Consider the following 48,426-nt stretch of genomic DNA (forward strand, 5'->3'; position numbering starts at 1 on the left):
TGGCCCTCCGCTACCGCCGCGCTGGAGCAGCTGGATGCCGTTCTGACCGACCTATCCCGTTAAGGAGAACGTCATGCCCTATGTCCGCATTTCCCTGCTCAAAGGCAAACCGCCGCAATATCTGCGCGCCTTGGCCGACGGCATCCACCAGGCCATGGCGGAATGCTTCGACGTGCCGCCGGCCGACCGTTTCCAGCTGGTCCATCAGCACGAGCCGGGCGAGATGATTTTCGACCGCGACTACGCCGGCGGCCCGCGCTCGGATGATTTCGTGCTGGTGGCCATCCAGACCGGCAAGCCGCGACCGGCCGAGGCTAAGGCCGCGCTGTACGCGCGCATGGCGCAGGTGCTGCGCGCTGCGCCGGGTTTGTCCCCGGCCGACCTCATAGTGGTGATCGCCGACGGCGATATGGACAACTGGTCGTTCAGCCATGGCCGCATGGCCTCCACGCTGAGCGCGCGGGAGCTGCAACGATGCTGACCATGCAATATCGCATTGCGCTGCCGGCGGATTATCCGATGGATATCATCGAGCGCCGCATCGCAGAGAAGGGCCATTTGACCGACGGCCTGCCGGGGCTGGCATTCAAAGCTTATCTATATAGCCTGAAACCGGAGGGAGGGGCCAACGCCTACGCGCCGTTCTATCTGTGGCGGACGGCGGAAGGCATGCGCGACTTTCTGTCTGGACCGGGCTTCGCCGCGCTGAGCGAGTCGTTCGGCCGGCCGGCGGTTCACAGCGCCGTGGCCTGGTTCGGCGAGTGGAAGGATGACGCGACGCAGGCGCGCCATGCTGTGATCGAGCGCTTATCCATGTTGGCCGTCGAATCTTTGGCGGTCCGGCGCGCAGCCGAGGCGGATTGGGGACGGACGCGGTTGCAGGACGCGAATATGCTGGCGCTGGCAAGCGCTTTCGATCCCGGCACCTGGTCACTCACGCGCATCGCTCTGTTGCGAGAGGCACCGGACTATCGCGCCCCTGGTTGCGAGCATTACCGTGTGGGTCGGGTATCGCTGGGCGCGGAGTGATGTGTGTAGGGCAGATGCCCCGTTTGCGGGGCGATCTGCCACTTATTGACTTCATCCATGGCGGAACGCCCTCCGGGCTTCCGCCCTACCGTTTGCGCGCCAGCATGGTTGTCAGGAAGTCCCGTCCGAACAGCGGGCCATCCGCCGGCATATCGCGCATGGGGGTGATGGCCTCTATATCCAGCCAGGGCGACCACAGCTCGCGCAAGCGCGACTCGTCGTATCCCTGGCCGCCGCCTAGGCTGTTTTTCTCGTATACCTCGGCGTCGCTGAAGCCGCTGCCGCCCGTCGGTGCGAAGCACACCAGGCCGAAATAGCCGCCCGGCTTTAACATGCGGGCGACGCGCGCCATGTACTGATGGCGGCGATGAGGCGCGAGGTGGTGGAAGCAGCCGCCGTCGTAGACCAAATCGGCCGCGTTGTCTTCAAATGGAAATTCGAATACCGAGGCCTGGATGACTTCGACGCGCTGTCCGCTAGCGGCGGCGCGTTCGCGGGCCCAGGCGATGGCGGATTCCGAGAAGTCCACGGCCCGAACGCGAAATCCCTTGCCGGCCAAGTGCAAGGCGTTGCGGCCGTGGCCGCAGCCTAGGTCTATGGCCAGTCCAGGCGAAATGCGGCCCGCGTCTAGCCAGGCGGCGAGGTTTTCGTCAGGGGCGTCGACGAAGAAAGGGCAGGGGCGTTGCCGGTTTGCGTAGAACGACGGCCATTTCTCGTTAGCGCTGGCGAGGAGGGCATCAAGGTGAGCCAGCTCTGTTTCGTCCAGGGAGGAGAAGTCGTGTGGGGAAAGCGTCATACTCTGTAGGGTTTCATTAGGCGATTCCCGGTTCCCATCACGCTCGGGCTGCTTGCGACTATGAGGTTCCGTGAAGGGATCAAGTATCCAGAAGGTGAGCTTATCGGCGGAACGCCCTCCGGGCTTCCGCCCTACAAGAAATCAGAGCGGCACAAACAGCGACAGCCAGGCGTTCCAGCCGGCGGTGCGGTTTTTGGCGTCGAATTCGTCATAGGCCTTCAGATTGGCGTACCACTTGTGTTGGCCCACCTTGAAGAAGTAGCCCGCTTGCGGTCCCAGGCCGGCGACTTGCGATTTCAGGTTCTTCTTGCCCAGGCCCGGCGCATCGTCGTTTTCCAGTTGGTGGTAGGCGTAGCCGACCAGGCCGATATGGAAATCCTCATTCAGGAATTGCGACAGCGAGATGTCCAGATGAGCGTCGGTGCCGTTGCGGTAGTCGGTGTCCGGGTTCTTCTGGTTGAAGGTGAGGCCCAGCACGGCGGAGAACTCGGTGCCGTTCTTTTCATCGAGATAGCTGTAGCCGCCGCCGGCGTCGTATGACCAGTGGTTCAGGCCCAGGTTGGCGGCGCGGTTCACGTCGTAGTCGCCTGTCGGCGCGCCGACTGTCGCATACGCCAGATAGTTATGCTTGCCGAAATTCCATTTCAGCGTGGCCATGGGGTAGAGGTCGCCGATGCCGCTGCGGGTATCGTCGCTGCTGTCGCTGCGCGTCTTGCCCTTGGGCGTGGTGGTGGCCGCGTTGGCGTATACCTCGGTGCGGCCGTACAGGCCGGTCAGCGAAATGGCAGCCTGCGCGCCGGCCACCGGCGTGGCGAAGGTATAGGTCGGCGCGATGAACAGCAAGTCGTTGGGCGTGCTCAACTGGGCATTGGTGACGCGGCCCTTTTTGTTCTGGTTGCGGGTGGCCGAGTCAGCATAAGCGTGGTAGCCGCTGAATGTCCAGGACCAGCCCGGATCGTTTTGCACCGCGGCGAACGTGCCGATCTGCCCTGGCAGCCAGAAACCCATGCCGCCTTCATCGGCCTGGGCTTGGGCGGCGCAGAGCGCGGCGGCGGCCAACAGGCCGGCGCGCAGCAGTTGGGAGGGGCGGAAGGCGGAGCGGCGAGGGGGATTCTTCATCGGCATGGCTCTTGCTGGGTGGCGGCGTCTAAACGCTATTGGCATAGTCTTTTGTTGGAGTGTCGCATATTCCGATGACGGTTAACAGGCGAGCAGAACGCGTCTGAGCGTGAAAATGAACAGGCGGCCAAGGCATAGCCAGCCGAGCGCTGGCCGCGCCGCGCGACACGGCCTTTGGCGAGTTGAAGCTGGCCAGGCTGGGGCCACGGCGCGGCCGGTCAATGCCGGTTCGCTGAAGGTGTTGCAGCGCAATGGCTTCACTGTGTTCGGCAAGGCGGAGCGGAGCATGCTGCTGCACGGGGAGCGGCATGATTTGTGGCATATGGAGTGCCGTTCGCCGTTTTTCCCGCTGAAATAAAAAAAGCCGTCGCGCGGGCGACGGCCGTCAAGGTCTACAAGGGGATTACAGGGGCTGTTGCAGCTGCTGCAGGATTTGCGGGTTTTCCAGCGTGGACACGTCCTGGGTGATTTCCTCGCCCTTGGCGATGGAACGCAGCAGGCGGCGCATGATCTTGCCGGAACGGGTCTTGGGCAGGTTCTCGCCGAAGCGGATGTCGTCCGGCTGCGCGATCTTGCCGATCTCGTGCGCCACCCAGTTTTTCAGCTCGGCCGCCACGGTCTTGGCGGCGTCGCCTTGCGGGCGGGCGCCCTTCAGCACCACGAAGGCCACCACGGCTTCGCCCTTGACGTCATGCGGCTTGCCGACCACGGCGGCTTCCGCCACCAGCGGGTTGGCCACTAGGGCCGACTCGATCTCCATGGTGCCCAGACGGTGGCCGGATACGTTCAGCACGTCGTCGATGCGGCCCATGATCCAGAAATAGCCGTTCTCGTCGCGGTTGGCCGAATCGCCGGCCAGGTAGTACTGGCCGTTGAACTCGTCCGGGAAATAGGTTTTCTTGAAGCGGTCCGGGTCGTTCCAGATGGTGCGCACCAGGGACGGGAACGGTTTCTTGATCACCAGGAAGCCGCCGCGGCCCGGTTCGACTTGCGCGCCGGATTCGTCGACGATGTCGGCGATCACGCCCGGCAGCGGCAGGGTGCATGATCCCGGCTTGGTGGCGACGGCGCCCGGCAGCGGCGCGATCATGGCCGAGCCGGTTTCGGTTTGCCACCAGGTATCGACGATGGGGCAGCGGCCGCCGCCCACCGTTTCGTAATACCAGATCCACGCTTCCGGGTTGATCGGCTCGCCCACCGTGCCCAGCACGCGCAGGCTGGATAGATCGAACTGCTTGGGCAGGTCGGCGCCTAGCTTGATCAGCGAGCGGATGGCGGTCGGCGCGGTGTAGAAGATGGAAACCTTGTGTTTTTCAATCATGCGCCAGAAGCGGCCGGCGTCCGGATAGGTGGGCACGCCCTCGAAGATGACCTGGGTGGCGCCATTGGCCAGCGGGCCGTAGCAGACGTAGCTGTGGCCGGTGATCCAGCCCACGTCGGCGGTGCACCAGAAAACGTCGTTGGGCTTGTAGTCGAACACCCAGCGGAAGCTGTTGATCGCGCCCAGCAAATAGCCGGCGGTGCTGTGCTGGATGCCCTTGGGCTTGCCGGTGGAGCCCGAGGTATAGAGGATGAACAGCGGGTCTTCGGCGTTCATCCATTCCGGCTCGCAGGCCTCGCTCTGGCCTTCTATCAGCTTGTGCCACCATACGTCGCGGCCATCGGTCCAGTCTGCGCCGCCGTTGGTGCGCTGATACACCACAACGTGCTTGATAGACTCCGCGCCTTCCAGCGTCAACGCCTCGTCCACCGTGGACTTCAGCGGCACGCTCTTGCCGCCGCGCAGGCCTTCGTTGGCGGTGATCACCACCGTGGCGCCGGCATCCTGGATGCGGTCGCGCACCGCGCCGGCGGAGAAGCCGCCGAACACCACGGAGTGGATGGCGCCGATGCGGGCGCAGGCCTGCATCGCCACTACGGCTTCAATGCCCATGGGCATGTAGACCACCACGCGGTCGCCCTTGGCCACGCCCAGGCTCTTCAGGCCATTGGCGAACTGGCAAACGCGGCGGTGCAGCTCTGCATAAGTGACGCGGGTGACGTCGCCGTCGTCGGCCTCGAAGATGATGGCGATCTTGTTGGCGTTGGCGGCCAGGTGGCGGTCCAGGCAGTTGTAGGACGCGTTCAGCACGCCGTCGTCGAACCACTTGAAGAACGGCGCCTGGCTGTCGTCCAGCACGCGGGAGAACGGTTTCTTCCACGTGATCAACTCGCGCGCCAGATCCCCCCAGAACGACAGGTAATGATCGTCGGCCTGCTCGCACAAGGCGTTGTAGGCCTCCATGCCGCTGATCGCCGCCTTGCGGCGGAACTCGTCCGACGGGGCGAAGCTGCGGGTTTCCTTGAGGATGGAATCTAGCGTCGACATGTGTTTCTCCAAAGTCTTTGATGTTGTCGCCACGCGTCATCCGGCGCGCGGCGTGTCAATGATGGTGACATTTAATGCTTGCTGGCGCCACTGGCTCCGATGCCGGTCATCGCCCGCACGTACTGGGCTTCGAACTTGGATTTTTCGAGGGCCGCCTGCTTGGAGCTGTCCAGCACCGAGATCAGCCAGGTGGTGACGAAGGCCAGCGTCATCGAGAAGATGGCAGGGTTCTTGTACGGGAACACCGCGTGCTCATGCTTCAGCACTTCCACCCACACAGTCGGCCCCAGCACGATCAGCACCACCGCGGTCAGCAGGCCTACCAGGCCGCCCAGCACGGCGCCGCGCGTGGTCAGGCCCTTCCAGAACATCGACAGGAACAGCACGGGGAAGTTTGCCGAGGCGGCGATGGAGAAGGCTAGGCCCACCATGAAGGCGATGTTCTGCTTCTCGAACACCAGGCCCAGCACGATGGCGACGACGCCCAGCACCACGGTGGTGATCTTGGACACGCGGATCTCATCGGCCTCATTGGCCTTGCCATGCTTGATCACGCTGGCGTACAGGTCATGCGACACCGCGGACGCGCCGGACAGCGCCAGGCCGGCCACCACCGCCAGAATGGTGGCGAAGGCGACGGCGGAGATGAAGCCGAGGAAGATGTCGCCGCCGACGGCGTCGGCCAGGTGGATGGCCGCCATATTGTTGCCGCCTATCAGCTGGGTGACGGATTTGCCGTTCTTGACCACGGTTTCCATCATGCCTGGATGGTTCAGCACCAGCATGATGGCGCCGAAGCCGATGATGAAGGTGAGAATGTAGAAGTAGCCGATGAAGCCGGTGGCGAAGAACACCGACTTGCGCGCTTCCTTGGCGTCCGCCACGGTGAAGAAGCGCATCAGGATGTGCGGCAAGCCGGCGGTGCCGAACATCAGCGCCAGGCCCAGCGAGATGGAGTCGATAGGATCAGCCTTGCCCGGCGCCATGATGGCGGCGCCCTTGCTGTGCGCGGCCACGGCTTTCTCGAACATCATTTCCGGGCTGAAGCCGACGGTAGACAGCACCATGATGGCCATGAAGGTGGCGCCGGACAGCAGCAACACCGCCTTGATGATCTGCACCCAGGTGGTGGCCAGCATGCCGCCGAACAGCACATAACAGACCATCAGCACGCCGACCATTAGCACGGCGGAGCTGTAGCTCATGCCGAACAAGAGCTGGATCAGCTTGCCCGCGCCCACCATCTGCGCGATCAGGTAGATCGCCACCACCACCAGCGTGGACAGGGCGGCGAAGCTGCGCACCGGCGTCTGCTGCAGGCGGTAGGAGGCGACGTCGGCGAAGGTGTATTTGCCGAGGTTGCGCAGCCGCTCGGCCACCAGGAACAGGATGATGGGCCAGCCGACCAGGAAACCCATGGAGTAGATCAGGCCGTCGTAGCCTTTCTCGAACACCAGGGCGGAAATGCCAAGGAAGGAGGCTGCCGACATGTAGTCGCCGGCGATGGCCAGTCCGTTCTGGAAGCCGGTGATGCCGCCGCCGGCAGCGTAGAAATCGCTGGCTGATTTAGTGCGGCGAGCCGCCCAGTAAGTGATGCCCAGCGTGAAGGCCACGAACACGAAGAACATGATGATGGCGTGCCAGTTGGTGGCTTGCTGCTTGACATCGCCTTCTATCGCGCCGGCCGCGCAGGCTAGCGCGGGCAGCAGGGCCGCCGCGCAGGCGGCGAGTTTGAGTCGGATTTGCTGCATCACTTGGCCTCCTCGACGATTTGCTGGGTCAGCGGGTCGAATTCATGGTTGGCGCGGCGCACGTAGATGCCGGTCAGCACAAAGGCGGACAGGATGATGAATACGCCCACCGGGATGCCTACGGTCATGGTGGCGCCTTGGTACAGCGGTTTGCCCAGCAAGGCTGGATCAAAGGCCAGCACCAGGATGTAGCCGTAATAGATGACCAGCATGACGATGGCCAGCGTCCAGCCTAGGCTGGTTTTCTTGTGGACCAGTTCCAGATACTTCGGATTGGACTGGATCTTCTTCAGAGTCTCCTCATTCATGACATCCTCCTTTAGGGGTAGGGGTGTTCTGCGCTTTGGATGGCGCTGAACAAAACATACGAGAGGAAGGCTGCCGCAATCTAATCGTATTTTTTGATGCGGCAAATTAGCCAGGCCGATGATTGAATAAAAAATATTATTGAAATCAACTGCTTGTTATGGAATTTTTGCTCGAATCTCGCCGTTTGAAATCATGGGGCATAATGACTTTGGAATGCCGCTTTGGGGTGGAGAGAATGCCAAATTTGCTGTATGAAGCGCCAGAGCTGGCTGAGATTTACGATTTATTCAATACCTGGGGCGCGGACAATGATTTCTACATGGGCTTGCTGTCGGAGACGGCAAGCCGCGTGCTGGATTTGGGCTGTGGCACAGGCATGCTGGCGGCGGCGATGTCCGGCCTGGCGGAGGTGACGGGGCTGGAGCCGGCGGCGGCGATGCTGGAGATTGCGAGGCGGCGGCCTGGCGGCGAGAGCGTGCGCGGGTTGCGGGGCGATGCGCGCGATTTCGAGCTGGATGGTCGTTTCGATCTGATTTATTGCGCCGGCCATGCTTTCCAGTGCTTCCTGACCGAGCAAGACCGCCGGGCGGTGTTCCGCATGGTCCGCGTCCATTTGGCGGAGCGGGGGCGCTTCGTGTTCGAAACCCGTAATCCTGCGGCCAGATCATGGCTGCGTTATGACAGCCAGCCGCCGCGCCGCGTCCGTCATCCGCGTTTGGGCGAGGTGGCGCTTAGCCACAGGCTGTTGTCCGAGACGGACGGCTTGGTTGCCTATCGCAGCCGCTATCATTTTGTCGATCAGGATCAGGCGCGAGAGGTGGATGCCGCATTGCGCTTTTGCGATTTGCCGACGTTGCGGGCGGAGCTGGAGGCCGAGGGCCTGCGCATCGCCGCCCTGCAAGGGGACTGGCAGGGCGGCCCCTTGTGGGAGGACTGCGCGGAAATCATCCTGACCTTGGCGCGCGCGGACGCGGCCTAGCTGTTTTGGCCGGGCTTGGGCTGGAAGCGCAGGCAAGGCCGGCCTGACGCCTCCTGCACGTCGAGACAGGGCAGGCGTTTGCTGGAGAAGCCCATGGCGCGGCAGCCATAGGGGAAGGCCGGGTTGTATGTGATGAAGTAGTGCTGACAGCGTCGGCACAGCAGGGCGTCTCGCGCTGAGCGGGTGTGGGGCATGACTGGAATGAACAATGAGAAACCCGCCCAGCTTAGCAGCGGGCGGGCGGTTTGTGGCGGCGACGCGGGAAAGAGGCTTAGGCGGTGGCGGATACCGGCGTCAGGAACAGGGCTTGCTCTGCCTGGCGGCGCTTTTGCAAGCCCGGCAGCACTTTGCCGCCGGCCTTGTCCCACAAGGGGAATTGCCCGGCCGCGCCCTGGTAGTCGCCCTGATTCAGCAGACGCAGCAGAGTGGAGCTTTGCAGATTGCCCAGCCCCAGGTTGTAGCTGAAGCTGACCAGCGCGTCGAACTGGTTCTGATTGATGGCAACCTTGACCTGATTGCCGATGCCCTGCTCGAAGCGCGCCAGATCCTGGCGCAGCAACTGCTCGGCCTGGTCGTTGCTGATGGTCAGGCCCGGCTTCACATCAGGGCCGGTGTGGCCGTAGCCTATGGTCCAGACGCCTACCGAATCCTGGTAGGCGGTCAGTTTCAGTCCTTCGAACTGTTTGATCAGGTTGATGCCGTTGGTGCTGGTTTGCATGCTGGTGTCTCCGTGGCGTGTGGCCGGCTGGCTTGGGGTTGTCATGGGAGCTGCGCAGTACGGGGTGAAGCCGGTAGCGGGTTAGAATTTTTATCGGCATTCCCGCTTGTCACTGTCAAGCGACTAAGTAGTCATGCGGGTCATTCTGCCGACGCGACACGCTATTGTTTATTAATGGGAAACAATAAATTTGTTTAGGCGGGCTTTTTCAGTAAATGAAAACCGCTTACATTCAGCATCATCCATGGGCATGCGCGCTCTGTTCCCTGCCTTGAGCCGCCGCGCATGGATCGTCGATTTCAACCCGAGGCCGCCATGTCCCAAAAGCGTTACACCGCCACCGCCATTTTTCTGCACTGGCTGATGGCCCTCATGCTGATCTGCCTGTTCTGCGTCGGCTTCTACATGCATGGCCTGCCGCTGTCGCCGTTCAAGCTGAAGATTTATTCCTGGCATAAATGGGGCGGCGTCAGCGTGTTCCTGCTGGTGTGGCTGCGCCTGGCCTGGCGCGCCGGGCATCGTCCGCCCGAGCTGCCCGTATCCATGAGCGGCGCGCTGCGCGCGCTGGCCCATGCGGGCCACGCCATGCTGTATCTGCTGATGGTCGCCATTCCGCTGTCCGGCTGGCTGATGAGCTCGGCCAAGGGCGTGCAGACCGTGTATCTCGGCGTGCTGCCGCTGCCGGACCTGATCGCGCCCAATCCCGAGCTGGGCCACGCCTTGAACGCGCTGCACCGCGCCTTGAATTATCTCTTGGCCGCGACAGTGATCGGCCACGCGGGCGCTGCGCTGAAACACCATTTGATAGACAAGGACGACGTGTTGAGCCGCATGCTGCCGTGGCGCGCCCGTTCCTGAATCCCCCACCCGGAGAACCGAACATGATATTCCAACGCATCGTGCTGCCGTTGCTGCTCGGCGGCATGCTGGCCGCCCCGCTCGCGGCCCAGGCTGCGGCCTACACCGTCATTCAGCAAGACAAAAGCAATATCGCCTTCGGCTACAAGCAGATGGGCGTGGGCATGCAGGGCCATTTCAAGAAATTCTCCGCCGCGCTGAATTTCGACCCGGCCAAGCCGGCGACGTCCAAGGCGGAGCTGACGGTGGACATCGCCAGCATAGATACCGGCTCGGCCGAGGCCAACGACCAAGTGTCGGACAAGGACTGGTTCAACACCAAGCAGTACCCGACGGCCCGCTTTGTGTCCGGCGCCATCAAGCCGCTGGGCGGCAACCGCTTCCAGGTGGACGGCAAGCTGACGATCAAGGGCCGCACCCAGGCCGTCAGCACGGTGGCCACCATGACGCCGCAGGGCGCGATGGCGGCTTTCGACGGCGCTTTCGCCATCAAGCGCGCGGACTTCGCCATCGGCGAGGGCGATTGGAAGGATTTCGGCACCGTCGCCAACGACATCCAGATCAAGTTCCATCTGCTGGCGCGCGCCAAGTAAGCGCGGCCGCACTCAAACAAGGACAGAAACCATGAAGAAACTGACCCGCCTCACCCTGGCCGCCGTAGCCTTCGCCGGATTCAGCGGCGCCGCGCTGGCCAAGCCGGAAACCTACGTCATCGACGGCACGCACACCTTCCCGCGTTTTTCGTACAGCCATTTCGGCTTTTCCACCCAGCTGAGCCGTTTCGACAAGACCAGCGGCAGCATCGTGCTGGACAAGGAAGCCAAGACCGGCTCCGTGGACGTGACCATAGACATGAAGTCGGTTGATACCGGCTACCCGGTGTTCAACGGCCATATCCAGGGCGCGGACTTCTTCGATACCGCCAAATATCCGACCGCCACCTTCAAGTCCACCAAGGTGCTGTTCGACGGCGACAAGCCGACCGCGGTGGAAGGCAATCTGACCATCAAGGGCGTGACCAAGCCGGTGACGTTGACGCTGTCCAGCTTCCAGCAGCAGCCGCACCCGATGCTGAAGAAGGACGCCATCGGCGCCAACGCCAGCACCGTGGTCAAGCGCAGCGAGTTCAACGCCGGCAAGTACGCGCCCTACGTGGGCGACGAGGTGACGATCAGCCTCGCCGTGGAAGCCATCCACGAGTAAGCGCATTGCTTGCGAAGACCAAAACAGCCGCGCTCCGAAAGGGCCGCGGCTGTTTTTTCAGCCTATGGTCCCGAACCCCTCCACCACTGCCGCGCGTCCATGGCGGCGAGAAGGGCGAAAACCAGCAGGAAGATGGGTAGTTCCTCGCGCATGGCATAGCCGGCGCGGACGCCGAACCATAGATTGACGGCGGGGCGGCGAGCCACAGTGGGATGAATGCCAGCGCGCCGACAGCGGGTTGGCCGCTCAGATGGCCGGCGCCCAGGCAGGCCGCCAGCCAAGTGAACCCACCCAGCATCACCAGTGCGGTATGCATGTCTCTTTCCTTTTCCGGACTGCTCAGGTCTGTCCGATATCCAGCCCCGCAATGCGCCCGTCCGCGTCCAGCGCGAAGCGGAAATAGGCTTTGAAATCTCTCCAGCGCTCGGTATGGAAAACCCGGACACTTCCAGCCCATCCGGGCTGACGCTAGGGATGGAGGCGAAGCGCTCATGACCCAGCGCCGCGCGGCTGAACGCCGCCAGGTCGCGCGGAGCGCCGTCGTCGAACAGGCGGGCCTGTGGCGAGAGTGGCGTGCTCCAGGCGGCTAAATTCCCAGCCTGTAGCGCGGAGATGGCGTAGCGGACGGCATTTTGCGGTAGGTGATGCAAATCCATGTTTCGGCTCCTCTTGCCCTTGGCTCATCCATGGCGGGCCATCCGCCTGAGATGATGCTTTATGGTCAAAGTAGCGCGTATTGGATTTTGGATAATCCATGTCATCCATGGATTCACTAATGGACCCACTGGTCGAGAAATATGAACAATCGACTTGATAAGTGCGAATGTATTTTTAAATTTTCAATAATTAACCATTTTGCAATTCATCTTGCCCAATTTATCCGGTTTCCATTCTGGTTCGAGGATTCCGAATGAAAATCAGGAAGGTTTTGTTAGGCGCGGCGCTGGCCTGGACCGCGGCGGCCGTCGCCGCCCCGCCGGAGGCGCTGCGGCTCTCCACTTGGAACGCCATGCTGCTGCCGCAGGCCTTGTATCCCAACTATGGCCAAATGCGCCGCGTTGAACTGATGGCAGCCTCCCGCATCGCCCAGGATCAGGACGTGATGGTGTTCCAGGAGCTGCAGGACAATGCGGCGTCTGAGCGCTTGCTGTCCCTGCTCAAGCCGCGCTTTCCGTATCAGACGCCGGTGATAGGCCGGACCCGGCAAGGCTGGGATGGCAGCGAGGGCTGGAACGCGCTGAAGCCGGAGGACGGCGGCGTGGCCATTGTCAGCCGCTGGCCCATCGCGGAAAAGCGGCAATACCTGTTCCAAACGCCTGGCTGCAGCTGGGATGGGCAAGCGCTGAAAGGTTTCGCCTATGCGAAAATCAATGCCGACGGGCGGATTTTCCATGTCATAGGCACGCATCTGCAGTCCGAAGACAGCGGCTGCGCCAACCATGGCGACATCGCCGTTCGCCAGGCCCAGTTGCGCGAGATGGCGAACTGGATACAAGCCCGGCACTTGCCGCCGGAAGAGACGGTGATCGTCGCCGGCGACATGAATACGGACCGCAATAAGAGCGCCGAGTACCGCGCCTTGCTGGACATCCTGAATGCCGACGAGCCGCGCTATGCCGGCATGCCGTACAGCTTCGACACCGCCGGCAACGGCATCGCGCTGGAGCGCTACGGCGCGCGCACGGGCGACGCGCCGGAGTACCTGGATTACATCCTGCTGCTGAAGGGGCATCGCCAGCTGGCGGCATGGCACAACCAGGCGCTGGACGCGGCCTCGCCGCAGTGGACCGTCCAATCCGCCGTGGCGAAGCAAACCTTCGCCTACGCTGATTTCAGCGACCATTACCCGGTGCAGGCTTTCGCCTGGGCGGACGCCTCGGTCCCGCGGCGCTCGCTGACGGCCCAGCCAGGCAGCTATCGCGGCGTCACCCTGCAGAATCTGGCCAATGGCCGTTACGCGCGGGCCGCGGATGCCAACGATGGCTGGTTGAAGACGGATGCGGCGGTGCCTGGCGCGAGCTCGCGATTCAATCTGTCCAATAATTTTTCGATGCGCGACAACGGCTGCATACGTTCCGGCGAGTATGTCAGGCTGGAGCGGGCAGACCGGCCCGGCTGGTTCTGGACCTGGTGGGGCGCTCCGGGCGCCAACCAGTACGCCTATTACACCGCGCAGGGGCCTTTGAACCGCTCCGCGGAGTTGCGGCTGGTCAATTACAGCCGGCCGGATGGCTGTCTGCAGGACGGCGACGTGGTGTCGTTCAAGGACTGGGCGCGCGCGGCGGATTATTATCTGACCGCCTGGCCCAGCGGCGGCCATGCCGACCAGCTCTATCTGTGGCAGGCGGCGGCCGGAGCAGGCGAGCGTTTCCGGGTGAGCCTGAGCGAGCCGCCGCGCTATCTGGACTGGTCCGCGGGCTTGCTTGATGCCAAGCGGCGCGAAAGCCGCAGGGCGTCGCCTGGTAAGTTGTCCGGCCGCGGCGTTTGAATCCGCGTCAGCAGGTCCTAGCCGGAGGCTGGCGGCAGCGCCCCGCGCCGCCGCCAGAACGGCTGATCGCGCCAACGCGTTTCCAGCAGATAATGTTGCCGCCTTTCCGCCAGGTAACGCGAGAAGCTGTCGTTGGCGCGCCGCGCGTAGCTGCGCGCGAGGCTAGCGTCTCCATCCAGCATGCCGGCGATGGCCGGCGCGGCGGCCAGCGCGTCGCTGAGCGCGCCGCTGATGCCGGACGAGGTCAGAGGGTCCAGCCCCATCAGCGCGTCGCCGACGCAGAGCCAGCCCGGTCCGGCCGCGCGGGAGGCACAGCCGCTGTGCGCGGCGAAGGCGTGGATCGCCTCTATCCCTTGCGGCGGCGGCAGCCGTTCCGCCAGCAGCCGTGTCCCGCGCCAAGCGGAGAGGAAGGCGTCGGGCTGCTCCAGCCGCAAATCGCGGGCCAGGTCATGGTCCGTCATCAGCGCCACCAGCGCCCGGCCATCCGGCAGCGCCGCGGCGTACCACCAGCCATAGGGACAGGACTCGACCAACGAATAGCCGCTCAATTCGCCAGTCGCATCCACGTGACAGGCCAGCGCCTGCAACCGGTCCAGCCTATGGCGCGCCACGCCCAGCCGGGAGGCCAGCGGCGAGCGCCTCCCCCCGGCGTCCACCACTACCCGCGCGAACGTTTCGCCCAGGCCGCGCACCTGCAGCCGCCAGCCTCCATCCGCCGGGGCGATGCCGTCCAGGCCGGACTGGCCGAGAAAGGCCACGCCGCTCGCCATCGTTTCCTGTTGCAGCATGCGGTCGAAAGCGGCGCGATCCAGATGCCAGCCGTGGCCGCGGCCGCGAAACAGGAAGTGGTCCAGCTGCGGGGTTTCCGCGCCCCACAGGGCGAGATTGCCGTGATAGGGACGGTGGCGGGCCAGATCATGCTGGATGCCCAGGCGTTCCAGCAGGCCGGCCACATCCGGCGTGGCCGACTCGCCGATGCGGAAGGGCTGCGCCAGCGGGCGGTCCACCAGCAGCGTGTCCACCCCCAGCTTTTGCAAGGCGAGGGCGACGGCGCAACCGGCTGGACCGGCGCCGGCGACCAGTGCGTCGTAGTGTTTAGCGCTCATTGTTTCGAGCGGCGCCCGTCGGGTCGAAAGGACGCGGCAGCGCGCGTTCCACTTCGACGAAGCGCCGTTCGCCTTCCACCTGCTTTTCCATGATGAAGCCCAGGCCGGACCAGAATTTCACCATCTCGATGTCCTCGGCGAAGCGGATGTAGCTATTGGACATCTGGTCGTAGTCCGTGCCTATCCATGGCACCTGTTTGCCGGTTTCCTGATCCGGAGACGGCGGCGGAGAGGCTTGCAGGGCGCGCGGCTGCGGCTTCGGCTCCAGATAAACGTACTCCGGCCGTTGCGCGGGCCACCACCACAAGGTGCGGCCGTCCAGCGGCTGGGAAGAGCATTCGTTGAAGTCCGCCTGCCACGGAATGGCCATGTAGCGGGTGACGTCGCCGGGCTCCATGCCGCGCTTGAGGTTGAAGTCCAGGCTCAGCGGGCCTTGCGGAACGAAATGGTTGCGGATGCGGAACGGTTCGCGGTAAATGGCCGGATTGCGCGAAATCCAGGTCATCTCTATGCCGGGCGAGAACGGGCCGCCCACACAGTTGTCCAGCGCCGCGCGCGTCAGGTCCGCGGCGGTTTCGGCGGTCGGCGGCTGGTTGACGAAACTGCCGGCCACCCATTGCTGCAGCATGAAGTACTGAGTGTCGGTCAGGCGCATGTATTTGCTGGTGGCTGTGCTGGGCACCAGGCAGTTGTCGCCGGCGAGGTAGGGCATCATCGTCGCGCCGCCGGCGTTCAGGATGTCGTTTTCCTGATAGGGCGGGCGGATGAAGTCCAGAATGTACTGGCGGAAGCCGCGGAATTCCTCGGCGCCCAGCCCGTCGGCGCCGGTGGCGCCCAGCATGCCGAAGTCGAACTGGTGCGGCTTGGGCGGAACGGCCGCTACCCACGGCATATAGGTGGCGCGTTCCAGCAAGGGTCTGATCTCGGCCTGGAAGTTGGGCAGGAAGCCGTTCTTGCCGGATTTCCAAAAGCCGTTTTCGTAAATCTCAGGATAATGGCCGCTGCGCACCATGGCGTCGAAGATGGTGTCGTACAGGGTCACCAGATTGGGGACTTCCGGCGCGTATTTGGGCGGCGCCACCAGCACGTGGGCGGGCTGGGCCTCTATCACCGTGCCGTCGGCCAGTTCGATGCGGGCGCTGACCGGGCCGTCCGAGGTATCGTCCCACCAGCCGTCGTTGTTGGCATAGTCCGTGATTGTGGCGTCGGGATCGGCGGAGCCGGCGATGCCGTAGCCGCCCAGCACCAGCAGCCGTCCGTCCTGGTCGGTGCGCAACTCGCCCAGGGTGTCTATCGAGTCCTTCATCGGGTACAGCGGGCTGGGCGGAAAGTGCGCGCCCTCATAGCCGGCCGGCACGGTGGTTTTGCTGAACTGCTCTCCCCGCTGGCTGCTGCCGGCAATGCTGCGCGGACCGGCGTCTATCAGCAGGGTATGGCGGTCTTCCACCTGCGGATTGCGCATGGGATGGTTCGAGGCATAGCCGTCTTCTCCCTCGGCCGGCACGAAGGTGTACCAGCTGGGCTTCTTGTTGGCCAGGTGCACGGTCCAGCGGATGGATTTGACGCCGGCGCTGGACAGCGTCAGCGGCTCGCTCTTGCCGTCTTCCACCTTATATACCTGGAAGCGCGCGGCCTGGCGGCACAGCCTGCCTTGTTCGTCGCGGAAGTCCCGCTGGTTGAACGGCTGGCCATCCGGCATGATGGGCAGACCGCAATAGCGGTCCGGCTCGATGTAGAACTTGTCCGGTGCGTTGCCTACGCGGGCGACGCCGATGGCGGGGTAGATCCGGTACTCGGTCATGGTGTCTCCCTATTATGCGTGGTGGGTTTGCGCGGCGGCGATCAGCTGCTTGACGTTGGCGCTTACGTTACTCAGCGCGTGCTGCAGCTCATGGCGCTCGGCCGGATCGGCCACTTCTTGCCCCACCACGCCCAGCGCTTTTTGCAGCCGCTTGGCGAAGTCCTGCAGATTGCTGCCGGGCTGGTACAGGTAGGTGGGGGCTCCATTGGGGCCGACGCTGCTGTCGGTGTCCGCGTGCAGCGGGGTGTTCATCAGTTGCCGCGCCAGATTGGGCATGGCCTGGTGCATCAGCGGCAGCGCCAGCGTGAAGAAGGTATCGTTGGCATTGCCGGCGCGGGAGGCGAAGCTGTGTTCCATCGCGTCCAGCATCAGGCTGTAGGCGATGTCGAACAGTTCTACCAGCTCGATGGCCACCGGATTGGTGAAGTCGCTGCGTTTGGGGTTGGAGACGATGGGATAGCTGTCGGGGAAGCTGTCCTTGTCCAGCGACACGGTGCGGAATTTCTTGAAGTGAGACATCTCGTACGGCGAGCCTATGATGGGGCCGTAAGTGCCGTCTGTGCGCTCGCCGTAGGTGTTGTAGGTGGCCCAGGGCTGGATGGGGATCATCGATTGCGCTTCCGGCACGCTGCCCTCGCCCTGTTGCACGATCTGTTGCACGCCAAGCTTGGCGCTGGCAAGGTCTGTCACCTGAATGGGGGTGCCGCCGAACTTGCCGAGATAGATGTCTGTGCGCTGACAGGCGTCCGGATTCTGCTCGAACAGCGGCTGCGCGCCTTTATAGGCCTCCAAACCGTCTTCCAGCGCATCGTACAGTTGGGCGATGTAGCTGTAGTTGTCGCCGCGCGCCGGCGCATGGGGCGGCGCCGGCGTTTCGATCGCGGTGAAGGTGTCGTTGAATACTTCCAGCGAGGCGCGGCACAAGCCGATGAACGGCGTAGTGCTGGTGTTGGCGTGCGGCAGATAACAGGGGTAGGTCGGCGCGCTGGCCCCGGTCATCTTGGGGCGGCCGCCTATGGCCACCAGCAGGTTGGCTGCCTGGTTGATGTGGAACATTTCCTCCATCATCACGCTGCGCAGCAGCTGGTAGGCCTTGGTGTTCGGATCGCTGATCGAGTACAGCGCGGTCAGGTAGGGCGGGATGGTGGTCATTTCCACCATGATGGCCAGTTGGGCCAGGTCTTGCAGGGGCTTGCGGCTGTCGCCTACGGCTTTGTCTTCGGCGCTGGGCTGGCCTAAGACGCGGTCGAACAGCATGCCGAACGGTTTCTTGGAAGCGGCCTGGGTAGTCATGTTTTCTCCGCGTGTCGTGAGGAACGCGCCGCGCGGGGCGGCGCGCGCAGTGCCGCGATCAGCGCTTGATCAGCGTGGCGACGGAAATGTGCGGCCAGACGATGCCGTCGAATACCAGCAGCACGGTCTGCGTGTATTGAAGCTGCAGGAACTGGCTGCCGTCCGGGCGCTGCACGGTTTCTATCCAGAAGATCGAGTCCATCTCGACGGCGTTGGCGTTGACCACGATGAAGGGGATGTTGACGACGGCGCCGACATTCTTGGTGCTGACCGGCAGGTTGATGGTGCTGACGATTTTCAGGCCTGTGTCGATTTCGCGATTCAGCACGTCCACCAGGGCCTGGTTCGGGTTCTGCATGTCGAAGCCGGGCGGAAACTTGCCGTTCAGGTACGGGTCGGTGTAGCCCAGCGGCAGCGGCGGATGGCCAGGCAGCGGGGTGGGCAAGGTGCTGACGGGAGCGATGACGGGGGCGCGAGCCTCACAGGAGGACTGGCCCTGCGCCAGCAGCGAGTCGCCGTGCGGGATGGTGGACTGGCGCACGATGGTGGACGGCGCGTCCGGATCGCTGGTGGGCGGCACGTGCAGCCACAGGCCGGGTTCGGTGTGGATGCCTTCGTCGGTGGCGGCGTCGTTGACCTGCTGCAGATAGGTCAGGCCGTAGAGGAGGATGTCGTCCTGCTTGGAGCCGCGGTTGGGAATCGGCCCGCCTATGGGCGAGAAGGACAGGGTTTCCCGGGTGGCGTTGACGATCAAACGGAAGATTTGCTTATTCTGGAAGTCCGGCACGGCGATCATATTGTAGCCGTGTCCCACCCAGGTGCCGGGCAGTTCGGCGAGCGGGCCCAGATTGTTCTCTACTTGCTTGATGGGCGCGGCGGCGCGTTGCAGCAGGTTCATTTCTCGACTCTCCCATATAGGCGTTGCGGCCTGTGTTTGCGAGCTGGGGATGATTTTGCGCATGAATCATGCCGAATAGGTGTTATTGCTTATCCATGTTGGCACAATGGAATAATCGGCATGTGCTGGTTATAGATGGGGGAGGAGGGATGTCAAGACTGCGTCGCGACGCGCCGGAGGGAAGGCGCTAGCTGACCCTGCCGAGCCGATGCCGCCGGCTCGACAGGAGAGAGGGAGACTTAAATGGTTTCTGCGTCTGCCGGCGCAGCCGCGGCCAAGGCTGGCTGGACACGCATGTCGAGGTCGCGGCGAACTTCTTCCGCGCTCAGGATGCGGTAGCCTTTATCCTCCAGCTCCAGGCGCAAGGCCTTGACCTGCTCCGCCGTGCCCCGCGCTTTTCGAATGCCGCCGGGAACCAAAGGGTCTAGCAGATTCAGTCCATCCTCCAGCCCCACCCGGATGCCGTCGAGCTGGAGCGCGATGGCGACGTCGGCGAGGATGGCGTGCATGGCACCCGGGAATAGCAGCGAAATCCGGCAGTTTAGGAAATGCCGGCGCAGCGTTTCCACCGTGGGGCGGAGTTGGTCCGCGGCCAGCCGCGCCGCGGCCGCCGTGGCGGTTTCCTCTTCTTGCAACAGCAGCTTGGCGATTTCCTTTCTCGACGCGCCGCCGATCAGCGAGTCGTCGTCCAGTTCGCCGCTGACTGGATCGCGGCGGTGTTGGTCGACGCCGGCCACCAGCATGAACAGAACCGGCAAGCCGCTTTCTTCCAATGGCTTGCGGTAGAGTGTGACGGCATTTTCGGTGATGGTGTGGTTGAACACTTCGATTTCCGGCCGAACCCCCGCCTGCCTGAAGTGGCGGAGTTGCTCCGCGAGGAAGGCATTGGGATTATCGTAGCCGCCGCCAACCTGGAACACGACAGCGCCGGGACTCAGCGAGGCGATTTCCGGCGCGGCTGCGCCTGCGTACGGTTTCAGATGGGCTCGGCGCAGGGGGCTTTGCGATGCCGAGCGATCGCCGCGGGCGCTGGTGGACAGGTTCAGCAGCGTTTCCGGCGCGGCCCGGCGCATGGCCGGAACGATGTCTTCGTATTGCTCCAGCACGATCTGGTTGCGTTGCGAGCCGGTGGCTATGTCCGCGCCCAGGCCGGGGATGCGCAGCGAGGAGAGGTCCTGCATGTCGCGCGTGTGCAGATGGATGACAGCGGCGCCGGCGAGAGCGGACTGCGTCGAATCGGACACGATGCGTTCCGTCGTCAAGGGCAGGTGCGGGCTGCGGGCCTTGCCGGGTTGCCAGAGCCCGGGTTCGCATACCCCCCAGCCTGCTTCAAGCAAGGCATTGAAAACTGCCGGCGCGTCGCTCCTGATCTGTTCGACCATGTCCGCCGGGAGGTAGCTGCTGAGGCGCTCAAGCCTCCACTCCAGATCGCCATGCATATTGCATTCCCAGCCGAAGGTGGTGAGCAGCAGAACGAGCTGGCGTTGCAACTGGCGCGAAGACAAGCTTTCCAGCAGCGCGCGCGGGAGTAGGCAGGCACGGCTCATGTCGGCCTGGGGGCGGGGCGATTGCCAGACGCCGTTGCCGACGCGCCAGCCGGCGGCTTCCAGCGCGTGGAAGCTTTTGGCCTGCTGGCTTTCGTTCAGGCGAGCGAAGTCGTCGCGGCGCAAGCATTCGTCGTAGCCAGCTTGCAGCAGCAGGCCGCCCGCAGGCGCGGTCTCCCAGCCTTCCCGTTTCAGGATTTGCAAGGTTTCGGCGATCTTGGCGTCGGGAACGAGGTTGTCCAGAAGCAGGCCGGAGATGAATTTCGGCTCGAGCGGGTCCAGATATTTGGGGACGGCGCCGACCGGCGCGGCAGTGATGTAGAAAGCTTTGCTCATGATTTTCCCTGTATATGGCAAGCATTGCGGGTTTGCGGCGCATGGGTTGCTTTGTGCTGGTCCGATTGCCGCCCCATGAGCGCGGGCATGGCGACGCGCCAATATCGGGCATGACTTCACAATGCGGAGAGCACGCTTTTTTCCTGAGCAAAGAGGCGAACGATTCATGACGTGGACTGGACGGGCTCGATCAGTGGTCGGATGGGTTGGGCCGTCTGTCATTTCTTTGATTTGTGGCTTGGATTATGATTTGCCGTTTATTCCATTTGAATTAAATTTTTATAAAACTGATTTTCTCGTGGATGGTGTCGTGCAGAATGTCATGTTGAAAATTACTATTCATCCAATTGTTTTTATTTGTACTTGATTTTAATTATTTGTTTTTCTTGATATTTTCCCAGATGAAATTTGCAGTAGTCTGATTTGTGGCCATGAAAAAGTATTTTTGATTCAGGCTGGTATTTAGGATGGTTGACTTATATTTGTTGTGTTTTTGCCTGTTTGAGGGTTATTTATTTTTGAGAGGTATTTAAACGTATTTCTATTTTTGATTGTTATTTCTTATTTTGTCTGCAAAAAATTGTTTTTATTGAATTGTCGACTTTATGCTTATTCGTACGTGATGATTTCGGGCTTGGCCAAGCCGTTCCCCTCAGGTATTTCCCATTGACTTTTTTTCGCCGCATTTTCTATGCGGGCGGGCTATAGAGGATGGGCCGCTGATTCTTTTCTGTCCCGCCGCGCCAGCTGCCGTAGGCGGCATAAATTTTGCGATAGCCAGGGAGGATGCGATGTCTAGTCATAGTGAAAGCCAGGCTTTGGATGCGCCTTACGCGGAAGAGCGGGATGACGGGAGCGCCGGGAGTCGAAAGGCTGGGAATCCGCTGATCGGCCGGCGGTTGGGAGGCACGATCATGCTGCTCAGCCTGGCGCTGTCCCTGTCCCTGGGCGCCGGACTGAAGCTGCCTTTGATCCTGGCCGTGATCGCCGGCGGGCTGACGCTGTTCGTGGTCATGCTGGCGGCCACGCCCTACTTGCGCTTCATCGATCATGGCTGGTGGACGCGCTACGACGAGTTCGGCAATCAGCTATGGGGCGATGCCCTGTCGCAATACCTGTGGCACTTCTGGCACCGGCGGGCCGAAGCGGCGGGCGCGCTGGCCGGGCAGGGACAGCCGACTGCCGATGCCCGGCAAGGCGTGAAGGCAGGGGAGCTGTTCGGCGCCATCTACCGCGAGCAATACGGGCCGGACGCCTTCATGGTGCCGCTGGCGCTGCTGTTGTGCGTGGTGTTCCTCGAGGCCAATTACGTCGTGTTGTTTCCGCTGAAGGAAATGCTGCCAGGTGGGCATCCCTTGTCCGGCTATCTGGCGCAGTTCGGACATTTCGAACTGCAGGCCAGCGCGATGAGCGGCGCCTACATGTTCGTGGTGGGCGACGCGGTGAACAGCGTGCGCAAGCGCTGTCTGAACGTGGCGGATGTCTACTGGTACGCGCTGCGCATGCTGCTGGCGGTGCCCATCGCTTATTCGGTGACGCTGGCTTTGCCTGACAATGCCGCGGTGGGCGTGGCCTTCGCGCTGGGCGCGCTGCCGATAGACAGCATCATCAAGCTGTTGCGCAGGCTGGTGAACAGCAAGCTCGATACCGGCGAAGAGGAGCAGCCGGACCAGTTGGTCAAGCTGGACGGCGTCACCGCGGCCATCGCCAGCCAGCTGGAGGCGGAGGGCGTGGGGTCTATCGATGAGTTGCTGGGCATGGACCCGGTGTTGCTGTCCATCCATACCGGGCTGCCGTTTCGCTTCATCCTGCGGCTAGCGTCGCAAGCCATCGTGCGCCGGCACTTGGGCGACGCCGCCTTCTCACTGGCGGCGATAGGGCTGGCCGATGCGACGTCCATCCATTGCTTGGCACGGCGGTTGAGAGAGGCGCGCGCGCAGGGGCGGAGCGACGAGGCGGCGGACAAGATTCTGGACGATGCCTGCCAGCTGCTGCGTTCGGTGTCCAATGCCGCCTGGCCGGACCGGGCCTCGGTTGAGTTCGCGTTCAGTAACATCGCCGATTGCGCCTACACCGGCCTGCTGATGTCCGCCGGTCTGGACCGGATGCCGGCGCATGGCTGAGCAAGCCGGCTACAGCAGCGGTCGCATCCGGCGCAAGGCCGCTTCCAGTGTGGCGGGCGGGCAGCCGAAGTTGAGCCGCAGCCAGCCGGGCGCGCCGAAGTCCCGGCCATCGGCCAGGCCCACGCCGGCCCGCTCGAACGCGGGCATCGGCCGTTCAGGATGCACGGCGCGGGCATCGAACCAGGCCAGATAGGTGGCCTGCGGCGGAATCAGCGGCAGCCGTCCGCCGGCTAAGGCCTGGACAATGGCGTCGCGGTTGTCGCGCAGAACGGCCAGCAGCGCCTGCCGCCATGGCTCGCCCTCGCGGTAGGCCGCTTCAGCCGCGACATAGCCCAGCGCGCCCGGCGGCGGAACCCGGTGGGACATTTCGTGGCGAAAGCGGCGGCGCAGCCCCGTGTCCGGAATGATGGCGAAGGCGCAGCCCAGGCCCGCCAGGTTCCAGGTTTTGGACGGCGACATCAGCGTGATGGTCCGCGCGGCGAAGTCCGGGTCGACGGCGGCGAGCGGCTGGTGGCGGCGGGTCCCCAGCAGCAGATCGCAGTGGATTTCGTCGGAGCAGACGATCAAACCACGTCGTTTGGAGAATGCGATCAATTCCGCCAGCTCGGCCTCGTCCCAGCAGCGGCCGGTGGGGTTGTGCGGATGGCTCAGCAAAAGCAGTTTCGCGCCCGCCGCGGCATTTTCCATGGCCTGCCAGTCCCATCGCCAGCGTCCATCGAGGAGTGCCAGCGGCGCGGTGGCGAGGGCGCGACCGGCCAGCGCCGGCGCTTTCAAAAACGGCGGGTAGATGGGCGTGGCGGTCAGCACGGCGTCGCCTGGTTCGCCCACTGCGCGGCAGGCCAGACTCAGCGCCGGCACCAGGCCGGGCAGCCAGGTCAGCCAGTCCGCTTCCACTGTCCAGCCATAGCGGTCCTGCAAGTGCTGCTGCGTAGCGTCGACCAGCGAGTCTGGGGCATGGGTGTAGCCGAATACGCCATGATCTATCCTGCGACGCAATGCATCGAGGATGGCCGGCGCGGCGGCGAAGTCCATGTCCGCCACCCACATCGGCAAGATATCGCGGCCGGCGTATTTGTCCCATTTTTCGCTGGCGGTGCCGCGGCGGTCCGGCGGGCGGTGGAAATCCATGGCGAGTCTTGTCTGTGCTTGGATGTTGGGCGTATCGCCAGTATGGGCGCCGCGCATCGTCCGTTCGCGGTTATTTTGCGGAATCGATATTGGCTTGGCGCAGGTCGGGCTTGAAACGCTGCCTGTCGCAATGCATTCGCCGCCAGAGACATGACGGAGCAGGGTGCCTGTCTACAGAGGCCTTGCGCGTGCCGGAGGCCCTGCGGAGTCGCTGAGCCTGAGCTTGAGTTGGCGCGGACTCAGGCCCAGCAATTGGCGGCAAAGCCGGTTCAGGGCGCTCTGGTCCGAGAAGCCGCAGGCGGCGGCGATGTCGGCCAGCGACTCGCTGCCGCGGCGGATAGCGTGGCAGGCCGCGTCCATGCGGGTGCGGCGAATGAAATCGCCGGTGCGCAGTTGGAATACTCGTTTCATCCGCCGGTCCAGCTGGCCTATGCTGAGGCCGGATAGTTCGCACAGTTCCTCCAACCGCAGCGACCGATGGTAGTGGGCCTGGATGTGGTCGACGCAGGCGGCGAAGCGCTCGTCCAGCAACCTTTCTCGGGTGAGGTCGGCCAAGTCCTTGGAAATGCACACCAGTCCCAGCAAGCGTCCGTCCGGATGCAGCAGCGGCTGCTTGCTGGTCAGGCACCAGCCAGGCGCGCCGTCCGGATAGATGGTGAGGTCCAGACGATTGCGCAGGGGCAGGCGCTCGCTGAACAGCGCCTTGTCCTGCTCGCGATAGCGGTTGGCCATGGACTGGGGGAACAGCTCGTGGGCGGTGCGGCCCTCGGCCTGGGCACGGTCGCGCAGCGCGCAGCGCGGCACGCAGCCTTCGCTGATGGCCAAGTAGTGGCTGTCTGGATCTTTGACCGAGAACACCACATCGGGCAGATGGTCGAACAGCGCGGCCATGGACCGGGCGGCGGCCAGGTCGCAGATCAGATGCGGCTGCTGCATAGGCATGTGCATGTGAAACGATCCTTGCGCAAATATCGCAGCCGAGGCGGCGAGAGGGCTATGCTGTTTGATTATTCCGACAGCATTTATTTAAGGCAAGATGGATCATTTGTATGCGTTTTGCAAGAAATGCCGCGACGGCCATGCGCCGTCGCGGCCCTGCTCGCTTAACTTACTCGTAGCTAGCGCTGACGGAGACGTTGGCGTAAGGCTGCTTCGCCTGCAGCGTCAGGTAGTACCAGTGTCCGGCCTGCGGCGCCGGGATGCTGACGGACTCCTCGTTGCCGGCGCTTGCCGAAGCGTAGTCATAGTTGGAGGGCGTCGGGTAGCGATCCATGGCCACATACAGGTCCACGTCGCCGCTGCCGCCGCTGGTCCAGAGCTTCAGGTTGCGCGCGCCGGCCGGCAGCAGAATGGTGGCGTAGGATGCGCCGGACGAGGTCAGGCCGGAAATCGAGCAGTTCTTGCCCAGCCGTTCTGGATAGGCCTCGTGGCAGGCCGGCAGGCCGGTGGTCGGCGGCAAGGGCGGCTGGCCGGCCGTGGTGGCGTTTTGCGCCCAGGCGGCGAACTCATTGTCGTAACGGCTGCCGATCTGCCGCATCAGGCTCATATAACCATTCGCGTAGTCGCCCTTGCGCCACAGGGGCAGCATGGCGTCGATGTCGGCGCGGTGGCGCTCGAACATGAAGCGGGTGGCCATATAGCCCCAGCGGTAGGCTCGGGTGACGTAATCCGCCATGTCATAGGTGTTGCCGTAGATCTGACTCAACTGGTAAGTGCCGGTCTTGGCGATATCGATGGCGGTCTGGTTGTCGTTGCGCAGCGACAGGTATTCGGCCAGGCCTTCTATCCACCATACCGTCGGTTGCTGGGTGGCGGTGGCGAAGTCGCCGTACATGTCGAAGCGGCCGTCCAGATAGTGGATGTATTCATGTTCCAGGTTCCACACCTTGAACACCGGGCGCAGCCATGACGCTTCGTGGGCGATGAAGCGGGCCTGGTTGTTCGGATCGGCCGGATTGCCTTCCAGATACATTCCGCCGTTGTCGGTGGAGATGCCGTAGATCACGCCGGCGTACTTGGAGTAATTGTTGTAGTCGTCGAACACCACCACTTCCAGCGAAGTGTTGTTGTCGTTGGCGACCGGCTGGTTATGCGTTTGCAGCATCTGGTGGAAGTAGGATTCCTCATTTTGCAGCAGCGCGCAGGAGGCCTGCATCTGGTCCGTGGTCATCTCCTGGGACCGGATATGGATGGTGGGGCTGCAGGTATAGCGATTGACCAGGATGGCGTCGGCAAGCTTGGTTTCGAAGTTGCAGGTGCCGTATTCCGAGCAGTTGGCGTTGTCGTAGTACTTGACCGCTTCCGCCGCGGCCAGCCACAGCTCGTTGTCGGCGCCGGTCATGCTGCTGCCGGCGAGTATGGCCTTGGCTTGCGGCTTGATCGCGGGCAGCAGCGCCGGATACTGCATGAAGCGCAGCCCTTCACGCGTGGCGTCGCCCAGCTGGAAGGCGGTTTCGGTGCCGATCAGGCTGGCCTTGTCGGCCTGGACGAACTGAGTCAGCGCGGCCGAATAGCTGCCGTCGCTCTGCAGCAAGGGCACGGACGCGCTGCGGCCGTGGGCGTAGAACAGCACGGTCAGCGCGCCGGTGAAGCCTTGGCTGGCCGTGGTTTCACGCAAGCCTTGGGCGGCGTTGGGATTGGCCGCGGTGTTGGTGTAGCGCTGGACGATGGTGCGGATGGACGGCAGGTAGTAGGCCTCGTCCGCCATATTGGTGACCAGCGTCATCACCTCGTGGGCCGTCGTCGGCGCCTGGGCATTGGCGGAGAACAGCGTTGCGCCGTCCGCCAATTGCTTGATGCCGGGGCGCAGCGTCGATTGCAGATTGGGATCGAGCGCCGGCAGCGTATTGGCGCTGGCCAGGTAGTAGCCGGCGCGCAGGTACAGCGTCAGATTCACCAGCGCCATGGACGAGGCGTTGTAGGCGGCGGCTTCCTGGGCGAAGCGGCCGGCCACGGCGTTCAGGTTGCCGGCGCTGTAAATGGTGGAAGCCAGATTTTTGTCCAGGGCGAACAGGCCGTAGGTGCAGGTGTAATCTGGCAGGCTGACTAGGTAGTTGGCCAGGTCTGCGCCGCTGTGGCTGGCCAGCGCGCTCATGTCCTGGCACTGCGGCGTGGCGGTGTGGGCGATCAGTTTTTTCAGCGGCCGGCCGATTTTGGCGCGCTTGTCTTGCAGGTGGTAGCGCGACTGGAAATCGCTTGGCGGCACATTTCGCCATAGCCGCGGCGCGGCTGGCTGGCGTGGTTTGGCTTGGGACTGGTGCGGCATTTTATAGGTCTTGGGCGCGGCTTCGGCCACTGCGGGCAGCGAGGCGGCCAGGGCCAGGCACAGCGCCGCGAGAGAGAGTCTTCGCATGTTTGTCTCCGGAAGATCAGGGCGTTTCCCTGACGGAAAAAAGCATGCCAAGCCTCGGCCCGGCTTTCTTGGCGCGTCTTCGCGCCTGGACGCGCAGATTTGACAAATCCGCCAGCCGCGCCTCTACGCGTGTGGCGGGCGTCAGTCGGCGACGCTCTGATTCACGCTTTCCACGCGGTTGCGGCCCTGGCGTTTGGCTTGATACAGAGCATCGTCGGCGGCGGCCAGCAAGTGCTCCAGAGAGTGGCGGTCGGTGTCCAGCGAGGCGATGCCGAAGCTCGCGGTGACAGGCAGCGTCTGGCCGGAAGGCAGCCGCAACGGCGCATCCTCGATGCGGGCGCGCAGCCGCTCGGCCAAGGTCCGTCCGACGGAGCCTCCGCCGGCCAGGATGATGAACTCTTCGCCGCCGTAGCGGCCTATCAGATCGTTTTCGCGGCAGGTTTGCGCGGCGATGGCGGCGATGTGGCACAGCACCGCGTCGCCTGCGTCGTGGCCATAGTTGTCGTTGACCTGCTTGAAGAAATCGATGTCGAACAGGATGAGCGTGGCGGATTCGCCGTGCAGGCGAGCGCGCGCGATTTCAGCGTGAGCGGCCTGGGTGAAGGCGCGCCGATTGGCGATGCCGGTCAGGAAGTCCACCCGCGAAATCTCCGTCAACTCCTCGATCAGGCGCTGTTTTTCCTGTTCCAGCGCGTGCCGCTCTCGGCTGCGCGCGCGCAGCGTTTCGATGGCGCCCAGCACTTTGCCCACTTCGTCTGCGCGGCGCGTGGTCGGAATGGCGACATCGAGACGGCCATGGGCGAGGTCGGTCAGCAAACCGGAGGCCGTCAACATGGGTTTGACGACGCGCCACCGAATGAAGCCGATCAGGGCCAGTTGTGCCAGCAGGGCGACGACGCCCAGCGCTACGGCATAGACCAGGTGCAGCCGCGCGGCGTCTTGTCGCGCGCGCGCTTCGTTCAGCGCGGATTGCATCATGGCATCGCGCAGGCCGGAGATGGAGGCCAAGGTGGGGACGAAGCGTGCGACAAAGCTTGCGGTGCCTATGGGGACAGGCTGGCCGCGTCTGCTGGCCGCCTCGCTGTTGTCCACCAAGGCCAGCCCCTGGCGGAAATAGCTTGCTTCCATGCGGTCGACCGCGCGCAGCGTGGCAGAGGAGGTGGTGGGCAGGCTATTGCGCAGACGGATGTCGTCCCTCAACTGGAAGATGCGGCCGCGCAACTCGTCTATGGCTTGCATTTCCTGCGCGGTCAACGGCCTGTGCTGGGCCATGGCGGCAGTCAGGTGGGAGCCGATGCGGCCGCCGTACTCGCGCAGTTCGGCGGCCCGCAACGCGCCGTTCAGTTGCGTGGCCAACTGTGGATGGCAGTTGATCGCGCGAGTGGACAAGGTGCTGACGGCCTGCAGGGTCGCCGGCACCACTTCGAACATGCGGCGCACGGCGTCGGTAATGCGCTGGGCATCGCGTTCAGGCAAACGGGCGGCCGCGTCCACATCGCGCCGCGCCAGGGTCAGCAATTGCCGGGCCTGTCGCGCCGAAGCCTCCGCTTGCCGGTATTCCGGCGCCTCCGAGGGGGCCAGGGCGGCTTGCAGGGCGAGCAAGGCCTGATCGCTGTCCCGGCGGACGAGGCGCAGGCGTTGGCCTATGCCGGGGAAGTCCGGCGAGGAGAGCAGCACATTGGTGGGGCCGCGCTCGAATGACACACTCTCCGCCGCGTTCATGGCCAGTTGAACCACTTGCAGCGTGGATAGGGCGTCGTGGGTCGTCTGGTAGACGGACCACTCGCCGTCTATGATCCAGGCCAACGGCAGGCAGGTCAGCAGGAAGAGGACGGCGGAGGCGAGGGCGAATAATCTGGACAGGCGCATGGGCTTCATTCAATCGTCGCGGGCCGGCAGACGGCGCGCGTTTACGATTGAGTATATGCGCAGTGATTGTCCTGTTGCGAACTTTACCGCGCTGCCCCGCAGGCGCCTGACGCTTATTCGGGCTTGGGCGGCGGGCTGGGCGCCGGTTTGCCGCGGGCGGCCTCCTGCTGTCGGCGCTGGGCGGCGGCGGCAATGCGCGGGTTTGAGCGTCCGACTCCTCCCGGATCAGGAGCAGTCTGGCCATGGTTTGGGCCTGGCCATCACGCGGCGCGCGATTCAGGCGCATGGCCGCGAGGTCCGCGCGGCCAACCGTCCAGACGGCGGCCTGCCGGCGGAGATGCGCCTGCCCGCCGCGGTTTCGCGCCCCTCATGCGTCGCCGGCCGGCGGACCCGCTCGCAGCGCGCGCAACTCGGCCAGGGCCGCGGCGAAATCGAATGCCCGCATGGCGCGCTCCAGCCGGAGCAGGGATGCTTCGGGGCCGACGCCGCGCAGCAAGGGCTGGCAGTCGCGAAACAGGGCGTCGGCGGCGAAATCGCCGTTCGCCAGCGCGGCTTCCAGTGTTTGAAGCGCGGCATCGCGCTCGCGGCCGGAGACGGCCATCTCCCGGGCGGCTCCGCCTGACGGGCCCAGCGCGGCCAGATCGGCCGACAGCCGGGCGAGCAAGGCGGCCAGCCCGTCGATTTCGCCAGCCCGGATCGCGCCATGGCGCCGCAGCTCGGCTTCTATGTCCGCCGCGGCGGTTTGCACGGCGACCAGTCCTAGCATGCCGCCGCTGCCCTTCAGCGTATGGGCCAGCCGCAGCGCGGCCTCGCCGTCGTTTTGCTCGAGCAGCGCGCGCAGCCGCTGGGCATCGCCGCCATGCGCGTCGAGGAAGCGGCTCAGCATGGCGCGATACTTGTCGAGCTTGCCGCCCAGGCAGGACAAACCCTGTTCCAGATCCAGGCCGTCGATGGCGGCCAGGCGCGCGCGCAGGCTGTCGCCTGGCGACGGCTCGGTCTGCCCGGCGGCTGGCGCGGGGGCGGCCGGCAGCCAGCGGCGCAACGCGTCGAACATCTGGGCCGGCTCCACCGGCTTGGCCACGAAGTCGTTCATGCCGGCGGCCTGGCAGGCCGCGCGGTCCTCGGCGAAGGTGCTGGCCGTCATCGCGAGTATGGGCACGGCGGCGCCCTCCGGCCGCGCGCGGATGCGGCGCGTGGCTTCCAGACCGTCCATGCCAGGCATCTGCATGTCCATCAGGATCAGCGCGTAGTCATCCGGCTGCGCCAAGAAGCGGGCGACGGCGGAGGCGCCGTCGACGGCGGCGTCGGCCTGCAGGCCGACGCTTTGCAGCAGCGCCTCCGCCACTTCCCGGTTGATGTCGTCATCCTCGGCCAGCAAGACGCGCAGGCCGCTCCAGCGGGCTGGCGGCGGGATTTGGGCGGACGGCGGCGCGGAGAGCGGCTGCGCGCTCCTGGCCAGACGAGCGGTGAACCAGAAGACGCTGCCTTGTCCCGGCTGGCTCTGCGCGCCGGCCTGGCCGCCCATCAGCTCGGCCAGGCGCTTGGTGATGGCGAGGCCTAGCCCGGTGCCGCCGTAGCGGCGGGTGGTGGAGGCGTCGGCCTGCTCGAAGGCGTTGAACAGCCGCGCCAGGGTTTCCGGATCTATGCCTATGCCGCTGTCGCTGACTGAGAAGCGGACCAGCATGCCGGCGGGGTCTTCTTCCAGTACTTCAATGCGCAGCGCGACTTCGCCGCGCTCGGTGAACTTGACCGCGTTGCTGATCAGGTTCAGCAGGCACTGGGTGAGCCGGGTGGCGTCGCCCCTGACCGGCAGCGGGCCTGGCGGACCTTCCAGCCGCAGCCGCAGGCCCTTGGCTCGGATCTGCTCCATCACCATGCCGGCGGCGGCGGCCGGCAGTGCGGCGAGGTCGAAATCGCTCAGCTCCAGCGTGAGTTTGCCCGCCTCGGTCTTGGACAGATCCAGGATGCCGTTGATCAGGCTGAGAAGATGGCGGGCCGAGTGGTCTATGGCATCCAGCCGGTGTCGCTGCGCGGCGGGCAGGCCGGCCTGGCGCAGCAGGTAGACCATGCCCAGTATGGCGTTCATCGGCGTGCGGATTTCGTGGCTCATATTGGCGACGAAGGCGGATTTGGCGGCATTGGCGCGTTCCGCTCCCTCCTTGGCTTGCACCAGCGCTTGTTCCGCCTCTTTGCGCCGGCTGATGTCGGTGAGGAAGGCGATGGTCCGCGCCGGCGCGTCGCCCTCGCCGTCGGCGTAATACAGCGTGACTTCCACTGGGATATCGGCGCCTTGGCGCGTCCGCACCGCGCTTTCGAACTGGGCGCGATGCTCGATGCGCAGGCGCTCGATGGCGGCGTGGAAGGCCGCCGGCGGGAAGTTGGGGTCGATGTCGGGGACAGACAGCTCCAGCATTTCCGCTTCGCTGTAGCCCAGCATGTTGGCGGCATGGCGGTTGGCGTAGACTAGGCGGCCGCTTTCCGGATCCACCCACTGGATGGCGATGCCCACGCTGTCCATCGCGAACTGGGTCAGTTGCAGCCGGGCGTGGGTTTCCCGCACTTCTGCTGTGCGCGCTTCGACCAGTTCTTCCAGGTGCTGGCGGTAGGTGTCCAGCTCCCGGCCCAACCGTTTTTTCTCGGTAATGTCCTCTTGCAGCGCCAGGTAGTGCGAGACGCTGCCGTCGGCTTGGCGGATGGGCGCGATGGAGGCGAATTCCACCAGTTCCGCGCCGTTCTTGCGCCGGTTGAACAACTCTCCCTTCCACGGCAGGCCTTGGCTTAGATGGCTCCACAAGTCGGCATAGGTCTCGCGCGGGGTATGGCCGGAGGACAGCAGCTTGGGATTGCGGCCTATCACCTCGCTCGCCTCGTAGCCCGTATTGCGGGTGAAGGCGGCGTTGACGTATTCGATGCGGGCCTGCAGATCGGTGATCATGATGCTTTCCGGGCTTTGCTCGACGACCAGGGACAGCTTGCGGATTTCGTCCGCCGCGAGGCGGCGCTCGGCGATGTCGCGGCAGGCGCCGTACAGGGTGCCGTCCGGCAGCCGGATGGCGTTGATCTCAACGGGTACCAGATCGCCGCCCCGCCGTTTCAGCATCAGTTCGGTGGTGATATGCTCGCCGGCCAGCAGCGACTGGAGGACCTGCGCGGCATGGGCCGCGTCCTGCGCCGGCGTGAGGTCGGCGATGTGCAGCGCCAGCAGTTCCGCCTGCGTATAGGCCAGCAGCTCGCAGGCCTGGTGATTGACGTAGACATAACGGCCTTCGGTGTCGGCGACGAACACCGCGTCGGCTGCGTGGTCCAGCACGGTCTGGTAGCGCGCCTGGCTTTCCGCCAGCGCCCGGCTTTTCTCATGCAGCGGCCTGAGGTCGGCGTAAGTGGCGACAAAGCCCTCCAGCGCGCCGGACAAGTCGTGGATGGCGGAGACCGAAACGTAGACGGGAATGGCTTGTCCGGCGCGATTGATACGCGTCAGCTCTCCGGCCCAGCTGCCGACGGACAGGATGCGGGCATTGAGCGAGTCGCGCTGCGCGAGTTCGCCCGGCGCGGTGAAGCGGCTGGCCGGCGTGCCGGCCAGCTCGGCGGCCTCATAGCCCATCAAGTCGACGAAGGCCGGATTGGCGTAGGTGATGCGCTCCGCGGCGTCAGTCATCAGGATGGCCTGGGCCGACTGCGCCAGCGCCTCGGCCAGGCGGTGGGTCTCGCGCTCGGCCTGTTTGCGCAGGGTGATGTCCTCGGTGTAGATCATAATGCCGCCTACTTGGCCGTCCCGCGTCCGCCATGGACGCACCTCCCACTTGAGCCATTGCACAGCGCCGTTCTGGCGGACGAAGCGGTCATCGTCGGCATGCAGCACTTCGCCCGCCAGGCCGCGCTTATGCGCCTCGCGCCAGTCCGCGGGGATTTCCGGAAACAGATCGTAGTGGCTGCTGCCTATGATTTGCCGCCCGGTGAGCCCGTAGTCATTGCGCCAGCGCTGGCTGACCGCGAGATAGCGCATGTCGCGGTCGAACATGGCCAGCGCGGCGGGAGCGTGCTCGACAAACAGCTGCAGCTTCTCCTCGCTCTCGCGCAGCGCCAGCTCGATATGCTTGTGATCGCTGATGTCCTGCATCGCGCCGCGAACCTCGATTACCTTGCCGTCCTCGATCAGGGGCCGTCCCAGCGTGCGCACCCATTTGCGCCGGCCGGCGGCGGAGGTCAGCTCCAGCTCCAGATCATACGATTCGCCATGTTCGACGGCGCGCTGGACGGCAGTCTCTATCTTGCCGCGCGATTCTCCCTGGTAATAGGCCAGGCCCATGGCGACATTGGGCTGCGTGTCTTCCTGTAGGTCGTGGATGCGCGCCACTTCGGACGTCCAGCCGCCCTGGCCGGTGGCAGGGTCGAACCACCAGCCGCCTATGCCGGCGATGGCGCTCATATCGCGCAGCAGCGCCATTTGCTCCGCCAGCTGTTTTTCCAGCAGCTGGCGCTCGGTGATGTCGGTAGCGATGCCGCAAATGGCGTAGCTTTCGCCGCGCTCGTCGCGCAAGGGGAACTTGACGGATAGATAGGTGTGCGGGCCATCGGCTTGCGGTACTTGCTCTTCCAGCTGTATCGGCTGGCCGGCGACTAGAGCGTCGCGGTCCGCTATCACGAAGCGCTCGGCCTCTGCAGCGGGGAACAGGTCGTAGTCGGTGAAGCCGCGTTGCAGGGCGTTGTCCAGACGGAAGATTTCGGCGAAGCGGCGGTTGATCAGCAGATAGCGGCCGACCAGGTCCTTGACGAAGATCACCGCAGAGGAGTTGTCCATGATGGCTTGCAGCAGCGCGTGCTGCTGCTTCAGCTCGCTGGCCACTTGCTTGTCGGCGGACAGGTCGCGAATCACCGCGCTGAACGAGGGCCGGCCGTTTTCATCCAGGTAAGCATGCCAGGACACAGAAGCTGGAAAGGCGCGGCCGCTGCCGTCGAGCAGTTTGCGCTCCACGGTTTGGTCCGCCTCCGCGTCCGAATCCAATGGCGGCGGGGGCGCGGCATCGGCCTGCAGGCCGGCCCAGCCCAATTGCCGCAGGGCGGTTTCGTCGCGGCCGAGTATGCGCTGCGCTTCGCGGTTGGCGGCCAAGATGTCGCCGGCCGAGCTCATCAGCAAGGCGCCGTACTGGCTGTTTTCGAACAGGGCGCGGTATCGTCGCTCGCCCTGCAACTGCTTGGCCGTCAGCGCCTGGCGCCGGGCGCGCTGGCTGTAAACGCTTAGCGCCGCGCCGTTGGCCAGAAAAATCAATATGGAGAGGATGTCGGCGGGTTCGATGGCGCCGTTGTGAACGCGCAGCGGAATGAAAATCAGCCAGACCAGCAGGACGGACAGCGCGGTGGCCAGCAACCCGCCTTCCAGTCCGGCGACGAGAGCGGCGAAGAACGAGGCCGGGTAGAACAGGAACCATACGTAGGGCTGCAGGTAGGTCCATCCCATCCATTGGCAGAGCAGGGCCGCCGTCACGATAGACAGCGCCGTCGCGATTTTGCGGGCGCGGGGCGGCAATAGGCGTCTAACCTTAGACAGGATGCGCATAGGCGGCTCCATCTTGGCTCCCTGGAATCGGCAGCTTGGCTGTCGTTAATCCAGCCTAGACTACGGGCGAGCGGTATGGCCGCAGAGCCGGTTCACGTTTTTCAGCGCCTCGCGCCCAAGCGGAAAAGATCACGGTCCGCCTGCCGCGGCGGGCTTAGGGAGATGGGGATGAGCGCAGAGAGCGCAACCGTGTTGATTGTGGATGATGCGCCGGAGTGCTTGTCGGTGCTGGGCGAGTTGTTGCAGCCGCATTACCGGGTGAGGGTGGCCAATAGCGGACCGACGGCGCTGCGCTTGGCCGCGGCCGGTCCTCCGCCGGACCTGGTTCTGCTGGACATGATGATGCCGGGCATGGACGGCCGCGCCACCTTCGCCAGATTGCGGGCCGACCCGGCCACGGCCGAGGTGCCGGTGATCTTCGTCACGGCGATGAGCGAAATCAAGGACGAACTGAGCGGGCTGGAGGCCGGCGCGGTCGACTACATCACCAAGCCCATCGTGCCGCAGCTGGTGCTGGCTAGGGTGCGGATACAGCTGGAGCTGAAGCTGGCGCGGGACAGGCTGAACGTGCAGAACCGCTGGCTGGAGCGCGAAGTGGCGCGGCGGATGGAGGAGAACGATCTGACGCAGCGGGTGGCCATCCACGCGCTGGCGCGGCTGGCGGAGATGCGGGACATGGAAACCGGCAACCATCTGCTGCGCACCCAGGGTTATGTGCAGTTGCTGGGGCGGTTGCTGCAGCGCGATCCGAGCTTTCGGCCGCAACTGAGCGACTACGACATCGATCTGATGGCCCGTTCGGCGCCCTTGCACGATATCGGCAAGGTTGGCATCCCGGATCGCATTCTGCTCAAGCCGGGCAAGCTGGACGCGGCGGAGTGGGACATCATGCGCACGCACGCCAGGCTGGGCGAAGAGGCCATTGCCCAGGCGGAGCGCGACGCGGGCCGGCCGCTGGATTTTCTGGCCTGCGCCAAGGACGTGGCCGGCCATCACCATGAACGCTGGGACGGCAAGGGCTATCCGGATGGGCTGGCCGGGGAGGCCATTCCGCTGAGCGCGCGGCTGATGGCGCTGGCTGACGTGTTCGACGCGCTGATTTCCTGCCGCTGCTATAAGCCCGCGCTGGCTTTCGAGGCCGCGCGCGGGCTGATTGAGGCGGGGCGGGGCAGCCAGTTCCAGCCGGAGCTGGTGGATGCCTTCCTGGCCCATTTCGACGATTTCGTCGCCATCGCGCTATGCTATGCCGACAAGGTCGAGGGGGTGGAAGGCTAGATGCCGCCGCCTTTTCGTCAGGCCAGGTCTGTGATGACCAGCTTGGCGATGTTGAAGTAGATCACCAGGCCGGTGCCATCGATGAAGGTGGCGATGAAGGGCGCCGACACCACGGCCGGGTCTATGCGCATCTTTTTCAGCACCATGGGGATGATGGACGACACGATGGCGCTCCACACCGTGATGGCGAACAGCGTCAGGCAGACCACCATCGCCACTTCATGTCCGACGCCCAGCATCCAGGCGCGCAGCAAGCCCACCAGGCCGATGGCCAGCGCGATCATGAAGGAGGTGGTGACTTCCTTGCGCAGCACGGCGCCCAGATTGCGCAGCCCCACTTCGCCTACCGCCATCGCCCGCACCAGCGTGGACGTGATCTGGGTGCCGCTGTTGCCGCCGGTGCCTATCAGCAGCGGGATGAAGAAGGCCAGCGCGATCACCGCTTCCAGCTGCTCCTCGAACACCTGCAGGATGGTGCTGGTGTAGGCCTCGGCGGCGAACAGCAGCAGCAGCCAGGGCAGACGCTTTTTCCACAGCGCCCATGGACTGGTGTCCATATAAGGGGTGTCCAGCGGGAGGCTGGCGCCCTGGCGTTGGGCGTCGTCGGTTTCCTCGTCGCGCAGCAGCGCGGCGATCTCGCGCTCGTACAGCGCGCCGACGAGCTTGCCGTTGCTGACCACCGGCACGATGTCCAGCGCCAGGCCTTGCAGCTCCGGCGCCGCGTCGCGGCGCAAGGCGCCGGGCTCTACGGAGACATCGACCGGCAGCATCAGGGCGGAGACGAGGCGGGCGTCGTCTTTCTCCGTCAGCAAGGTTTTCAGCGACAGCCGGCCGTGCAGAAAGCCGCTTTCGTCGGTGACGAAGATTTGGGCCGGAACGTCGTCGTCGCGCAACTGGCCCAGCATGTGGGCGCGCGCCTGGCCTGCCGTCATGTCGCGGCGCAGCGTGATCAGCGCGACGCTCATGTAGGAGGCTACGGTTTCCTTCAGGTTAATGTCCGCCGCAGTTGCGGCGGCGAGGGTGTGGCTTGCGACGTAAGTCATGGTGAAAATTCCCCGTTAGCTGTTCAAACCGCAAACAGTTCTCTATGGGGGCGACAACCAGGAGGCGAGTGCAGAAAAGCGATCTCCGCGTCTAGGTTTTGGCACTATGCAACGTATCCGGGTGGGAAGTCACTTTGGGCTAAACCTTAATCCGATCAAGCCTGTCCTAACCTTGGGCGTCTCTCGACGTCGTCAGATCAGTGACCTGTGTTTGCATAGGAGCCTCGCCGAACGAGACACTGCATCATTTTTGATGTATTGGACGCCGCCGCCTGCGCGGCGCGGCGTCCTGCTGGCCGGGGTGTTTGCCCGCGGCCAGACAGGTCTGAATGCGGAAACGCGGTTTTGTTCCGAAGAATATTATTTTTTGATGATATATATGGACAGCATGGCCGGCGCGGCGGCGCTATGCCGGCCAAGCGTCGCGCCGCCATGCTATGCTCCCTCCGTCGCGGCGCCGCCGCCGCGGCCCGCGATCGTGCCCGCGCAGCCGGCACCAGAGTATCTGGACACACCATGAGCAAGAGCATCATTTCCGATATGGACGGCGTGATCTACCGGGGCAAGCAGCTGATTCCCGGCGCGCGCGAGTTCGTCACCCGCCTGATCGAGAGCGGCACGCCTTTCCTGTTTCTGACCAATAACGCGGAGCAGACGCCGCTGGATCTGCGCTTGAAGCTGGAGGGCCTGGGCATTCCAGGGCTGACTGAAGACAACTTCATCACCAGCGCGATGGCGACGGCGATGTTTCTGAAAAGCCAGACGCGCAAGGCCATGCCGACCGCTTATGTGGTGGGCGGCGCCGGCTTGATCAACGAGCTGTACAATGTGGGCTTCTCGATTTCCGAATCCCACCCGGACTACGTGGTGGTGGCCAAGTCGCAGACTTTCAGCTTCGAACAGATCAAGAAAGCGGTGCGCTTCATTGACCAGGGCGCCAAATTCATCGGCACCAATCCGGACATGATAGATCCCATAGAGGGCGGCTACGAGCCGGCTGCCGGCACCTTGCTGGCCGCGATCCAGGCCGCCACCGGCAAGAAACCCTATATCGTGGGCAAGCCCAATTCGCTGATGATGATGCTGGCCACGCGCAAGCTGGGCGTGCATCCGGAAGAGGCGGTGATGATAGGAGACCGCATGGACACCGACATCGTCGGCGGCTTGGAGGCCGGCATGTGCACGGCCCTGGTGCTGTCCGGCGTGTCTACCCTGGAATCGATGGAGCAGTTTCCGTATCAGCCGGATTATGTATTCAACAGCGTGGCGGACATTGATCCGCACGTGCTGTAAGGGCGTCAGGCGGCGTAGGATTTGATGTTGCCGCGGCCGTCGCGCTTGGCTTGCAGCAGCGCCTCGTCGGCGCGGCCCACCAGCTCGCGCGGCGTGGCCGCGGCGTTTCGGAAGCAGGCGGCGGCCACGCCTATGCTGGCCGATAGCGGAAAGCTGATATCGTCGGACTCGACCGGGGAGGAGCGGATTTTGGCCAGGATCTCGCCAGCCCGCTTCTCCGCCTGCGCCAGGCTGGTGTCCGGCAGAATCACGAAGAATTCGTCGCCGCCGAAGCGCGCCACGCTGTCGTAGGCGCGCAGGCAGGAGGTGATGCGCAGGCTGAATTCTATCAGCGCGCGGTCGCCGTGCAGGTGGCCGTAGTCGTCATTGATATTTTTGAAGTAGTCCAGGTCTATCATCATCACCGCCAGCTCGCCCTGCTGGCGCTCGGCGCGCGCCGCCTCGCGGGCCAGCAACGCCTTGCCGGCGGCGCGGTTCCAGATGTTCAGCAGCGGGTCCAGCATGGACTGGCGGCGGGCTGCGTCCAGCTCGGCCACGATCTCCGCCTGAGCCTCGCCCAGCTGGCGGTTCGCCAGCGCCATCTCCACCCAGGCGCCCAGATCGTCCAGGCTTTGCCTGTCGTCTGCCGACAGCTGCCGCGGCTGGGTGTCTATCACGCACAGCGTGCCGATGCGGAAGCCTTCCCAATTCTTGATCGGCCGGCCGGCGTAGAAGGCGATGCCGGGCGCGCCGGTCACCAGAGGATTGTCGTGGAAGCGCTCGTCGCGGCTGGCATCCGGCACCACGAGCAGTTCGTCGCTGAGGATGGCGTGGCCGCAGAATGAGGTGCGCCGCTCGGTCTGCCGCAGCTCCAGTCCGCTGCAGGATTTGAACCACTGCCTGTGCTCGTCTATCAGCGAAATGACGGCGATGGGCACGCGGAACAGCCGCTTGCTCAGTCGGACGATGCGGTCGAACGCCTCTTCGTTGGGCGTGGACAGGATTTGCATGCGGCGCAGCGATTCCAGTCTTTGCTGTTCGTTTTCCGGAATGGGCGCGGCTAGCATGGCGGTCTCCTGCGGCGGGCGATGGTTGAGGGGCGGCGGAATGAACCTGCCGACAGTATAAGCCGGCCGGGTGGCTGCGCGTCAGCGTATGGACGGGGGGGCTGGCTTCGCTTGCAGGCGATATCGTGCTGGTCAGGGGAGAGTCCGAGAGCGAGGTGGCGCGCTGGGCTGCGGAGGCCCCCTTCCTGTGGGCCGGCGTCGCCAGCTGCGAGATCATCGCCTGGACGCCGGCCCTGGCCGCGGAGGGATGGCCTGGTGATGAGGCCGCGGCGGCTTGGCCTCAGTAGCTGAGATTGGCGACGCCGGGGGCCGCGCTAGCGTTCAGATTGCAGCCGGCCTGCTGCAGCACGTTGGCCTGCCAGGACAGGCCCTGAGTAATCTGCCGCTTATTGGCGTCGAACAGCTGAATGCCGGCGAAGCTCATGCCGCCGTCGCTCGGGTAATGGCCGCAGCTGGACACGCCGTACACTTCCAGCACGCCGCCGAAGGCCCAGTTGAAGGTCTGGCCGTAGTTGCTGGTGCGGTTAAGCGCGCTGGACACGTTTCGGGTGAGGTCCTGGGTGTTGATGTTCCAGGAGCTGCAGGTGGCGGCGCCGGCTGCGCAATTGTTCTGGACCGTGCCGACGATCTGGTCGCCGCTGGCCACCGCCTGCGGTGAGCTGTAGTTCACCGCGCCGTTCTGGCAGCAATTCCAGCTGGCTATGGTCCAGCGATTGTCATTGAAGGCGTTCCAGCCCAGAACGGGCTGCAGGATGCTTTGCACGTCGTTGTAGTCCTGCAAGCCGGGGAAGAAGTAGACCACCTGGCCGGCGTAGGCGGCCGGGTTGGCAGGTACGGTCCAACTGGCGTTGATGCCGCCATAGGCCGATGAGGTGGTCAGCTCGGTGTCCAGCACCCAGCCGTTGATGGCGCTTTGAGTCGCGGTAAGCGCAGTTTGCGGCGCGGGGCGTTTGTCGCGCGGGCCTATGGCCTCGCCGCGCAGGGTGTAACGGACATGCTGGCAACTGGCGCCGGCGCGGACGGCGCCGTTCGCGCCGCGGATGCTGCCGTCGGCCTGCACGCTTTCCCGGGGCCGGATTTCCTGCACGCAGGCGGGGTGGAAATAGCCGAATGGGGTGATGAGGTAATCGGCGGGCACGCCGGCCGGCCGCGGCGAGGCGGCGGCGCGGGTCAGGCTATGCGGGGGTTCTGGCGGCGCGGCTTGGGCCAGGGCGTGGCAGGCGGCCAGCAACGCGGCGGCGCCCAGCAGTCGTTTGATCCATATCTTGCCATTTTGGAATGCCATGCTTGCTCCTAGAGTGGGATGGAAAAGCAGTCCAGTTGGGGGAACTCGAGCGAGGCGCGGCCGGCCCGGCTGAGCCGGGTCTTGTTGACTGAGGTTAGTCGTTGCCGGGGCGGGGGCGGCTGGTCTATCTGTCAGGCGAGCGCAGCTTGACTGGGCCGGACGGGAAGGGCGGACAGTCAGCGTCTGAGATCTAGCAGCGGCGGCGCCTTGCTGGTAGCGGGGTCCAGCCGCAGTTGTTCGCGAGAGGCCATGCGCAGTTCGAACGCGCCGGGATTTTCCGGCTGGTTCAGCATGGCGGCCAGGGCGGCGCGGATGCCGTCGGGCCGGCAACGCTTCGCTTCATCCACCAGTAGCAGGGTCAACCTGTCCCGTCCGGCTGCGTCGAACGATAGTTGCAGCTGGAAGGCCTCCGCCGCCGCGGCCAGCCTTTCGAACGTTTCCAGTTCGAAGTTCAGCTCATTGAAGCGGAAGGAGCGGCTGTCCCGCCCTCGCAGCTCCAGATAGCGTACGCCTTGGCGCTCGGTCAATCTCCCTATATCGCCCAGGCAATAGCGGAACACGGGAAAGCGCCGTCGCCAGCCGTTGCTGACGGCGATGCGGCCATAGCCGTCGCGGTCTGCGTCCAGTATCTCCACCACCACCTGCGGAATGATTTCGAACAGGCCCGGCCGCGCGCTGGCGTCGCCCCAGGCCCATATGCCGGTTTCCGCGCCGCCGTACAGCGACCACGCCTGTCTTGTTCCCAGCGCCGCGCGCAGCCGCTCCATGGTTGACGACCGCATCAGCTCGCCGCCGTATAGCAACTGAGGAATGTCCAGCGCGACGCCGCGTTTCTCCAGATGGCTGGCGAAGGCGGCCAGGCGAGACGGCGTGCCCATGATGTGGCTGGGTTGAAAATGGCCGGCTATGGCCTGAATCTCGCTGTCTTCAGCCTGCGCGCTCATGGCCAAGGTTGTGGCGCGGCATCGCTCCAGCATGTCGTCCATGATGGCGGCGCTGCGGTACAGGCTGGCGTAGCCGAACAGGTTCAGCGCCACGCTGCGGGCGTCGAACATGCCCGCGTCCAGCAGGCAGTGGGCCAGGGCTTGGCGCTGCGCGTGGTTCTCGGCGATATCCACCGGAAAGATCAGCGGCGTCTGGCTGCTGCCGGCGGAACGCACGAGATAGACGCCGCCCCCGGGGTCGGCGCCCGGCTGGTAGCCGCTCAGCGCATCGCGCAGGGCATGCTTGTCCATCGCAGGGGCTTGGAAGGCGTCGCGAACGCCTCGGAGGACGTCGCGGTAGAACGGGTGCCGGCTGGCCTGTTGGAAGCATTCTTGCAACAGGGCGTCAGGGTCCGGGCTGAGCCAGTGGGCGGCGCGGGGGGCGCTCATGACGCCATTCCCAAGCTATTCAGCAGCGCTCCGTGATGGTTCAGAAAATCTCCGCGCTGAATGGGGCAGGACAGGGCGTTCATTGCGTAATCCAGCCAGCGGCGCGCCAGCATGCGCATCAGCCGGACATCGTGCGCGTCCTGACTGCCGGCATAGCGCAACAGGGCGGGCGGCGGGGCCAGCGCGCGCCAGTCCGCGCAGCCGCGGTGCGAGAGGCTGTCGGCGACGATGCGGAAACGGATTAGCGGTTCCGAGATCAGGCCGGCGCGGGCGCCGGGTTCGGACGAGACCCGGCGCAGCACGCGGTACCAGAAGTCTATGCCCTCGTTCAGGCGAGCGGACGCGTCGTAGCGCTCATGCTCCAGCCAGCGCCGCCTCGCGACGACATTGCTGGCGCGGCCCATGAAGAAATCCGGATGGCCGGCGGCGCGCAATGGGTCGGGCAACAAGTGGACGCTGTCGGCCAGCGTTTGCAGCTCGCCGCTCAGCCGCGAGGGCAGAGGGAAGCGCTCGGCCGCCGGCGCGCTGTCGAAGCCCAGCACGGCCAGTTCCAGCTTGTGCGCGCGCATGCAGTCCGCCACTTTTTGCAGACAGTCCGGGCGGTAGCGGTCGTCGGCGTCGAGAAAGCTCACCAGTTCGCCATCGGCGAGGGCGAGGCCCGCGTTGCGGGCAGCGCCGGGGCCGGCATTGTCCGGCAAGCGGAGCATGCGGCATGCCACGCCGTCCAGTTCCGCCGCATGGCGGCTCAGCGCGCGCTCCGCCTCCTCGGCGCTGCCGTCGCTGCTGGCATCGTCGACGACGATGATCTGGTGCGGCCGCTTGCGCTGGCGGGCTAGCGAGGCGAGGGTGTCCGCGATATAGGGACGCTTGTTGTACAGCGGAATGATCACAGAATGCTTCATGCCGCCACCATGGTTGAATACAGCTTGCCGCGCCGTTGGTGGACGTTGATGACCAGTTCGTCCGAGCCGCGGAACACGCCGGGGCCGTAGCTGGTGCCGTTGCGGCAAAGCTGCATGCCCACCAGGCGGATGCGGCGCTGGCTTGCCGGGTCGAGGAATTCGCGCTGTTCGATGTAGTCCTGGAACATGTAGCGGGACCATTGCCGCAGCACCAGCCGCCGCCATTCCTCCTCGCCGCAGGCGTGGCGCACGCGCGCGCCCAGGCCGCGTCCGCCGCTGCTGAGTTTGGCTATCAGGCGCTCTGGCCGCTGCAGCAGGGCTTCCGCTTCCGGTTGGCTGGAAACGATGTGGGTGGGAATCAGGAAGGGCTGCAGGACGGCATAGTCGGCGGCGGGCAGGTAGTCGCGCATGATGGAGACCTGGTTCAGCACGGCCAGCACGCGCTTGTCGTGTACCAGGATGAGGGTGCGCACGTCGTTGAAGTAGGCGCCGGTTTCGATCAGCCGCGTCAGCACGGCGGGGGGGAGCAATGACAATTCGCTGCGGTCCATTTCCAGTATTGCCTGGTCCACGGTCTGGTCGCGCACGCGCAGCTGCCCGCCGCTGCAGCGCAACTCGAACGGATGGGCTTGCAAAAAGCGCGCGCCGGATCGTCGCAGCTCGTCCGCCAGCAGGAAGATTTCGGTTCCAGGTTCGCGCGCGTGCACGATGACCGAGGTGCTGCCGGAGGGGTGCAATTCGCGCAGCGCGTCCAGGAAGGCGTCGTATCCCGGCTGGCGCTCCGTCGGCTCCGCGGAGATCTTGTCCAGCAGATGGCTGATCATCCAGCCGTTCAGCGGGTAGCGGGCGCCTATCTCGCAAATGCGCGGCTGGCCGTCCCGGTCGTAGACGAAGTCCGGGCGGTAGAAGCCTGGGTTGTAGCGCTGGCCCGACGCGCGTTGGAGAATGCTTTCCAGCTCAGGAGGCAGGCCATAGACGGCGCGGATGCGCTCGTCGCGGAAATATTGCGCCACGATGGCGCGCAGCGCGGTGTCCAGCACTCGCGCCAGGCCGCGCAGCCGTTCCAGGTATTCGGGCGTCACCATGACGCGCAGCCGGGACACCTGCTCCGGGGGGACCAGCGGCGGCTGGCCCAACAGGCTGGCGAGAGGCGCCGCGGCACAGTCGTCTTGGTTATTCAAGCCGAGCAGCAATGCATGCGGAGAATGATCGGTCATGACTGGGCCTCCTGGCGCGGCGGCTTCACGGCGCCGGAACGGCGCTTGGACTGAGGGCGCGCGGCGCCACGGCTTCCAGTACGGCGGCCTTCTTGTCCAGATAGTCGCCGACGATGTCGTCCACGCCGTAGCGCTCGAAATCCACCCCCATCGCCCGGCCGTAATGGCCGATGGCGTCCAGCGCGTGGAAGAAGTGGTTTTTTTCAGTCGGACCGCAGTGCACGCTGATCCAGCCCAAGGTGCGGATGGCGTCGCGCTCGGAGAATTTCAGATCGCGCAGCAGCCATTGCCGGAACAGCGGCAGAATGAATTCCACTTCGCCATGGGTATAGATCTCGTGCGCCAGCGTGGTCAGCAGCGCGATGGCCGGATCGGGATCGCGCAGCGAGTTGTGATCCTTCCAGGCCTTGAAGGCCTGGGCGCTGGGGTGCAGGTAGTCGCGCGACAGCCACAAGTCGTCGCCGACGATGCCGGTGGCCATGTTGTAGAACAGCTGCGAGTGCAGGATCTTGTGCGTGACCGCCAGGTCTTCGTCGACGATGCGGTTCAGGCTGACAATGGCGCGCAGCAGCGCGTTTTGATCGGCGATTTCGCGGCCGGTATGCACCAGTAGGGTGAGGCGGTTGCTGATGCCAGCCACCGTCATCGCGCTGTTGTTGGTCTGGCTCCAGCTGTGGAAGAAGCGGCGCAGAACGGCTGGAGAATGGTTGCCCGAGGCGAAGCAGCGGAAGCCGGCTTCTATGGCGGAGAAACGGTCGCCGCGGCTGCCGAAGGCGTTCAGCAGCTCCTGTTTCAAATGGGAGGAAGGCATGTCTGCCAGGACCGGGTTGATGATGGCGCTCAGGCTGTTCATGGGCGGCGTCTCCTTGTCCGCGCTGCTACGCGGGGGCGGTTGAGGGGGCGTCTGCGGCTGGAGTGGATGCGCGACTGCGGCAGGAGTCGCGCCATCCTGATCGCCTGGACAGTTGAACGTTAGGTTTGGCTGGCCGGAATGGATATAAGTGCTTGTACGGTCTTGCCTTCCACGGGTTTTGAACTAGTTGGCCTAGGATGGTTGATTGGGAGGGCTCTAGCCCAACAAATAAAAATGATTCCCAATATCAATTGTAGAGTGCTACCATGCCAACCGCCAGCAGCGACGAAACCGCGCAGCCCGCTTCGTTCCCGCTTTGGCGCATCTGCCGTTTCCGTCGAATCCTTGTGTTGAAAACATGAAAAAACCTTCTATTTTCGTTGATTTCAGCCTGCTCAGGCTCAATCCGCATTTCCGCTCCATCTTCATCGCCCGCATGATTTCGGTGTTCGCTTTCGGCATCCTGATGGTGGCGGTGCCGGTGCAGATCCACCAATTGACCGGCTCCGCGCTGCAAGTGGGGGCGGCGATGGCGCTGGACGGCCTGGGAATGTTCGCCGGCTTGATGTGCGGCGGCGTGCTGGCCGACCGCATGGACCGGCGGCGGCTGATCCTGCTGGGCCGCGGCGCCTGCGGCCTGGGCTTCCTGGCGTTGGCGTTGAATGGCTTCATGACCCGTCCGTCCGTGCCGGCGCTGTATGCGGTGTCCGCCTGGGATGGCTTCTTCAGCGGCATAGGCATCACTTCTCTGATGGCGTCGATTCCCGGCATCGTCGGCCGCGACAAGCTGGCTGCCGCCGGCGCTTTGAGCATGCTGACCATGCGATTGGGCGCCGTGCTGTCGCCCTTGCTGGGCGGCTTGATCGTCGCCGCTGCCGGCGTTAACTGGAACTACTTGCTGGCCGGCTTGGGCACGCTGGCCACGCTGATTCCGCTAAGCAGGCTGCCCGCGCTGAAGCCGCAGAACGTAGAGCCCCCGCATCCGCTGCGCGCTTTGCTGGAGGGCTTTTCCTTCCTGCGGCAAAACAAGGTGGTTGGGGCTGTGGTGGCGGTGGGCACGCTGCAGACGCTGCTGAACGCGGTGCGGGCGCTGTATCCGGCGCTGGCCGAGGATGGCTATGGCGGCGGCGCATTCGAGGTGGGGCTGATGTATGCGGCGGTGCCGCTGGGCGCCATGCTGGGCGCTTTCACCAGCGGCTGGGTGGGCGGCTTGCGCCGTCCCGGCGCGATGATGCTGGGCTGCGTGACCGCGTCTTCCCTAGCTGTCGCCTCGCTGGGGGCGGTTTCACAGCTGGGCTGGGGACTGGCGGCGCTCGCCGCGCTGGGCTACCTGGGTTCCATCGCTTCGCTGCTGCAGTTCACGCTGGTGCAGCAACAGACGCCCGATCATCTGCTGGGGCGTGTCAACAGCTTATGGAACGCGCAAGACGTGGCGGGCGACAGCTTGGGCGCATTGGGCCTGGGCGCGCTGGCGCGCGCGCTGGCGCCGCTGGCGGCGGTGGCCTGGTTCGGCACAGGCGCTGCTGCGGCGGGCTTGCTGCTGAGCTTGGGCTTGGGTTCGCTGCGCCGTTTGAACGGCGGGCAGCAGCCGGAGGCGTTGAGCGAGCCGGCAGGGCTGGGCTCTTCTTGAGGTCGAGGCAGCTCCGTCCAAACCCCGGCAGGGCCATGGGCGGCGCGTCATGGCGCGCTGCCGCGCGCTTTTGGCAGCGCTGGGGCGGAGGCGGCCGGTTTCAGCGTTTGTCCGAGCTGGACGCGGCTGCAAAAAGCTCCGACAACCGCCCGCCCTCAGGCACGCCGCGCCGTTTGGCGTGGCCCACGCGCTGGGCGCGGTAGATGCCGGTATGGCCGGAGCACAGATAGCTGACCACGCAGGCCAGCGCCGCATAAACGCCGATTTCCGGACCGAACAGCTCCATCGCCATCATAGTGGACGCCAGCGGCGTATTGGCCGCGCCGGCGAATACGGCGACGAAGCCCATGCCGGCCAATAACGGGAACGGCAGTTGCAGCAGCGGCGCCAGGGCGTTGCCCAAGGTGGCTCCGATATAGAACAGAGGCGTCACTTCTCCGCCCTTGAAGCCGGCGCCCAGTGTCATCACGGTGAAGGCTAGCTTGCCGACGAAGTCATACGCCGGCAACGGTTGCTGGAACGAGGACACGATGGTGGGAATGCCCAGGCCCAGATAGGCATCGGCAGGGAGCAGCGTGGCCGCCAGCGCGACGATGGCGCCGCCCAGCAGCGGGCGGGCTGGCGCGAAAGTCACATGCCGCTTGAATTGGGCCGAAATCGCGTGCGTCGCGTCGGCGAATAGTTTGCCGACCAGGCCGAAAGCCACGCCGGCGATGACCGAGGCGGCCAGTCCCCAGCCGCTCAGCTTGGGAATGAACGGAATATGGTAGTGAGTGTGATGGACGCCCCAGGCCTGCCCGACCAGATCCGCGACGATGGCCGCGGCCATGCACGGCAGGATGGCGTCGTAACGCAGGCGGCCTATGGCCAGCACTTCCAGGCCGAAGATGGCGCCTGCCAGCGGGGTGCCGAATACCGAGGCGAAGCCGGCGCTGATGCCGGCCATCAGCAGAATGCGACGGTCTTCGGGCCCGAGCGGCAACAGCCGGTTGAGTTGATCGGCCAGCGCCCCGCCCATCTGCACCGCGGTGCCTTCGCGTCCAGCCGAGCCGCCGCATAAATGCGTGGCCACCGTGCCGATCAGCACTAGCGGCGCCATCCGTAGCGGAATCGTCTTTTTCGGATCGTGAATTTCGTCGATCAGCAGATTGTTGCCAGCCTCCACATTGCGTCCCAGCCGCCAGTAGGCGAGCCCGACCAGGAAGCCGGCTAGCGGCAGCAGCCAGAGCAGCCACGGATGGGCCAGACGAGTGGCGGTTGCCCAATCCAGCGCGAACAGAAAGAAAGCGGAGGCCGTGCCGGCGAGGGCGGCGGTCAGGGCGGAGAGCGCAATCCACTTGGCGAGATGCGGCAAGATGACGACAGGCTCGGTAAATTTGTTGGGAGTCATGCGTGTCCAGTGCTTCAGGAATTGAACAAGCCTGGACGGGAGAAGGACGAATACGCGCCCACAGCTTCCCGATCCAGGGAATACCGTAGGCATCATCAGCTTTTCAGGGCGGTTACAGGAGGAATGCCATCTCCAAGAACCGCTCATTTTACAAGAGCATGTGGTGGCGCGCAATGGAGGGTGTAAGAAAAGGAGAAAAAACCGGGCAAAAAAATGGCTATGTCCCAATTCCGTGTTGGGAGCTATGCTGAATACGGTAGCAGACCGGGAGCAACGCCATGGATGCCCAAAGTTTTCAGCGTTTTCTTGCCCAGCTGGATCAACTCACCCTCAAACAGCGGAGTCTGTTGTCCTCCGCTCTCAAGCACCCCACTCACCATGACGCCGTTCAGGACGCCTTTCCCGACCTGACGGCTTGCCCACACTGCCAGGCCGAGGCCAACCAATTGGCGTTATGGGGCTGGAGCCGAGGCCTGCGGCGTTATCGCTGCAAACAG

Annotated in this window: 38 protein-coding genes, 1 pseudogene and 2 riboswitches (1 of these 41 cut by a window edge); of the genes and pseudogenes, 14 read left to right on the forward strand and 25 right to left on the reverse strand. The window is 64.5% G+C overall.

Features of this window, described 5'->3' with window-relative positions:
• The 3 genes in view from C2I19_RS11115 to C2I19_RS11125 are tightly spaced (at most 10 nt apart) and all read left to right on the forward strand, a layout consistent with a single transcriptional unit that may run on beyond the window.
• A protein-coding gene (locus C2I19_RS11115) for a carboxymuconolactone decarboxylase family protein (RefSeq protein ID WP_103902762.1) crosses the window boundary here: on the forward strand, positions 1-63 show its end. Its footprint begins 252 nt before the window's first position; 63 of the gene's 315 nt are visible here — the last part of the coding sequence; its start codon lies beyond the left edge, outside the window; its stop codon occupies positions 61-63.
• 10 nt (positions 64-73) lie between these two features.
• Entirely contained in the window at positions 74-481 is a 408-nt protein-coding gene (locus C2I19_RS11120; RefSeq protein WP_103902763.1) for a tautomerase family protein, read from the forward strand.
• Positions 475-1,029, forward strand: a complete 555-nt coding sequence (locus tag C2I19_RS11125; protein WP_103902764.1) for a DUF4865 family protein — start codon at positions 475-477, stop codon at positions 1,027-1,029. Before C2I19_RS11120 ends, C2I19_RS11125 begins: the two co-directional genes overlap by 7 nt.
• An 85-nt stretch (positions 1,030-1,114) precedes the next feature.
• Here C2I19_RS11125 and C2I19_RS11130 read toward each other — a convergent pair whose 3' ends face one another.
• From C2I19_RS11130 to C2I19_RS11155, 5 genes are all read right to left on the reverse strand, one after another.
• On the reverse strand, positions 1,115-1,825 hold the full coding sequence (locus tag C2I19_RS11130; RefSeq protein WP_103902765.1) for a class I SAM-dependent methyltransferase: 711 nt from the start codon (positions 1,823-1,825) through the stop codon (positions 1,115-1,117).
• A 141-nt stretch (positions 1,826-1,966) separates the two neighbouring features.
• Positions 1,967-2,944 (reverse strand): SphA family protein, encoded by a 978-nt coding sequence (locus C2I19_RS11135; RefSeq protein WP_103902801.1) that lies wholly within the window; start codon positions 2,942-2,944, stop codon positions 1,967-1,969.
• 403 nt (positions 2,945-3,347) lie between these two features.
• On the reverse strand, positions 3,348-5,312 hold the full coding sequence (gene acs, locus C2I19_RS11145; protein WP_103902767.1) for an acetate--CoA ligase: 1,965 nt from the start codon (positions 5,310-5,312) through the stop codon (positions 3,348-3,350).
• 71 nt (positions 5,313-5,383) lie between these two features.
• A complete protein-coding gene (locus C2I19_RS11150) occupies positions 5,384-7,063 on the reverse strand; it encodes a cation acetate symporter (RefSeq protein WP_103902768.1) in 1,680 nt (559 codons plus the stop codon).
• Positions 7,063-7,371 carry a DUF485 domain-containing protein gene (locus tag C2I19_RS11155; RefSeq protein WP_103902769.1) on the reverse strand — a complete coding sequence of 103 codons (309 nt, stop codon included), beginning with the start codon at positions 7,369-7,371 and terminating at the stop codon, positions 7,063-7,065. Before C2I19_RS11155 ends, C2I19_RS11150 begins: the two co-directional genes overlap by 1 nt.
• 236 nt (positions 7,372-7,607) lie before the next feature.
• On the opposite strand from C2I19_RS11155, the gene C2I19_RS11160 reads away from it, so the two are divergent.
• Positions 7,608-8,351 carry a class I SAM-dependent methyltransferase gene (locus C2I19_RS11160; RefSeq protein ID WP_158253694.1) on the forward strand — a complete coding sequence of 248 codons (744 nt, stop codon included), beginning with the start codon at positions 7,608-7,610 and terminating at the stop codon, positions 8,349-8,351.
• Here C2I19_RS11160 and C2I19_RS11165 read toward each other — a convergent pair.
• Positions 8,348-8,545 carry a hypothetical protein gene (locus tag C2I19_RS11165; RefSeq protein ID WP_103902771.1) on the reverse strand — a complete coding sequence of 66 codons (198 nt, stop codon included), beginning with the start codon at positions 8,543-8,545 and terminating at the stop codon, positions 8,348-8,350. The genes C2I19_RS11160 and C2I19_RS11165 overlap by 4 nt on opposite strands.
• Before the next feature lie 77 nt (positions 8,546-8,622).
• A complete protein-coding gene (locus C2I19_RS11170) occupies positions 8,623-9,069 on the reverse strand; it encodes a lysozyme (protein WP_103902772.1) in 447 nt (148 codons plus the stop codon).
• A 315-nt stretch (positions 9,070-9,384) separates the two neighbouring features.
• On the opposite strand from C2I19_RS11170, the gene C2I19_RS11175 reads away from it, so the two are divergent.
• From C2I19_RS11175 to sph, 4 genes are all read left to right on the forward strand, one after another.
• The gene (locus tag C2I19_RS11175; RefSeq protein WP_103902773.1) at positions 9,385-9,927 is read left to right on the forward strand and encodes a cytochrome b; all 543 of its coding nucleotides are present in this window, start codon (positions 9,385-9,387) and stop codon (positions 9,925-9,927) included.
• 23 nt (positions 9,928-9,950) lie between these two features.
• Positions 9,951-10,520 carry a YceI family protein gene (locus tag C2I19_RS11180; RefSeq protein WP_103902774.1) on the forward strand — a complete coding sequence of 190 codons (570 nt, stop codon included), beginning with the start codon at positions 9,951-9,953 and terminating at the stop codon, positions 10,518-10,520.
• A gap of 31 nt (positions 10,521-10,551) precedes the next feature.
• Entirely contained in the window at positions 10,552-11,130 is a 579-nt protein-coding gene (locus tag C2I19_RS11185; RefSeq protein WP_103902775.1) for a YceI family protein, read from the forward strand.
• Positions 11,131-12,040: 910 nt separating this feature from the next.
• Positions 12,041-13,618: a sphingomyelin phosphodiesterase gene (sph, locus tag C2I19_RS11200; RefSeq protein ID WP_103902776.1), complete on the forward strand. Its 1,578-nt coding sequence runs from the start codon at positions 12,041-12,043 to the stop codon at positions 13,616-13,618.
• Between the two features lie 17 nt (positions 13,619-13,635).
• On the opposite strand, the gene C2I19_RS11205 is transcribed toward sph, so the two are convergent.
• The 5 genes from C2I19_RS11205 to C2I19_RS11225 all read right to left on the reverse strand — a co-directional run bounded on the left by C2I19_RS11205 (position 13,636) and on the right by C2I19_RS11225 (position 20,596).
• Positions 13,636-14,724, reverse strand: a complete 1,089-nt coding sequence (locus tag C2I19_RS11205; protein ID WP_103902777.1) for an NAD(P)/FAD-dependent oxidoreductase — start codon at positions 14,722-14,724, stop codon at positions 13,636-13,638.
• Positions 14,714-16,525, reverse strand: a complete 1,812-nt coding sequence (locus C2I19_RS11210) for a LodA/GoxA family CTQ-dependent oxidase (RefSeq protein WP_103902778.1) — start codon at positions 16,523-16,525, stop codon at positions 14,714-14,716. Before C2I19_RS11210 ends, C2I19_RS11205 begins: the two co-directional genes overlap by 11 nt.
• A gap of 12 nt (positions 16,526-16,537) precedes the next feature.
• Entirely contained in the window at positions 16,538-17,818 is a 1,281-nt protein-coding gene (locus C2I19_RS11215) for a ferritin-like domain-containing protein (RefSeq protein WP_103902779.1), read from the reverse strand.
• Between the two features lie 58 nt (positions 17,819-17,876).
• Complete coding sequence (locus C2I19_RS11220; protein ID WP_103902780.1) at positions 17,877-18,716, reverse strand: heme-binding protein; 840 nt, start codon at positions 18,714-18,716, stop codon at positions 17,877-17,879.
• Positions 18,717-18,955: 239 nt separating this feature from the next.
• Positions 18,956-20,596, reverse strand: coding sequence for a 3-keto-5-aminohexanoate cleavage protein (locus tag C2I19_RS11225; RefSeq protein ID WP_199181151.1), 1,641 nt, complete (start codon positions 20,594-20,596; stop codon positions 18,956-18,958).
• A 914-nt stretch (positions 20,597-21,510) separates the two neighbouring features.
• Between C2I19_RS11225 and C2I19_RS11230 the strand changes: the two genes are divergently transcribed.
• A complete protein-coding gene (locus tag C2I19_RS11230; protein ID WP_103902781.1) occupies positions 21,511-22,719 on the forward strand; it encodes a hypothetical protein in 1,209 nt (402 codons plus the stop codon).
• Positions 22,720-22,728: 9 nt separating this feature from the next.
• Here C2I19_RS11230 and C2I19_RS11235 read toward each other — a convergent pair whose 3' ends face one another.
• From C2I19_RS11235 to C2I19_RS11255, 5 genes are all read right to left on the reverse strand, one after another.
• On the reverse strand, positions 22,729-23,847 hold the full coding sequence (locus C2I19_RS11235) for a MalY/PatB family protein (RefSeq protein ID WP_103902782.1): 1,119 nt from the start codon (positions 23,845-23,847) through the stop codon (positions 22,729-22,731).
• A gap of 171 nt (positions 23,848-24,018) precedes the next feature.
• Complete coding sequence (locus tag C2I19_RS11240; RefSeq protein WP_233201167.1) at positions 24,019-24,795, reverse strand: AraC family transcriptional regulator; 777 nt, start codon at positions 24,793-24,795, stop codon at positions 24,019-24,021.
• A gap of 160 nt (positions 24,796-24,955) precedes the next feature.
• On the reverse strand, positions 24,956-27,199 hold the full coding sequence (locus C2I19_RS11245) for a M9 family metallopeptidase (RefSeq protein ID WP_103902783.1): 2,244 nt from the start codon (positions 27,197-27,199) through the stop codon (positions 24,956-24,958).
• 141 nt (positions 27,200-27,340) lie between these two features.
• Positions 27,341-29,077 (reverse strand): GGDEF domain-containing protein, encoded by a 1,737-nt coding sequence (locus C2I19_RS11250; protein WP_158253695.1) that lies wholly within the window; start codon positions 29,075-29,077, stop codon positions 27,341-27,343.
• 358 nt (positions 29,078-29,435) lie between these two features.
• Complete coding sequence (locus C2I19_RS11255) at positions 29,436-34,622, reverse strand: PAS domain S-box protein (RefSeq protein ID WP_158253696.1); 5,187 nt, start codon at positions 34,620-34,622, stop codon at positions 29,436-29,438.
• Positions 34,623-34,790: 168 nt separating this feature from the next.
• On the opposite strand from C2I19_RS11255, the gene C2I19_RS11260 reads away from it, so the two are divergent.
• Positions 34,791-35,897, forward strand: a complete 1,107-nt coding sequence (locus tag C2I19_RS11260) for a response regulator (RefSeq protein ID WP_103902786.1) — start codon at positions 34,791-34,793, stop codon at positions 35,895-35,897.
• A gap of 17 nt (positions 35,898-35,914) precedes the next feature.
• Here the strand turns inward: C2I19_RS11260 and C2I19_RS11265 are convergent, their stop codons facing one another.
• Complete coding sequence (locus C2I19_RS11265) at positions 35,915-36,940, reverse strand: magnesium transporter (protein WP_103902787.1); 1,026 nt, start codon at positions 36,938-36,940, stop codon at positions 35,915-35,917.
• A gap of 76 nt (positions 36,941-37,016) precedes the next feature.
• Positions 37,017-37,183, reverse strand: a riboswitch (M-box (ykoK) riboswitch).
• Positions 37,184-37,456: 273 nt separating this feature from the next.
• Between C2I19_RS11265 and C2I19_RS11275 the strand changes: the two genes are divergently transcribed.
• Positions 37,457-38,233 carry an HAD-IIA family hydrolase gene (locus tag C2I19_RS11275; protein WP_103902789.1) on the forward strand — a complete coding sequence of 259 codons (777 nt, stop codon included), beginning with the start codon at positions 37,457-37,459 and terminating at the stop codon, positions 38,231-38,233.
• Between the two features lie 5 nt (positions 38,234-38,238).
• Here C2I19_RS11275 and C2I19_RS11280 read toward each other — a convergent pair whose 3' ends face one another.
• On the reverse strand, positions 38,239-39,279 hold the full coding sequence (locus C2I19_RS11280) for a GGDEF domain-containing protein (RefSeq protein WP_103902790.1): 1,041 nt from the start codon (positions 39,277-39,279) through the stop codon (positions 38,239-38,241).
• A 125-nt stretch (positions 39,280-39,404) separates the two neighbouring features.
• Between C2I19_RS11280 and C2I19_RS21995 the strand changes: the two genes are divergently transcribed.
• Complete coding sequence (locus C2I19_RS21995; RefSeq protein ID WP_158253697.1) at positions 39,405-39,566, forward strand: hypothetical protein; 162 nt, start codon at positions 39,405-39,407, stop codon at positions 39,564-39,566.
• Here the strand turns inward: C2I19_RS21995 and C2I19_RS11285 are convergent.
• The 5 genes from C2I19_RS11285 to C2I19_RS11300 all read right to left on the reverse strand — a co-directional run bounded on the left by C2I19_RS11285 (position 39,560) and on the right by C2I19_RS11300 (position 44,909).
• On the reverse strand, positions 39,560-40,564 hold the full coding sequence (locus tag C2I19_RS11285) for a hypothetical protein (RefSeq protein ID WP_103902791.1): 1,005 nt from the start codon (positions 40,562-40,564) through the stop codon (positions 39,560-39,562). The two genes, C2I19_RS21995 and C2I19_RS11285, sit on opposite strands and share 7 nt — an antisense overlap.
• A 176-nt stretch (positions 40,565-40,740) precedes the next feature.
• A complete protein-coding gene (locus C2I19_RS11290) occupies positions 40,741-41,937 on the reverse strand; it encodes a phenylacetate--CoA ligase family protein (protein WP_103902792.1) in 1,197 nt (398 codons plus the stop codon).
• Positions 41,934-42,839, reverse strand: coding sequence for a glycosyltransferase family 2 protein (locus tag C2I19_RS11295; protein WP_158253698.1), 906 nt, complete (start codon positions 42,837-42,839; stop codon positions 41,934-41,936). Before C2I19_RS11295 ends, C2I19_RS11290 begins: the two co-directional genes overlap by 4 nt.
• Entirely contained in the window at positions 42,836-44,056 is a 1,221-nt protein-coding gene (locus tag C2I19_RS22000; protein ID WP_158253699.1) for a hypothetical protein, read from the reverse strand. The genes C2I19_RS11295 and C2I19_RS22000 overlap by 4 nt, the downstream gene beginning before the upstream one ends.
• A gap of 25 nt (positions 44,057-44,081) precedes the next feature.
• Complete coding sequence (locus C2I19_RS11300; RefSeq protein WP_103902794.1) at positions 44,082-44,909, reverse strand: hypothetical protein; 828 nt, start codon at positions 44,907-44,909, stop codon at positions 44,082-44,084.
• Positions 44,910-45,267: 358 nt separating this feature from the next.
• On the opposite strand from C2I19_RS11300, the gene entS reads away from it, so the two are divergent.
• Positions 45,268-46,539 carry an enterobactin transporter EntS gene (gene entS / locus C2I19_RS11305; RefSeq protein ID WP_103902795.1) on the forward strand — a complete coding sequence of 424 codons (1,272 nt, stop codon included), beginning with the start codon at positions 45,268-45,270 and terminating at the stop codon, positions 46,537-46,539.
• A 100-nt stretch (positions 46,540-46,639) separates the two neighbouring features.
• Here entS and C2I19_RS11310 read toward each other — a convergent pair whose 3' ends face one another.
• Positions 46,640-47,929 carry a voltage-gated chloride channel family protein gene (locus C2I19_RS11310; protein ID WP_103902796.1) on the reverse strand — a complete coding sequence of 430 codons (1,290 nt, stop codon included), beginning with the start codon at positions 47,927-47,929 and terminating at the stop codon, positions 46,640-46,642.
• A 79-nt stretch (positions 47,930-48,008) separates the two neighbouring features.
• Positions 48,009-48,072, reverse strand: a riboswitch (Fluoride riboswitch).
• 135 nt (positions 48,073-48,207) lie between these two features.
• Between C2I19_RS11310 and C2I19_RS22480 the strand changes: the two are divergent.
• Positions 48,208-48,426: pseudogene (locus C2I19_RS22480) on the forward strand (IS1595 family transposase); the annotation flags it as partial.

Origin of the sequence: Chromobacterium alticapitis (genome assembly GCF_002924365.1) — a bacterium.
Lineage (GTDB): Bacteria > Pseudomonadota > Gammaproteobacteria > Burkholderiales > Chromobacteriaceae > Chromobacterium > Chromobacterium alticapitis.

Bases quoted from the DNA above. Each gene is read 5' to 3' on its own strand.
- C2I19_RS11180 (WP_103902774.1), top strand. From the start codon at position 9,951: ATGATATTCCAACGCATCGTGCTGCCGTTGCTGCTCGGCGGCATGCTG.
- C2I19_RS11265 (WP_103902787.1), bottom strand. From the start codon at position 36,940: ATGACTTACGTCGCAAGCCACACCCTCGCCGCCGCAACTGCGGCGGAC.
- acs (WP_103902767.1), bottom strand. From the start codon at position 5,312: ATGTCGACGCTAGATTCCATCCTCAAGGAAACCCGCAGCTTCGCCCCG.
- C2I19_RS22000 (WP_158253699.1), bottom strand. From the start codon at position 44,056: ATGACCGATCATTCTCCGCATGCATTGCTGCTCGGCTTGAATAACCAA.
- C2I19_RS11205 (WP_103902777.1), bottom strand. From the start codon at position 14,724: ATGAGCGCTAAACACTACGACGCACTGGTCGCCGGCGCCGGTCCAGCC.
- C2I19_RS11235 (WP_103902782.1), bottom strand. From the start codon at position 23,847: ATGGATTTCCACCGCCCGCCGGACCGCCGCGGCACCGCCAGCGAAAAA.
- C2I19_RS11160 (WP_158253694.1), top strand. From the start codon at position 7,608: ATGCCAAATTTGCTGTATGAAGCGCCAGAGCTGGCTGAGATTTACGAT.
- C2I19_RS11135 (WP_103902801.1), bottom strand. From the start codon at position 2,944: ATGAAGAATCCCCCTCGCCGCTCCGCCTTCCGCCCCTCCCAACTGCTG.
- C2I19_RS11290 (WP_103902792.1), bottom strand. From the start codon at position 41,937: ATGAGCGCCCCCCGCGCCGCCCACTGGCTCAGCCCGGACCCTGACGCC.
- C2I19_RS11185 (WP_103902775.1), top strand. From the start codon at position 10,552: ATGAAGAAACTGACCCGCCTCACCCTGGCCGCCGTAGCCTTCGCCGGA.
- C2I19_RS11170 (WP_103902772.1), bottom strand. From the start codon at position 9,069: ATGCAAACCAGCACCAACGGCATCAACCTGATCAAACAGTTCGAAGGA.
- C2I19_RS11225 (WP_199181151.1), bottom strand. From the start codon at position 20,596: ATGAGCAAAGCTTTCTACATCACTGCCGCGCCGGTCGGCGCCGTCCCC.
- C2I19_RS11250 (WP_158253695.1), bottom strand. From the start codon at position 29,077: ATGAAGCCCATGCGCCTGTCCAGATTATTCGCCCTCGCCTCCGCCGTC.
- C2I19_RS11175 (WP_103902773.1), top strand. From the start codon at position 9,385: ATGTCCCAAAAGCGTTACACCGCCACCGCCATTTTTCTGCACTGGCTG.
- C2I19_RS11285 (WP_103902791.1), bottom strand. From the start codon at position 40,564: ATGGCATTCCAAAATGGCAAGATATGGATCAAACGACTGCTGGGCGCC.
- C2I19_RS11295 (WP_158253698.1), bottom strand. From the start codon at position 42,839: ATGAAGCATTCTGTGATCATTCCGCTGTACAACAAGCGTCCCTATATC.
- C2I19_RS11150 (WP_103902768.1), bottom strand. From the start codon at position 7,063: ATGCAGCAAATCCGACTCAAACTCGCCGCCTGCGCGGCGGCCCTGCTG.
- C2I19_RS11230 (WP_103902781.1), top strand. From the start codon at position 21,511: ATGCTGCTCAGCCTGGCGCTGTCCCTGTCCCTGGGCGCCGGACTGAAG.
- C2I19_RS11280 (WP_103902790.1), bottom strand. From the start codon at position 39,279: ATGCTAGCCGCGCCCATTCCGGAAAACGAACAGCAAAGACTGGAATCG.
- C2I19_RS11120 (WP_103902763.1), top strand. From the start codon at position 74: ATGCCCTATGTCCGCATTTCCCTGCTCAAAGGCAAACCGCCGCAATAT.
- sph (WP_103902776.1), top strand. From the start codon at position 12,041: ATGAAAATCAGGAAGGTTTTGTTAGGCGCGGCGCTGGCCTGGACCGCG.
- C2I19_RS11210 (WP_103902778.1), bottom strand. From the start codon at position 16,525: ATGACCGAGTACCGGATCTACCCCGCCATCGGCGTCGCCCGCGTAGGC.
- C2I19_RS11275 (WP_103902789.1), top strand. From the start codon at position 37,457: ATGAGCAAGAGCATCATTTCCGATATGGACGGCGTGATCTACCGGGGC.
- C2I19_RS11310 (WP_103902796.1), bottom strand. From the start codon at position 47,929: ATGACTCCCAACAAATTTACCGAGCCTGTCGTCATCTTGCCGCATCTC.
- C2I19_RS11125 (WP_103902764.1), top strand. From the start codon at position 475: ATGCTGACCATGCAATATCGCATTGCGCTGCCGGCGGATTATCCGATG.
- entS (WP_103902795.1), top strand. From the start codon at position 45,268: ATGAAAAAACCTTCTATTTTCGTTGATTTCAGCCTGCTCAGGCTCAAT.
- C2I19_RS11245 (WP_103902783.1), bottom strand. From the start codon at position 27,199: ATGCGAAGACTCTCTCTCGCGGCGCTGTGCCTGGCCCTGGCCGCCTCG.
- C2I19_RS11130 (WP_103902765.1), bottom strand. From the start codon at position 1,825: ATGACGCTTTCCCCACACGACTTCTCCTCCCTGGACGAAACAGAGCTG.
- C2I19_RS11300 (WP_103902794.1), bottom strand. From the start codon at position 44,909: ATGAACAGCCTGAGCGCCATCATCAACCCGGTCCTGGCAGACATGCCT.
- C2I19_RS11260 (WP_103902786.1), top strand. From the start codon at position 34,791: ATGAGCGCAGAGAGCGCAACCGTGTTGATTGTGGATGATGCGCCGGAG.
- C2I19_RS11165 (WP_103902771.1), bottom strand. From the start codon at position 8,545: ATGCCCCACACCCGCTCAGCGCGAGACGCCCTGCTGTGCCGACGCTGT.
- C2I19_RS11255 (WP_158253696.1), bottom strand. From the start codon at position 34,622: ATGCGCATCCTGTCTAAGGTTAGACGCCTATTGCCGCCCCGCGCCCGC.
- C2I19_RS11240 (WP_233201167.1), bottom strand. From the start codon at position 24,795: ATGCACATGCCTATGCAGCAGCCGCATCTGATCTGCGACCTGGCCGCC.
- C2I19_RS11220 (WP_103902780.1), bottom strand. From the start codon at position 18,716: ATGAACCTGCTGCAACGCGCCGCCGCGCCCATCAAGCAAGTAGAGAAC.
- C2I19_RS11155 (WP_103902769.1), bottom strand. From the start codon at position 7,371: ATGAATGAGGAGACTCTGAAGAAGATCCAGTCCAATCCGAAGTATCTG.
- C2I19_RS11215 (WP_103902779.1), bottom strand. From the start codon at position 17,818: ATGACTACCCAGGCCGCTTCCAAGAAACCGTTCGGCATGCTGTTCGAC.